Annotated in this window: 49 protein-coding genes, 1 tRNA gene and 8 pseudogenes (1 of these 58 only partly in view); 36 read left to right on the plus strand and 22 right to left on the minus strand. The window is 53.4% G+C overall.

All coding sequences use genetic code 11. The features are described 5' to 3' along the window. Positions 1 to 855: DUF5682 family protein (locus tag JCM12308_RS20295; RefSeq protein WP_244271969.1), on the plus strand; the 855-nt coding region annotated here is incomplete at its 5' end. Continuing rightward, the gene (locus JCM12308_RS20300) at positions 836 to 2,011 is read left to right on the plus strand and encodes a VWA domain-containing protein (RefSeq protein ID WP_054784899.1); all 1,176 of its coding nucleotides are present in this window, start codon (positions 836 to 838) and stop codon (positions 2,009 to 2,011) included. The genes JCM12308_RS20295 and JCM12308_RS20300, both read left to right, overlap by 20 nt. Before the next feature lie 150 nt (positions 2,012 to 2,161). Here JCM12308_RS20300 and JCM12308_RS20305 read toward each other — a convergent pair. Both JCM12308_RS20305 and mnmA read right to left on the minus strand, forming a co-directional pair. Further along, positions 2,162 to 2,238, minus strand: a tRNA-Met gene (locus tag JCM12308_RS20305). 359 nt (positions 2,239 to 2,597) lie between these two features. Beyond that, positions 2,598 to 3,800 (minus strand): tRNA 2-thiouridine(34) synthase MnmA, encoded by a 1,203-nt coding sequence (mnmA, locus tag JCM12308_RS20310; RefSeq protein ID WP_054784900.1) that lies wholly within the window; start codon positions 3,798 to 3,800, stop codon positions 2,598 to 2,600. A 459-nt stretch (positions 3,801 to 4,259) separates the two neighbouring features. Here mnmA and JCM12308_RS20315 point away from each other — a divergent pair, with 459 nt between their 5' ends. From JCM12308_RS20315 to JCM12308_RS20365, 11 genes and pseudogenes are all read left to right on the plus strand, one after another. Continuing rightward, complete coding sequence (locus JCM12308_RS20315; RefSeq protein ID WP_054784901.1) at positions 4,260 to 6,608, plus strand: flagellar hook-length control protein FliK; 2,349 nt, start codon at positions 4,260 to 4,262, stop codon at positions 6,606 to 6,608. Positions 6,609 to 6,630: 22 nt separating this feature from the next. Continuing rightward, the gene (locus JCM12308_RS20320) at positions 6,631 to 7,287 is read left to right on the plus strand and encodes a flagellar hook assembly protein FlgD (RefSeq protein WP_054784902.1); all 657 of its coding nucleotides are present in this window, start codon (positions 6,631 to 6,633) and stop codon (positions 7,285 to 7,287) included. Positions 7,288 to 7,412: 125 nt separating this feature from the next. After that, on the plus strand, positions 7,413 to 7,691 hold the full coding sequence (gene sciP / locus JCM12308_RS20325; protein ID WP_054784903.1) for a CtrA inhibitor SciP: 279 nt from the start codon (positions 7,413 to 7,415) through the stop codon (positions 7,689 to 7,691). 408 nt (positions 7,692 to 8,099) lie between these two features. Then, a complete protein-coding gene (gene fliF / locus JCM12308_RS20330) occupies positions 8,100 to 9,749 on the plus strand; it encodes a flagellar basal-body MS-ring/collar protein FliF (protein ID WP_083416630.1) in 1,650 nt (549 codons plus the stop codon). Between the two features lies 1 nt (position 9,750). Continuing rightward, entirely contained in the window at positions 9,751 to 10,815 is a 1,065-nt protein-coding gene (locus JCM12308_RS20335) for a flagellar motor switch protein FliG (protein ID WP_008547484.1), read from the plus strand. Positions 10,816 to 10,851: 36 nt separating this feature from the next. Next, entirely contained in the window at positions 10,852 to 11,532 is a 681-nt protein-coding gene (locus JCM12308_RS20340; protein ID WP_128647449.1) for a FliH/SctL family protein, read from the plus strand. A gap of 61 nt (positions 11,533 to 11,593) precedes the next feature. Next, a complete protein-coding gene (gene fliN, locus JCM12308_RS20345; protein WP_041768750.1) occupies positions 11,594 to 11,929 on the plus strand; it encodes a flagellar motor switch protein FliN in 336 nt (111 codons plus the stop codon). 31 nt (positions 11,930 to 11,960) lie between these two features. Further along, positions 11,961 to 13,333 (plus strand): annotated as a pseudogene (gene flbD, locus JCM12308_RS20350) (sigma-54-dependent transcriptional regulator FlbD). A gap of 20 nt (positions 13,334 to 13,353) precedes the next feature. Next, positions 13,354 to 15,527, plus strand: a pseudogene (gene flhA, locus JCM12308_RS20355) (flagellar biosynthesis protein FlhA). Between the two features lie 94 nt (positions 15,528 to 15,621). Then, entirely contained in the window at positions 15,622 to 16,230 is a 609-nt protein-coding gene (locus JCM12308_RS20360; protein WP_054784905.1) for a GNAT family N-acetyltransferase, read from the plus strand. A 312-nt stretch (positions 16,231 to 16,542) separates the two neighbouring features. Further along, positions 16,543 to 17,172: a hypothetical protein gene (locus JCM12308_RS20365; RefSeq protein ID WP_054784906.1), complete on the plus strand. Its 630-nt coding sequence runs from the start codon at positions 16,543 to 16,545 to the stop codon at positions 17,170 to 17,172. Between the two features lie 111 nt (positions 17,173 to 17,283). On the opposite strand, the gene JCM12308_RS20370 is transcribed toward JCM12308_RS20365, so the two are convergent. Continuing rightward, positions 17,284 to 18,219, minus strand: coding sequence for a metallophosphoesterase family protein (locus JCM12308_RS20370; RefSeq protein WP_083416631.1), 936 nt, complete (start codon positions 18,217 to 18,219; stop codon positions 17,284 to 17,286). A gap of 526 nt (positions 18,220 to 18,745) precedes the next feature. Between JCM12308_RS20370 and JCM12308_RS20375 the strand changes: the two genes are divergently transcribed. Both JCM12308_RS20375 and JCM12308_RS20380 read left to right on the plus strand, forming a co-directional pair. Then, positions 18,746 to 19,150, plus strand: a complete 405-nt coding sequence (locus JCM12308_RS20375) for an NUDIX domain-containing protein (RefSeq protein ID WP_054784907.1) — start codon at positions 18,746 to 18,748, stop codon at positions 19,148 to 19,150. 323 nt (positions 19,151 to 19,473) lie between these two features. After that, positions 19,474 to 20,049, plus strand: a complete 576-nt coding sequence (locus JCM12308_RS20380) for a GNAT family N-acetyltransferase (RefSeq protein ID WP_054784908.1) — start codon at positions 19,474 to 19,476, stop codon at positions 20,047 to 20,049. Positions 20,050 to 20,104: 55 nt separating this feature from the next. Here the strand turns inward: JCM12308_RS20380 and JCM12308_RS20385 are convergent. The 5 genes and pseudogenes from JCM12308_RS20385 to JCM12308_RS20400 form a co-directional block, all read right to left on the minus strand. Further along, positions 20,105 to 22,187: pseudogene (locus JCM12308_RS20385) on the minus strand (hypothetical protein). Between the two features lie 36 nt (positions 22,188 to 22,223). After that, positions 22,224 to 24,827 (minus strand): DUF4159 domain-containing protein, encoded by a 2,604-nt coding sequence (locus tag JCM12308_RS20390; protein WP_373282396.1) that lies wholly within the window; start codon positions 24,825 to 24,827, stop codon positions 22,224 to 22,226. Positions 24,828 to 24,836: 9 nt separating this feature from the next. Next, positions 24,837 to 25,033, minus strand: a pseudogene (locus JCM12308_RS33100) (BatA domain-containing protein); the annotation flags it as partial. 2 nt (positions 25,034 to 25,035) lie between these two features. Continuing rightward, positions 25,036 to 25,959, minus strand: coding sequence for a DUF58 domain-containing protein (locus JCM12308_RS20395; RefSeq protein ID WP_054784909.1), 924 nt, complete (start codon positions 25,957 to 25,959; stop codon positions 25,036 to 25,038). 22 nt (positions 25,960 to 25,981) lie between these two features. Next, positions 25,982 to 26,993 (minus strand): annotated as a pseudogene (locus JCM12308_RS20400) (AAA family ATPase). 478 nt (positions 26,994 to 27,471) lie between these two features. Here JCM12308_RS20400 and JCM12308_RS20405 point away from each other — a divergent pair. From JCM12308_RS20405 to JCM12308_RS20430, 6 genes are all read left to right on the plus strand, one after another. Then, entirely contained in the window at positions 27,472 to 28,092 is a 621-nt protein-coding gene (locus JCM12308_RS20405; protein WP_014286771.1) for a DUF1285 domain-containing protein, read from the plus strand. A 27-nt stretch (positions 28,093 to 28,119) separates the two neighbouring features. Continuing rightward, entirely contained in the window at positions 28,120 to 28,740 is a 621-nt protein-coding gene (locus tag JCM12308_RS20410; protein ID WP_008548117.1) for a CoA pyrophosphatase, read from the plus strand. Beyond that, on the plus strand, positions 28,740 to 29,012 hold the full coding sequence (locus JCM12308_RS20415; RefSeq protein ID WP_208608786.1) for a DUF6111 family protein: 273 nt from the start codon (positions 28,740 to 28,742) through the stop codon (positions 29,010 to 29,012). Before JCM12308_RS20410 ends, JCM12308_RS20415 begins: the two co-directional genes overlap by 1 nt. Then, the gene (locus JCM12308_RS20420; protein WP_054784910.1) at positions 29,009 to 30,229 is read left to right on the plus strand and encodes a CCA tRNA nucleotidyltransferase; all 1,221 of its coding nucleotides are present in this window, start codon (positions 29,009 to 29,011) and stop codon (positions 30,227 to 30,229) included. The genes JCM12308_RS20415 and JCM12308_RS20420 overlap by 4 nt, the downstream gene beginning before the upstream one ends. Before the next feature lie 2 nt (positions 30,230 to 30,231). Continuing rightward, a complete protein-coding gene (locus JCM12308_RS20425) occupies positions 30,232 to 30,669 on the plus strand; it encodes a DUF1284 domain-containing protein (RefSeq protein ID WP_008547930.1) in 438 nt (145 codons plus the stop codon). A 209-nt stretch (positions 30,670 to 30,878) separates the two neighbouring features. After that, a complete protein-coding gene (locus JCM12308_RS20430) occupies positions 30,879 to 31,898 on the plus strand; it encodes a TIM44-like domain-containing protein (protein WP_244271971.1) in 1,020 nt (339 codons plus the stop codon). A gap of 80 nt (positions 31,899 to 31,978) precedes the next feature. Here the strand turns inward: JCM12308_RS20430 and JCM12308_RS20435 are convergent, their stop codons facing one another. Beyond that, positions 31,979 to 32,410: an organic hydroperoxide resistance protein gene (locus tag JCM12308_RS20435; RefSeq protein WP_054784912.1), complete on the minus strand. Its 432-nt coding sequence runs from the start codon at positions 32,408 to 32,410 to the stop codon at positions 31,979 to 31,981. Positions 32,411 to 32,591: 181 nt separating this feature from the next. Here JCM12308_RS20435 and JCM12308_RS20440 point away from each other — a divergent pair, with 181 nt between their 5' ends. Further along, positions 32,592 to 33,062, plus strand: coding sequence for a MarR family winged helix-turn-helix transcriptional regulator (locus tag JCM12308_RS20440; RefSeq protein ID WP_208608787.1), 471 nt, complete (start codon positions 32,592 to 32,594; stop codon positions 33,060 to 33,062). On the opposite strand, the gene JCM12308_RS20445 is transcribed toward JCM12308_RS20440, so the two are convergent. The 3 genes from JCM12308_RS20445 to JCM12308_RS20455 form a co-directional block, all read right to left on the minus strand. After that, positions 33,059 to 33,541, minus strand: coding sequence for a PAS domain-containing protein (locus tag JCM12308_RS20445; RefSeq protein WP_054784913.1), 483 nt, complete (start codon positions 33,539 to 33,541; stop codon positions 33,059 to 33,061). The genes JCM12308_RS20440 and JCM12308_RS20445 overlap by 4 nt on opposite strands. 81 nt (positions 33,542 to 33,622) lie before the next feature. Continuing rightward, a complete protein-coding gene (locus JCM12308_RS20450; protein WP_054784914.1) occupies positions 33,623 to 34,603 on the minus strand; it encodes an EamA family transporter in 981 nt (326 codons plus the stop codon). 2 nt (positions 34,604 to 34,605) lie between these two features. Then, the gene (locus tag JCM12308_RS20455) at positions 34,606 to 35,730 is read right to left on the minus strand and encodes an AAA family ATPase (RefSeq protein ID WP_008548010.1); all 1,125 of its coding nucleotides are present in this window, start codon (positions 35,728 to 35,730) and stop codon (positions 34,606 to 34,608) included. Between the two features lie 241 nt (positions 35,731 to 35,971). Here JCM12308_RS20455 and fumC point away from each other — a divergent pair, with 241 nt between their 5' ends. Beyond that, entirely contained in the window at positions 35,972 to 37,378 is a 1,407-nt protein-coding gene (fumC, locus tag JCM12308_RS20460) for a class II fumarate hydratase (protein WP_008547491.1), read from the plus strand. Here fumC and JCM12308_RS20465 read toward each other — a convergent pair. Continuing rightward, positions 37,365 to 37,937, minus strand: a complete 573-nt coding sequence (locus tag JCM12308_RS20465) for a TetR/AcrR family transcriptional regulator (RefSeq protein ID WP_054784915.1) — start codon at positions 37,935 to 37,937, stop codon at positions 37,365 to 37,367. The genes fumC and JCM12308_RS20465 overlap by 14 nt on opposite strands. Before the next feature lie 86 nt (positions 37,938 to 38,023). Between JCM12308_RS20465 and JCM12308_RS20470 the strand changes: the two genes are divergently transcribed. Continuing rightward, positions 38,024 to 38,431 (plus strand): hypothetical protein, encoded by a 408-nt coding sequence (locus tag JCM12308_RS20470; RefSeq protein WP_054784916.1) that lies wholly within the window; start codon positions 38,024 to 38,026, stop codon positions 38,429 to 38,431. 216 nt (positions 38,432 to 38,647) lie between these two features. Beyond that, a complete protein-coding gene (locus tag JCM12308_RS20475; RefSeq protein WP_208608788.1) occupies positions 38,648 to 39,238 on the plus strand; it encodes a DUF2087 domain-containing protein in 591 nt (196 codons plus the stop codon). Between the two features lie 72 nt (positions 39,239 to 39,310). Here the strand turns inward: JCM12308_RS20475 and hemF are convergent, their stop codons facing one another. The 4 genes from hemF to JCM12308_RS20495 form a co-directional block, all read right to left on the minus strand. Further along, on the minus strand, positions 39,311 to 40,222 hold the full coding sequence (gene hemF, locus JCM12308_RS20480; protein ID WP_054784917.1) for an oxygen-dependent coproporphyrinogen oxidase: 912 nt from the start codon (positions 40,220 to 40,222) through the stop codon (positions 39,311 to 39,313). Between the two features lie 81 nt (positions 40,223 to 40,303). After that, positions 40,304 to 40,867 carry a DUF1176 domain-containing protein gene (locus JCM12308_RS20485; protein ID WP_054784918.1) on the minus strand — a complete coding sequence of 188 codons (564 nt, stop codon included), beginning with the start codon at positions 40,865 to 40,867 and terminating at the stop codon, positions 40,304 to 40,306. 129 nt (positions 40,868 to 40,996) lie between these two features. Next, entirely contained in the window at positions 40,997 to 41,317 is a 321-nt protein-coding gene (locus tag JCM12308_RS30615) for a DUF1176 domain-containing protein (protein ID WP_244271972.1), read from the minus strand. Positions 41,318 to 41,642: 325 nt separating this feature from the next. Further along, positions 41,643 to 42,098: a tRNA (cytidine(34)-2'-O)-methyltransferase gene (locus tag JCM12308_RS20495; RefSeq protein ID WP_008547433.1), complete on the minus strand. Its 456-nt coding sequence runs from the start codon at positions 42,096 to 42,098 to the stop codon at positions 41,643 to 41,645. A gap of 567 nt (positions 42,099 to 42,665) precedes the next feature. On the opposite strand from JCM12308_RS20495, the gene JCM12308_RS20500 reads away from it, so the two are divergent. The 11 genes and pseudogenes from JCM12308_RS20500 to JCM12308_RS20550 all read left to right on the plus strand — a co-directional run bounded on the left by JCM12308_RS20500 (position 42,666) and on the right by JCM12308_RS20550 (position 52,636). Then, positions 42,666 to 43,055, plus strand: a complete 390-nt coding sequence (locus tag JCM12308_RS20500) for a hypothetical protein (protein ID WP_008547746.1) — start codon at positions 42,666 to 42,668, stop codon at positions 43,053 to 43,055. Between the two features lie 73 nt (positions 43,056 to 43,128). Further along, a complete protein-coding gene (locus JCM12308_RS20505; RefSeq protein ID WP_008547933.1) occupies positions 43,129 to 44,967 on the plus strand; it encodes an ABC transporter ATP-binding protein in 1,839 nt (612 codons plus the stop codon). A 365-nt stretch (positions 44,968 to 45,332) separates the two neighbouring features. Further along, positions 45,333 to 45,908, plus strand: coding sequence for a ubiquinol-cytochrome c reductase iron-sulfur subunit (gene petA, locus JCM12308_RS20510; protein WP_008547658.1), 576 nt, complete (start codon positions 45,333 to 45,335; stop codon positions 45,906 to 45,908). A gap of 23 nt (positions 45,909 to 45,931) precedes the next feature. Next, complete coding sequence (locus JCM12308_RS20515) at positions 45,932 to 47,188, plus strand: cytochrome b (RefSeq protein ID WP_008547360.1); 1,257 nt, start codon at positions 45,932 to 45,934, stop codon at positions 47,186 to 47,188. Positions 47,189 to 47,206: 18 nt separating this feature from the next. After that, entirely contained in the window at positions 47,207 to 48,049 is an 843-nt protein-coding gene (locus tag JCM12308_RS20520) for a cytochrome c1 (RefSeq protein WP_054784919.1), read from the plus strand. 145 nt (positions 48,050 to 48,194) lie between these two features. Then, on the plus strand, positions 48,195 to 49,067 hold the full coding sequence (locus JCM12308_RS20525) for an S-methyl-5'-thioadenosine phosphorylase (protein ID WP_054784920.1): 873 nt from the start codon (positions 48,195 to 48,197) through the stop codon (positions 49,065 to 49,067). Positions 49,068 to 49,147: 80 nt separating this feature from the next. Further along, complete coding sequence (locus JCM12308_RS20530) at positions 49,148 to 49,702, plus strand: adenine phosphoribosyltransferase (RefSeq protein ID WP_037036260.1); 555 nt, start codon at positions 49,148 to 49,150, stop codon at positions 49,700 to 49,702. Continuing rightward, positions 49,699 to 50,408 (plus strand): annotated as a pseudogene (gene bluB / locus JCM12308_RS20535) (5,6-dimethylbenzimidazole synthase). The gene JCM12308_RS20530 and the pseudogene bluB overlap by 4 nt, the downstream one beginning before the upstream one ends. Then, complete coding sequence (locus tag JCM12308_RS20540) at positions 50,393 to 50,887, plus strand: GNAT family N-acetyltransferase (protein ID WP_008548018.1); 495 nt, start codon at positions 50,393 to 50,395, stop codon at positions 50,885 to 50,887. Before bluB ends, JCM12308_RS20540 begins: the two are co-directional and overlap by 16 nt. Before the next feature lie 264 nt (positions 50,888 to 51,151). After that, entirely contained in the window at positions 51,152 to 51,751 is a 600-nt protein-coding gene (locus tag JCM12308_RS20545; RefSeq protein ID WP_244271974.1) for a DeoR/GlpR family DNA-binding transcription regulator, read from the plus strand. A gap of 75 nt (positions 51,752 to 51,826) precedes the next feature. Then, on the plus strand, positions 51,827 to 52,636 hold the full coding sequence (locus tag JCM12308_RS20550; RefSeq protein ID WP_208608790.1) for a DeoR/GlpR family DNA-binding transcription regulator: 810 nt from the start codon (positions 51,827 to 51,829) through the stop codon (positions 52,634 to 52,636). A gap of 78 nt (positions 52,637 to 52,714) precedes the next feature. Here the strand turns inward: JCM12308_RS20550 and ychF are convergent, their stop codons facing one another. The 5 genes and pseudogenes from ychF to JCM12308_RS20575 form a co-directional block, all read right to left on the minus strand. Then, the gene (gene ychF, locus JCM12308_RS20555) at positions 52,715 to 53,815 is read right to left on the minus strand and encodes a redox-regulated ATPase YchF (RefSeq protein WP_014286748.1); all 1,101 of its coding nucleotides are present in this window, start codon (positions 53,813 to 53,815) and stop codon (positions 52,715 to 52,717) included. Further along, positions 53,816 to 54,579 (minus strand): annotated as a pseudogene (gene pth / locus JCM12308_RS20560) (aminoacyl-tRNA hydrolase). Between the two features lie 31 nt (positions 54,580 to 54,610). Then, positions 54,611 to 55,225, minus strand: coding sequence for a 50S ribosomal protein L25/general stress protein Ctc (locus JCM12308_RS20565; protein WP_008548139.1), 615 nt, complete (start codon positions 55,223 to 55,225; stop codon positions 54,611 to 54,613). Positions 55,226 to 55,439: 214 nt separating this feature from the next. After that, positions 55,440 to 56,374 (minus strand): annotated as a pseudogene (locus JCM12308_RS20570) (ribose-phosphate pyrophosphokinase). Between the two features lie 234 nt (positions 56,375 to 56,608). Further along, a protein-coding gene (locus tag JCM12308_RS20575) for a hypothetical protein (protein WP_041768747.1) crosses the window boundary here: on the minus strand, positions 56,609 to 56,868 show its 3' portion. The gene runs 244 nt beyond the window's last position; the window shows 260 of its 504 coding nt (coding positions 245-504); its start codon lies beyond the right edge, outside the window — the gene reads right to left on this strand; its stop codon occupies positions 56,609 to 56,611.

Here is a 56,868-nt window from a genome sequence, read left to right on the forward strand (position 1 = left end):
ATTCTCCGCAGGATGCGAGAGTGTGGAACTCTCAGCTCTCTAGCAGATGCGGTTTTTGAGGCAATGACAGCCCAATTGCCTGAGGCTGCAAATGAAGGGGTAAAGCTGCTTGGAGCGCGGGCAGGGCAAACATCAGACGGTTCGGAACTATTAGGCTCTCTTCCTGCGTTAGCAGGCGTCATTCGATATGGGGAAGCACGGGTAACTGATAGCGAGCAAATAGAAGAGTTGTTCTCACGAATTGCGGTGCAAGCTTGCGTGTCGCTCCCTTATGTGGTGCGGGGGCTGGACCAAGATGCGGCTCTTAAACTTCGGGAAAAGTTTGAAGCTGCAAATGCCGCAATCGCGCTTCTTGAAGGAAAGAAGGAGTTGCGTGCGCAATGGCAGGATGCCTTGAGGTCTGTGATTGATGAAGCTCAATCTCACAGATTGCTTTCGGGGTTATCTGCCAGACTTCTGTATGAGGATGATGTTTTATCTTCTATTGAGGCAGCAGACTTGCTGTCGCGCATGATATCGCCTGGAACTTCTGTCCCTGATGCTGCGGCGTTTTTCACCGGTTTTCTAGAGGGAGCCGGCCAACAGCTGCTTTATGATGATGAGTTGCGTTATTGCGTCGACGAATGGTTACTCCGATTAGATGAAGAGGTTTTTGTCGAATACCTGCCGATTTTCAGAAGAGTATTTTCGCAGCTGGATCAGTCTGAACGCCATAGACTGCTAAATGTTGTCAGTGGGCAAGAAAACCTTTCAGGAATGTCTTACGTTTCAACTGCAAACGCAGAGACTGAATGGCCCAAGCATCTGAATATGCTGTTACAGTTGATGGGAGGGGATGTCCTTGAGCGAACGTAAACGCCGTTGGCAACTCGCATTGGGTGGAAACGATGACGGCTTGAATGAGCGGGATCAGAGGATGTCATCTGCGCTTACTGCACTTTATAATCCGCATGAGATGAGTGGTAGCAGTGGTGGTGGTAAGCGAAAGGGAGGGCTTGGCGGCTCAGCTCCCAAAATTGCCCGCTGGCTAGGAGATATCAGGGAGTTTTTCCCTACACCAGTCGTGCAGGTTATTCAGAGAGATGCTTATGATCGCCTCGGTTTGCAGCAAATGTTGCTTGAACCTGAGTTTCTTGCAGCAATGGAAGCTGACGTAAACTTAGTAGCTGATTTGGTTTCGATGCGTGGCATTATGCCGGACAAAGTCAAAGATACGGCGCGTGACGTTATTGCAAAGGTTGTTGCAGAGCTTATGGAGAGGCTGGAGCGGCGCACGGCTGAGGCTTTGCGTGGCGCAGTCGATAAGTCTAAGCGCACGTTCAGGCCGCGTTTCAATGATATTGACTGGCCTCGCACTATTGGTGCCAATCTACATACATATCAAGCGGACTATCAGACTATAATCCCTGAACGCATAATTGGCTTTATGCGCCGACAGCGCAGGCTTGTTGATCTGGATGAAGTGATCTTGTGCGTTGACCAGTCAGGTTCAATGGCTTCCTCTGTGGTGTATGCTTCGATCTTTGCTGCAGTGATGGCATCTCTTCCAGTGGTTTCGACAAAACTGGTCTGCTTTGATACTGCTATTCTTGATTTGACTGAGGATCTTTCTGATCCCGTTGAGGTGCTGTTTGGTGTCCAGCTTGGTGGGGGAACCGATATTAATCAGGCTGTTGCGTACTGTGAGGATAAGATTGAAAGGCCTGGGAAGTCGCATCTTGTGCTGATTACGGATCTTTATGAAGGGGGCAATGAGCGAGAGCTCATCGCACGTCTCAGCGCACTTGTAAGCTCAGGTGTCAACGTTATTGTGCTACTTGCCCTTTCGGATCAGGGACATCCTTCTTACGATGTAAATTTGGCGGGTATCGTTGCTTCATTAGGCGTGCCGGTTTTCGCTGCCACACCAGATCAGTTTCCTGATCTCATGAGCTGTGCGCTAAGACGTGAAGACATTATGCAATGGGCGGCAACACAGGATATTCAAGTGGTACGTGCGGAGGAGAGTTAAAGAGTTCTCTTCCGTTGCATCTAGTGGCGGAACTTGAAGTCGCTGCTGTGTTTTAGGCAGGGATACACCAATCTCTACAAGGACTTGGTGTTTAAAACAAAAAAAACACCTTGCGGTGTCTTGTCGTCTTGATCTTCATTTGAAGAGAGATGGTAGCGAGGGAGGGACTTGAACCCCCGACACGCGGATTATGATTCCGCTGCTCTAACCAACTGAGCTACCCCGCCATCCGGTGCGCTATGTTGCGGTGGTGACCGCCGCGCTGTGAGGGGGTGTATAAGGCCCCAGACGGGTGTCGTCAAGCGTTCTTAGCTAAGTTTTGTGGAAATATGCCTTCTTGTGAAAAACTCCATGAAACCTAGGGTTAATGCCAATTTCATTGAGGTTTAACTGCCGGTTGTGACTTGGAGTTGCGAAAATAATCGAAAATCTTTCCAACCCAATATTCCTCAAATGGATTTCTTAGGCTGCGATTGCTCTGAAGAGCGTGACTGAAGGCTGGCTGGTGTTGTTATGGGGACAATAAAAAACGCCCCGCAAGGTGTTGATACCAAGCGAGGCGTTTGTTTCATAATTGGCTTGCAGTTTAGCTTGCTGGGAAACCTGCTGCTTCCCAGCTCTTGCCGAGCAGGGCTTTTAGAGCAGCTTCTGCGCCTTCCTGTTTCTCGGCACGCTGAATCCAGCCGCCACCAAGGACGCGAGCTTCCTGTCCTTCTTTATCGAAGAAGACACAAGCCTGACCTGGAGCGACGCCCATTTCACCAGCGACGAGCTCTACCTGAATGTTCTCACCATTCTTACGCAGCACTGCTTCGGTTGGTGGGCGAGTGGAGCGCACTTTAGCGTAAACTGTGATGCCTTCTTCTGGCAGATCGTCCAGAGTACCCGGGCCAATCCAGTTGACTTCGCGCAGTAACAGATTGTGTGTTGCGAGGGCTTCTTTAGGACCAACAATCACTCGACGACCATCAGCATCCAGATGAACCACGTAGAGCGGGTCGCCTGTTGCGACGCCAATGCCGCGGCGCTGACCGATCGTGTAATGAATAATGCCGTTGTGCTTGCCCAGTACACGGCCATCCACGTGCACGATATCACCTGGTTCTGCTGCATGTGGCCGCAGTTTGGCGATGACATCGGTGTAACGGCCTTGTGGCACAAAGCAGATATCCTGACTGTCATGCTTATCGGCGATTGCCAGATCAAACTCTCGGGCCAGTTCACGTACTTCCGGTTTTGTCATGCCGCCAAGAGGGAAGCGAAGGAAGTCTAGCTGTTCCTGTGTGGTGGCAAACAGGAAGTAGCTCTGGTCACGGTCCAGATCGACAGGGCGGAACATGGCAAGCTGGTTGCCTTCTATACCTGTGCGAACATAGTGGCCAGTGACGAGCACATCCGCACCTAGATCCTTGGCTGTTTCCAGTAGGTCTTTGAACTTGACGGTCTGGTTACAGGTGACACAAGGAATTGGAGTTTCGCCGTTGATGTAACTGTCGGCGAAGCGTTCGATCACTTGCTCTTTAAAGCGGGACTCATAATCCAGAACGTAATGTGGGATGCCGAGCTTCTCTGCAACACGGCGGGCATCGTGGATGTCCTGTCCTGCGCAGCAAGCGCCCTTGCGTTGGATTGCTTCGCCATGATCGTAAAGCTGTAGTGTGACGCCAACGACATCATAGCCTTCGCGCTTCATCAGTCCGGCAACGACTGATGAATCTACGCCGCCTGACATGGCAACAACCACCCGTGTGTCTTCCGGGCGGCCGGGCAGGCCAAGACTGTTTAGCATTCCAAGTACCTCATCCTGTAGGCGCGTTTGAAAAGAGAGCCATATCTATAATGCAACGAGCAGAATTCAAGCTTGGGAGACATTGAAATCCGAAGTGCAGATTAGTTTCTTTTGCTTGCTTAGTGCTTGTTGCGCTTTGGCGATGGCTAAGCGCAAACTCTCATTTTTAAACGCTTCGTATGCGTACGCTTTGAGCGTGTTAGTTGGCGGGAATATACCTAAAACTCGACGGAAGGCCAATCTTTTTGATTAGGGCATTTTGCAGGCTGGGCATTTGTTGCCGGGAGGCGGCAAATAAGTCGGTGCTATTCGGTTGTCTGTGCAAGGTTGATTTGGTTTATCTTATTGTAATTAAGGATTAATTTAGATTTGTATAACTGGCCTGCTATTTGCATATCTGCGCGCAAGATATCTTTGTCATCGCTTTTGATGATACGTGCTGCGTAGTTTGAGGAATATATGTCGCAACCTGCCTTGCTGAGTTTGAATAGCCCAGTTCAGCTGCAAACACCTGTTGGACCCGCTCCCGGGCAAGGTGGTAATGCGCTGCTTGGCGAAGGTGTGCTTGGCCAAAACGCGGATCTCTTTTCTAACCTTCTGGCGAAGGCTTCTGAAGGCGATGGAGCTGCTGCAACGGCAGTGGATCTGTTTTCAGGTGCCTTGAACGCTGGTGGAGACCTACCCGTTCTCAATCCAGAACTTGTTCAGCAAGAAGCTGGAGAAGATGGCGTTGCTGGTTTGGCCGCAGATCTTTCGGTTTCTGCGACTGCACAGGTTTCGGCTGCTTCTGAAAACCTGAGCGTGATTGCTGGCATTCAAGGGACGAGCGCTGCGCAAACTATTGCTGTTGGAATTGTAGCACCTGTTGCAGATGGTACGAAGGCGCCGTTTGTGCCGCTGCCGCAGAACGTGACCGGCAAGCCTGCTGGAAATGGCGAGCAGGGTAGTGGTGCCAAGGCAGTAGGAAGTGCTACTGCACCAGCCGTTGGCGCTCGGTCAGCTTCTGAGGTTGTTGCTCCAGTCGCGAAGGGCGAGCAGACCGCTCCGCTTGCGAATGAGAATGTACAGGATATTGAGCTGGCAACAGCAACGCTTAAGGAGCGCGGTGGGCAGATCTTGCCGCTTGGCTCTGACGGGGATGTTGAAACTGCTCGTTCTACAACTGTTAAAGCTGGAGTGACTGGGCAGCAGGATGATGCAAGGTCTCATGGCGCTGCTGCTACTCCTCAAGAGACCGTTGCGAGTGACACCGTAAAGCCTGCTGAAGCGCGGGTCGCTCAAGCCGATGCAGCCATTAATCCTGTTGTGCTGCCGAAGACTGATGCAACGGCAAATGTTGACCCAGAGCTTGTGGCCCGTGCAGCAGATGCGGTGAGTGCTCGTCGTAGCAACGGTGAACAAGTGCAAACTGCAGCCGGTACCAATGCATCCTCGCAGTCTTCAGAGGCTGTCGATGGGAAAGTGCAACAGCAGCAGGAACTGGGCCGGGTTGAAGCACCAAAAGTGCTTGGACCTCATCCAAGTGTAAAGGCTGTTAGTGCTGTAACATCCGAGGCGACCGTTCAACCAGCTGCACAAGTAGCGGCTGATGCTGTGTCTGAACTGGCGAAAGCGACTGAGGTGAAGAGCATCAAGGTGCAGAATGAACCTGCGCAAGCTCAGCCAGTACTCACAAAAGACAACTCTCAGTCTGCAGTTACTACTGATGACGCTCTAGTCGAGAGTGATGTGCAGGATCAAGAACCAGTTCTTGTACGCCGTTTGGACCGGTCTGGACCGGGTTTTGTTGGAAGTCAGCAGCGTGCAGCGCAACCAGTATCTCAGGAGGGGGATGGTCAGATCATCTTCCCTAATGTGACAGCAAAAGTTGAGCCTGCTGTGAAAAGCGGTGAGCAGCTGGCTCAGGTGCAGCGAGCAGCGGGTGAACCAGCACAGCAGGGTGCTGAAAGCGGTGTCCGCGTTGCTGAACAGTCCAGCCGAACTGCTTCTGTCGCTACTGCGGCGGCTCCATTGACTGCTAATAACAAAGTCACTGGTGGTTCTACCCAGAATGCCTTCCCTTCAGAAGGGTCAGCGGAAACTACAACAGGTTTTGAGGTAGAAGAGCAAGCGGGTGTTCAAGGCAAGGCTGTTGAGCAGACTGCATCTACTAATAAGAAGAGTGGAAGCGCACCGGTTGTTGTTCAGGTGAAGGTGCAACAACCTTCTGAGCAAGGAACGGCTCCCACGACATTTGGTTGGGGACTTGCAGCGGGACCGTTGGATGGGTCTGAGGCTGAGCTGGATTGGGAAAGCTCTGAGGCGATCTCCAGCACAGCGTCCCGTTCTGAAAATGCTTTCCGCTCTATGGGCTCGCTGCCAACAGCTACCCTAAGAAATGTGGCTAACTCTGTTTGGCCGGAGATAGCTCGTCAGGTGAGTGGTGGTGTGAACCGGTTTGAGATCAGGCTTGATCCGAAAGAGCTGGGTTCTGTCGATGTATCTATTGAATTTAGCAAGGATGGACGTGTTCGTGCACACTTGATCGCTGAGCGCCCAGAAACGCTTGAGCTTTTGCAAAAAGATCAGCGTGGGTTGGAGAAAGCCCTTCAGGAAGCTGGCATTGATGCCGACAAGAGTTCGCTCCGCTTTTCTTTAGGACATCGGGACGGCGGCTCTCAGGATGCTCATCAGCAGGATGGACGTGATCCGCTCGTTGCTCAGCTGGACAGAGCTTCTGATGATGCTGACCTTCCAGACGACACCTATCTCGCTTCTAATAAAGTAAATAATAGTTCCCGCGCTGGTGGCGTGGATATTTCGGTTTGATGCCGTTTTGAGGAAATAGACGATGACTACTATTAACGCACTGACCCCCAATGCGGGTTCCTCTGGCTCAAACACTCAGAACGACATCAACGCCAACTTTAATCTGTTCATCTCTTTGCTCACCACGCAGATTCAAAATCAGGATCCGCTGGAGCCTCTCGATTCGTCTGAGTACACGAATCAATTGGTTCAATACACAATGGTTGAGCAACAGGCTGCAACAACAGAGAAATTAGATGAGCAGCTCACTCAGCTCAAAACGCAAAGTGCGAGTCAGTTCGTAAATTATATCGGCAAGGAAGTGACTGCCCAAAGCTCAACAGCTCAGCTCAAGGATGACAAGGCATCCTGGAATCTTGATGCTGTTTCTGCTGGTAAGGCGACTGTTACTATTAAGAACAGTGAGGGCGCTGAGGTCTATCAGAAAGAGATTGATCTGAAAGAAGGCGATAATACCTTTGAGTGGGATGGTGTCGCGACAAACGGCACAAAAGCTGAGGATGGCGCTTATTCCATTGATATTATTACGAAGGATGCCAATGGTGAACCCTTCGCTGTACAGACTGAAGTGAAAGGCACTGTGGATGCCGTGGACTTCAGCACAGGTGACATTATTTTGCATATGGGCGATCTGAAAATTCCGGTGGGTGAAGTCACTGGAGTCAAAGGAGTTCTCTAGTAGTTAATATCCACTAAGATTCCCGGTTATGAATCTTACCAAAAGATTGATGGGGGCTTAGCCAAATTTTAAGCGCCTTGTTCTAGTCTCATGCTCAGCTTGGTCATGGTTTGTGTGAGAGTAGAATGACCGAACATATTCGTTCACGAGTAAAATACGTCATCGGTCCCGATGGGAGCCCTTTGACGATAGCGGATCTTCCACCCACTTCTACGAAGCGGTGGGTTATCAGGAGAAAAGCTGAAGTGGTTGCGGCTGTGCGTGGAGGCTTGTTGTCTCTGGATGAAGCCTGTAACCGGTATACTTTGACTGTTGAAGAGTTTCTGTCATGGCAGAACTCGATCGATCGTCATGGATTAGCCGGGTTGCGCGCTACACGCGTTCAGGACTATCGCAGCAACTAGTAAGCTTCAGGCAAATAAAAGGCGTGATGCCCGAACAGGTTTGAGGTTCTGAAAAGGCCGGCTGTTATAGCCGGCCTTTTTGTATGTGGTAGCCACATTTTGTACATTTTTAAGCATTAACCATGATGTCTTAACTGCTTCGGCAAAATCTGCCGAACAGGCCGCCCAAGATTCATTCGAGTCTTCAAAAGGCTAGTCAAAGGCCTTTCCTGCGATATTCCACAATGCTTCTTTGTGGGTAGAGTTCCCGTTTACCGATTATTAGGGCTTTGTTAACCTTTTGTTAACTTTAAGGCGGGCAATTTTTACCTACCAGCAAATCAGGGGCAAATCACACCGTATTCCAAGGTGTTGAGAGTATTGCTGGTGCTTTTTGAATGAGCGATTAAAAAGTACGGGGCGGCAACTGTGAGTGGAATCCTTGACTTCTTGAAAGGACTTGGGCCCGCGCGTTTGGCAGCGATGGGCGCGATGGCTGCTCTGTTGATCGGCCTGTTCAGCTTTATCATTGTACGCGCGACTGCACCGCAGATGGTGCCGCTCTTTACAGACCTTACCCTTGAAGATGCAGCGGCTATTGTTAGCCAGGTTGAATCTCAGGGTGTGTCCTATGAGCTGGGTGTAAATGGTCGCAGCGTTCTTGTTCCTCAGGAAAATGTACATCGTCTTCGTATGACGCTTGCTGAAGCGGGCCTGCCATCTGGTGGTGGTGTTGGCTATGAGATCTTCGATAAGACCGATACGCTTGGCGCGACAAGCTTTGTGCAGAACCTGAACCGGACACGCGCTCTTGAAGGTGAGCTCTCCAGAACAATCAGAAGCATTGGCCGAATTGCATCCGCGCGCGTTCATCTGGTGATCCCTGAAAAACAACTGTTCCAACGAGACCGTGAACCGCCAACAGCTTCTATTGCTATTAAAGTGCAGGGGTCTCTGACCAATGGTCAGATCCGCGCTATTCAGCATCTGGTTGCGACTGCGGTTGAAGGGCTGGAACCTTCTTATGTTTCTATCGTTGATGAGCGCGGCACACTGCTTGCCAGCGGAACCGGCGATAAGGAAGGTCTTGCTGGCGGTTCTTCTCTGGACGAGCGACGTTTGACTATGGAGTCCCGCCTGCGGCAACAGGTTGAAGAGATCCTCAATAACGTCGTTGGAACAGGTCGCGCGCGGGTGCGGGTTGCTGCGGAAATCAACTATAACCGCAAAACTGAAACGCAGGAGCTGTTTGATCCTGATGGTCAGGTGCTGCGTTCTTCTCAAAGTAAAGAAGAAAATGCGTCCTCCACGAATGGGGAAGACACGGTTTCTGTTGGCAACCAGCTGCCAAATGCAGACGCTGCAGGAAGCTCTGCAGGCTCCAAAGACTCCTCCAATGTTTCCGAAGAGATCCTGAACTATGAGATCTCCAAGAGCACAGTAACGGAGATCTATGAGGCCGGTGGTCTGGAGCGCCTGTCTGTAGCGGTTCTGGTTGATGGCACGTATACCACCAGCGAAGATGGCACGCAGACTTATCAACCGCGCAGCAGAGAAGAGCTGGAGCAGATTGCTACTCTCGTGCGTACTGCAGTTGGCTTCAGCAAGCATCGTGGTGACACCGTTGAAGTGGTGAATATGCGGTTCGTTGAAGCACCTCTGTCTGACTTCGCCGATGGTGAAGGCGGGCTGTTTGACTTCACTCGCGCTGACATCATGAAGTTTGCGGAGCTGGGTGTTCTGTTTGTGATCACTGTCCTACTTCTGATCTTTGCAGTGTCTCCGCTGATGAAGCGTATCCTTGCCAAGGATGAAGAGCCTGAAGCAGCTCTTGAAGGCAGCGGTGTACAGATGTTGCCGGATGGTACGTTGGTTGCTGAAAGCCCTGCGCAGGTTGAAGGCATTGTGGGTGAGATGGAAGCGGTTCCAACTGAAATCCCAACGGCTGAGTGGATTGAAGATGCCAAGATGCAGGCAGCTCTCCACCAGAGCTCGATTAAGCAGATAAGTGAAATGATTGAAGATTCTCCAAGCGAAGCGGTCAACATCGTTCGTGGTTGGCTGAACGAGGCCGCATAAGATGAGTGAGGAGATTGGCGCACACGAGATCACAGAAACGGCTTTAGCTGTCACCTCTGAAGTGGCAGAACGAGAGCTTGGTGGAGCAGAACGGGCAGCCGTTCTGCTTTTGGCGCTTGGGCAGGAGTACGGCAAAGCGATCTGGGACGGACTTGACGAGATTGAAGTCCGTCAGGTTTCCAGCGCTATGGCGAGCCTTGGCCCTGTAACGCCAACCATGCTGGAAGAGCTGTTTGTTGACTTTCTGAAGCGTCTTTCAACTCGTGGAGCGCTGAACGGCAACGTGGACGTGACGGAACGATTGCTGAACTCGTTTCTGCCATCTGATCGTGTTGCGATCATCATGGAAGAGATCCGCGGTCCTGCTGGCCGGAACATGTGGGAGAAGCTCTCCAATGTTCCGGAAAACGTACTGGCCAACTATCTGAAGAATGAATATCCGCAGACGATTGCGGTGGTTCTTTCCAAAATCCAGAGTGACCATGCCGCCCGCGTTCTGGCGCTGCTCAATGAGGAGCTGGCGCTGGATGTGGTGAACCGCATGCTGCGCATGGAATCCATTCAGAAGGATATTCTGGAGAAAGTTGAACAGACACTGCGTATTGAGTTCATGTCGAACCTGTCTCAGACCAGCCGTCGTGATAGCCATGAGATGATGGCAGATATCTTCAACAACTTCGACAGACAGACGGAAGGTCGCTTCCTCGCGGCGCTTGAAGAAGACAGCCGCGAGTCTGCTGAGCGTATCCGCAATTTGATGTTCACCTTCGAAGACTTGCTCAAGCTGGACTCTGGAGCCTGTCAGACCTTGCTGCGCAATGTTGAGAAGGATCAGTTGGCGATGGCGTTGAAAGGCGCATCTGAGACCGCTGTGGCGTTCTTTACAGCCAATATGTCGGCTCGTGCTGCGAAGATGCTGCAAGAAGACATGGATAACATGGGACCTGTTCGCCTTCGTGAGGTGGATGAAGCGCAGAACGGTCTTGTGTTGAAAGCAAAAGATCTGGCTGCTGCTGGCGAAATCACCATCAACAAAAAGAAAGGGGAGGACGAGCTTGTCTACTAATCTTTCCTTTTTTCTGCAGTTTCAGGAGGCATGCTGATGGTTACAGTTATGCCTCAGGGCGCAGTTCGTCAGCGTTTTCTGTTTGATACCAAATCCATCGATGAGGTTGAGGCTGCTGCTGTTGTTGAAGATGCGCCTCCACCGGAGCCGACGATTACGGTTGCTGAACATCAGCAGATTTTGAAGGCGGCGGAAGAAGCAGCTTTTGCTCGTGGTGAGATGCAGGCCCGTCAAGCGATTGCTGAGCAGCAGAAGCTGAGCGCACAGGAAGAGCTCATTGTTCTGCGGGAGCGACTGGAAGTGGCGCTTGGTGATCTTGAGAACCAGCTTCGTGCACAAGAGCAGAACCTCGTGAGCATGTGCTTTTTGATTGCGCGCCGGCTTTGCAGTCATCTGATCGCGCGGGAGCCATTAGCTGAAGTCGTGGCGCTGCTGTCTGAATGTCTGGCACCGCTGCGCAAGATCCCTCAGATCCTGATTGAAGTGCCGACAGAAGATACGCACGCATTGGAAGAGATGGTTGAAGGTCTTGTGCTGAACAGCAGCTTTGAAGGCAAAGTGCATGTTGTGAAGTCTGAGAGCATGTCTCGTGGTGATTGCCGGATCGAATGGCCGGATGGTGGAATTATTCGTGATCGTCGCAAGACGGTTGAGCATATTGAACAAGTCATAAAATCTCACTTCGATGCCCGTGAGCGGGCCAGTCGAGCTGAGTGATTTTAGTTTTTGCCTATGATTGGAACGGTTTGAGGCCGGTGCCGGATCAGAAAGGTTGATTATGAGCAGTGATGAACAGGGCATGGTGCTGGACCAACACCAGAGTACCCAGCGCGCTGGAACGGATGAAGAAGGCGGGGCCGGTGTAAAGGCTGCCGAGGATCTGGAAGCTGTTTTTGACGTTCCGGTACAGCTGGCGGCTGTGCTTGGGCACACAAAGATGAAGGTGTCTGACCTTCTGCATCTGGATACCGGAATTGTTATGGAGCTTGACCGGAAGGTCGGCGAGGCCATAGACGTTTACGTGAATAACAGGCTTATTGCTCGCGGCGAAGTTGTGCTGGTGGAAGATAAGCTTGGTGTCACCATGACCGAAATTATCAAGGCGGATAAGTAAGGGGCATGGGGCGTAGTGGAAAGGAACTGACATGCGGCTCTTGATCGTTGGAACGCTTGGCGGCCAGCTGACGACCGCAACCAAGATCGCTATGGAGCGTGGGGCGTCTGTTACTCATGCGCCAGGCACTCCTGAGGCTATGAAAGTTTTACGCTCCGGTCAGGGCGCAGATCTTCTCATGGTGGATGTCAATGAAGACATTGGCCAGCTGGTGGAGCTGACGGAGCGCGAACGTATCCATGTGCCACTCGTAGCGTGCGGGTTGGGAACGGATGCGCGCGCCGCGGTTTCTGCTATTCGGGCTGGTGCGAAGGAATACATCCCGCTGCCACCGGATCCTGAGCTGATTGCTGCTGTTCTGGCTGCTGTTACCGAAGAGCGCGAAGATCTGATCTATCGCGACGCGGCTATGGCAAGTGTGATCAAGCTGGCTGAACAGGTCGCGCCTTCTGATGCGTCTGTGCTGATCACCGGTGAATCCGGTAGTGGTAAGGAAGTGATTTCCCGCTTTCTGCACAGCAAGTCCAACCGCGCTGATAAGCCATTCATCTCTATCAACTGTGCTGCCATTCCTGAGCATCTTCTGGAGTCCGAGCTATTCGGTCATGAGAAGGGCGCGTTTACCGGGGCTGTGGCGCGCCGTGTTGGTAAGTTTGAAGAGGCCAATGGCGGCACGTTGATGCTGGATGAGATTTCCGAGATGGATGTCCGTCTGCAAGCTAAGTTGCTGCGCGCTATTCAGGAGCGGGTGATTGACCGTGTTGGCGGTAGCCGTCCTGTGCCGGTTGATATCCGCATTATCGCGACGTCCAACCGTGATCTGGCTGAGGAAGTGCGCGCTGGCACGTTCCGAGAGGATTTGCTGTATCGCTTGAATGTGGTGAACCTGAAACTTCCTGCACTGCGGGAGCGTCCTGCAGACATTCTGGAGCTGGCGAGCCATTTCGTTGAGATCTACGCGAAGGCCAATGGCACCAACCTTTGCCAATCTCTCAGGAAGGGCGTCAGTTGCTGCTGGCGAACCAATGGAAAGGGAACGTGCGCGAGCTGGAAAACACCATGCACCGCGCTGTTCTGCTCTCCTCTGGTGCTGAGATTGATGCAGATGCGATCCGTATGCCGGATGGATCTCCGATTGCGATGGGCGCGGGCCAACAGACGGCTGCTCGTGCGGCGCATGCGGCGGAAGCAGCTTCGCGCAACATGGTTGGGCGTACAGTCGCTGATGTGGAGCGTGATCTCATTCTGGATACGCTGGATCACTGTCTGGGTAACCGTACCCATGCGGCCAAGATCCTCGGTATTTCGATCCGCACATTGCGTAACAAGCTGAACCTTTACACCAAAGAAGGTGTTGAGGTTCCAGGCCCGGGCGAAGCGCGCGCCGGCACTGCAGACGCGTAAGTAACGGGTAGGGCACGAGAATGTCTGAAGAGACAAACACACAAGCAGCTCAAGGGGGAGGCAACAGCACTCCTGCGGCTGCTGGCGTGCCCGGATTAGGTGCTGCTGGTAACACAACCTTTTTTCGAGACCTTTGGGTTGCCATAAAACAAGGCGACTTGGGTCTTGCAGCAGGTGTGATGGTCATCCTTGTGATGCTCATCGTTCCGATGCCTGCGATGCTTCTGGACATGTTCCTTGCGATCTCGATCATCTTTTCTGTGATGATCCTGATGGTGGGATTGTTCATTCAAAAGCCTCTGGAATTCTCTGCTTTCCCAACTGTTTTGCTGATTGCGACCATGTTGCGATTGGCGCTGAACATGGCGTCGACACGACTGATCCTGTCACACGGTCATGAGGGAGCGGATGCAGCTGGCAACGTGATTGCTGCGTTCGGCAGCTTTGTTATGGGCGGTAATTTCGTCATCGGGATTATCGTCTTTGCGATCCTCGTGATTGTGAACTTCATCGTTATTACAAAAGGTTCTGGACGTATTGCTGAGGTTTCCGCTCGCTTTACGCTGGATGCGATGCCCGGTAAGCAGATGGCGATTGATGCGGATCTGGGTGCAGGTCTGATCGATGAAGAAACAGCGCGCACCCGCCGTAAGGAACTGGAAGCAGAATCCACCTTCTTTGGCTCCATGGATGGTGCTTCCAAGTTTGTTCGTGGTGACGCGATTGCAGGCCTGATGATCACGTTCATCAACGTGATTGGCGGTATCGTTATTGGTGTGATGCAGCAGAACCTGACTTTTGCGCAAGCTGCTGAAAACTACACGCTGTTGACAATTGGTGATGGTCTGGTCTCCCAGATCCCGGCGCTTATCGTTTCCACCGCTGCGGGTATTCTGGTTTCCAAAGCTGGTGTTGAAGGCGCAGCGGATAAAGCGCTTGTCACGCAGTTTACAGGCTATCCAAAAGCGCTTGGCATGTCCGCGTTTGTGATGGTGGTTCTGTCGTTTCTGCCAGGGATGCCGATGATCCCGTTTCTGGCTCTTGCTGGTGCTGCTGGTTACATGGCACGGCAGGCAAGTAAGCGGCAGGCGATTGAGAAGGCGGAGGAAGTGGCTGCTCAGGTTGAAGCTGAAGCGCCGGAAGAACCTCAGGAAGCACCAATCTCTGACAGCCTGAAGATGGACGTGCTACGCATTGAGCTGGGCTATGCGCTGCTGCCAATCATCAATGGCCGTAACAAGCAGGAAACGGATCAGGTTACCGAGCAGATTAAGCTCTTCGCCGCCAGATTGCCTCTGACATGGGCGTGATTATGCCATCCGTGCGTATTCTGGATAACATCCAGCTGGGCGCGAATGACTACATGATCAAGGTGAAGGAAGTGGATGCCGGTGGCGGTTCGCTGTTCCCGAACCAGTTCATGGTTATGGACCCTGCCGGTGGGCAGGTGCGTTTGCCGGGAACGCATACCACTGAGCCAACCTTCGGCCTGCCTGCGACCTGGGTTGAGGCGCAGTATCGTGAAGAAGCGAACTTGCTGGGGTACACAGTGGTTGATCCGGCGACGGTGATTTCCACGCACCTGACGGAAACCATCAAGTCGCATATTTCCGAGTTGCTCACCTATGCTGATGTTCAGGTTCTGCTGAAGAAGCTGGATGAGGAGCAGTCGAAGTTGGTTGAGGACATCGTTCCAACCCAGATTTCCATCTCCGGTATTCAGCGTGTGCTTCAGGCGCTGCTGGAGGAGCGGATTTCTATTCGCGATCTTGGCACAATTCTGGAAGGTATCGCGGAAGCTATTGGCTCTACGCGTAACCCGAATGCGATTGCTGAGCATGTGCGCACGCGTCTGGCTCGTCAGATTTGTGCTGCCAATCAGGCGCCGGGTGGCTATCTGCCACTGATCAGCCTGAGCCCACAGTGGGAGTCAGCCTTCCTTGAGAGCATCATTGGGGACGGTGATGATCGTCAGCTGGCGATGGCACCGTCCAAACTGCAGGAGTTTGTCGGACTGGTGCGTGATGCTTATGATGCAGCGGCCAATCAGGGTGAAGTGCCTGTGTTGTTGTGTTCTGCACAGTCCCGTCCGTTCGTTCGCTCTATCGTTGAGCGCTTCAGAGCGCATACGTTTGTGATGAGCCAGAATGAGGTTCATCCGCGTGCCCGCCTGAAAACAGTGGCAACCATCTAGGATCTCAAGTGTTTCGTGAGATCGACACACTTGCGGGCTTCATATCTTCCCGTTACTCAAAGAGCGTTGTTTATTCCTAATTTGAGAGAGTGACATGGCGCATATTCAACTGGACCTTGATGGATACACAGACTTGCCGGAAGGCAAAATCGCTACTGTTGTGACGCATCTGGAGATGTTGGAGAAACCTGCGCTCAAACCGATTGATCGCCCTGATCTGTCGCTTCAACAGGCAGATAAGATGGACCCCGAGGCATATCGCAAGCTCTTCAGGCGTGTTGGTGAGCCGTGGCTATGGTTTGCTCGTCTCGTGATGAGTGATGAAGAGTTGGAAGCGACACTCAACAAGCCGACCAATGAGTTCTACTTTGCGATGAAAGATGGTGAGCCTGTTGGCATGGTGGAGCTGAACGTTGCCAAGGAAGATGAAGTCACTCTGAGCTACTTTGGTCTTGTGCCAGAGGCTGTTGGCGGCGGTGCTGGGCGTTGGTTGATGAATCATGCAATTACACAAGCTTTCTCCCGCCCAACAGTGAAGCGCTTCTGGTTGCATACTTGCACAGGGGATAGCCCACAGGCGCTGCAGTTTTATATTCGCAGTGGATTTAAGCCGTTCAAGCGCGCAATTGAAGTGGCTGATGATCCCCGCGTGCTTGGCGTTTTAGACCCGGTCAGTGCTCCTCACGTTCCGTTTTTGTCATAGGGCAGAACAGGTTGCTGCATCGCCGTTTTGAAGGCTGGCGATGCACTGGTATCAACTTGCGATGATTTGCTGGCACAACCTGAGTGTTGTGCCGCAGAACCTGCGTGGGCTTGGTACTGGAAAACTGCCCCAAAACGGGACAGTTAGTGAGGTTTCATTAGAGTTTTATCTAGGATGTGTTAGTTTCCTTTTACCATGTACCTTTGATTAATCGTGGAAGATGTGTGAGGGCTGCACTTTACATGATTGGTTGTACGTAGGTTGGGGTGCGGTTGAAACGGGGTGTGTTCAGCCGGTTATTCGGGAGCTGCCATGTCTGAGCTACATGACAACGTTGTACCTCATGAGAAGGTACGGTCACTGAGAGATAGCATTCGCAAAGTTCGTGTTGCGGAGATGGAACGGACTGACGTTGTTGTGAGCCTGCAAGAGAGCGAGAAGGCCCGCCTTGAACTGCTCAGCGAAGAGCTGATTGATGTGTTCAAGGAAGTTCCTGAAGATGATGATCAGTTTTCCTTCCAGATTGTTCCAGGTACTCAGCCTCGCCTCTGGATCGATATGACCAGCCACGTTCTTATGGGCCGTGACCGTCATTCCTATCGTTTTGTGAAGGAAACCCGTCTGGGCCGTATGGTTCTGCTGGAAACCGCTGATATCGACGATATGGCGGACTGCATTACTGAGTACATTGCAGAGCGGATCATCGAGAAAGAGCGGGCACTGGAAGCGGATTGGATGCTTAACCGCATTCGCCAGCAGGATGTGCCCAGTGGCAAAAAGCTGGATCAGCTGAAGCAGGACTCATCAGGCAAAGCAGTTGCAACCAAGCCAAACAAAGCGAGGGATATGTTTATCCTGTTCTGCGGGTTGCTGATGGGTGCGGTTATTGGCGCTGTTGGTCTTGTTGCGCTGGCTCTTTATGCCAACCCGTTTGCCGGGTAGCGCTTTTGTGAGAGGCACCTAAATCAGTTTTCGTATCTTTATCCGAAAGCCGTTTTCATTGTTCGGTGATACGCGACAGATGCCTCTCCTTTTCTAATTCTCTGATTGCTTTCAGGCGGCTTGTCTCAGGCCGGGAATAGACAGGTCGTGTTGTGCAATGTGATGCACACCTTCGTTCGCTGTTGTAAAGCCGCGTTCTTCCATGATGCAAGACCAGCCACTGCCGTCCTTTTCAATCGTGAAGAGGTTGTAGCGGGCAGGTGGCTTGTGGCTGCTGAGGCCATTGGAAGCCGATGGGACACAGATAACTGGCACAGGGCCTTCCGGTCCATTGATCTCCATGCGGGTGGCGCGGTGGGTGTGGCCGTGCAGGATCAGCTCAGCGCCGTGTTCTGCGATGATGTTACGGAAGCGGCTGGAGCCAACGAGGCGCTTGTACCATGAGGTTGCGTTGCGCACCGGCGGATGGTGCAGCATGACAACGCGGAAATCGCCTCGTTCCTTTGCATGGCGTAGCTGATCGGCTAGCTCACGCAGCTGATTGGCGCTGATGTGGCCGGTTGCCATGAACGGACCAGTCGCCTTGGCCGTTGAGAGGCCGATGATGGTGATGTTGTCGCGTCTGCGCACAAATGGGAAGTGTGGATCTGTTCCCAGTGGAGGTGTGAGCCCCAGATCCGGATCACTCTGCATGTAAGGACGCCAGGCCCCATACGCTTGCTTGAGCGCGCCTGGAACATAGGCGTCGTGATTGCCGGGTGTCAGGGAGAGATTTTCCGGAGAGCCTACGGTTGCGAGCCAGTCTTTGGCTCCAGCAACCTCTTTAGGCAGCGCGATATTGACCAGATCTCCGCAAAGGGCAATGTGATCTGGCTGCTGCGCATGAATATCGCGTATCAGCGCATCCAAATAGGAGTTGGTCATTGCGTGGGCGCGGTTGCGCCGCCAATTTATATAACCAAGAATGCGCTTTGAGACGAGCTGGACGGGCTGTACGTCCGGCAACGGGCCCAGATGTGGGTCAGATATGTGTACAAGCTTAAACATAGCCTGCGCATCATCGCTGCATTGCGCCTGAGGTCAAGGAATTTTCCTTAATTCGGAGAATTACCCTCAAGCGCCTTTAACAGATCTGCAACACTGAACTCGAATTTGCCTTAAAGGCAAGAAGATGGACGCAGAACAGCATTGTCGTGGGTGTTTGCAGTGTTTACTGCTGGTGCCCAATGGAAGCGTTTTGTACGACGGAAGCGTGCGAGAACTTTAGTAAGCATGACGTATTTCTCCTGCGATTTGGGAAACGCGGATTAGGTGTCTATTATAAGTAGGTGATGGGGCCGCCCTGATTAATTTTTGGGCGTATGCTTATTCTTTGATCTCTTTCTACGCCTATCCTGAGGGTTGTGTAGTGTTAGTTTTGCAAGGGTGGTATGCACTTTTTGCATGAATGATATTTCAGATTTTTATCTTGTAATATCAAGTATTTATAATGAATGTGAGGCTGTGCGTGGCGAGCTTTAAAACGCGAATAATCAATATACTCGTGCAATCTGCCGCACTTTTGAGTCGCGGTATGACGCTGGGAGCGCGCGTTGCGGCATTTGACGATGAAAACCGAGTCCTTCTCGTACGTCATCAGTACTTGCCGGGCTGGTATTTTCCCGGTGGCGGAGTTGATTCCGGCGAGACCATGGCGGAGGCTGCGCGCCGTGAGCTGGCGGAAGAAACCGGCTATGGTTGCGGGCCAGATGTGACGCTTGTTTCCATGCATCTCAACAAGGGCGGAACTGGCCGCGATCATGTGGGGCTCTTTAAAGTGAAGCTCACGGAGCAGGATCCAAACTGGAAAAGACCTTCCATGGAAATCTCTGATCTACAGCTGTTCGCGCTGGATGCACTGCCAGATGATATCAGCCCGGCGACGCAGCGTCGGCTGCAGGAAATGGCGGGTGAGGCTGAGCCTAATCCGTATTGGTAGTTGTTTTTCAAGGGCCTAGCTGAAGCTGGTCTACGACTAACGAATACGCATCTGCACTTAGTTTTGTGCTTTACGACAGAAAATTTGCGTGTTACGTAAGCAGGTGAAATTATATTTCGTGTGCTCTCGCATGCGATGAACCGAGAAACTGGGGTACAGGCCTTATGGCAATTTGCTGGGAACAGCGACGACGAATGAACGCGCGGGACATGCTCTCGCGTGGTGCTTCGTGCCGTCCTTTCCTCAGTGTGCTCCCAACATCGGTCTAACTGCCCGAGCCACACGGATCGACGGTCTTCCTCCTTCGATTTGTGGTGTGTAAAATGACAGTTTCAAAATGGCTGGTGCGGCAGGAAACCCCAGCAGACTTTCTCGAGATAGAGCAGATGCAAGCCGAGGCCTTTGGCCCTGCGCGGTTTGAGCGTACAGCGTTCAAAATCCGGGATGGGGTGCAGCAGGCTTCCCACTTGTGCTTTGTTGGCGAGCAGAACGGTGAGATTGCCGGGTCTGTGAAACTTACCCCGATTATGATTGGTACTCAGAAGAGTATGCTGCTTGGGCCGTTGACTGTGAAGGCTACCTTCAAAGGGCAGGGGCTTGGACGGTTGCTATTGAAGAGCGTTGCTGAGGAAGCCAAGGCGCAGGGCGTTCAGTCGATTCTGTTGGTGGGAGATCATCCCTACTACGGGCCGCATGGCTATGAGCAGGTGCCACATGGGCAGATCACTCTGCCGGGGCCTGTTGATCCAGATCGGTTGCTTGTTCTGATGTTGCAGGATGAAGCGATGCCAGTTGGTCATGTTTCTGGTGGGCACACGAAGCCAGCGCTGGTGGCAAGCAAGCAGACTGATGGGCAACTGCTGGATATGATGCAAGGCTCCCTTGCTATGGCGACTTAATCCGCGCCATAGCGACATTCATTTCCAAACACCATTTTTTCAAGAACATTTCGTTTTAGCGTCCTTCGCGGTACCAGGTGAAGGACAGCAGCCCCAGTAGCAATGCAAGGCCGAGGAAGCCGATCAGCAATGGGTAGCGGTCTATTCCGTTCAGGATGCTTGCATCTGTGCGTTTGATGCCGATCCAGCCGCTGCCGTGGTATTGCGTGGAGGCTCGCTGTGCAATGACGTTAGGCAGAGATAGAGATGCTCCATCATCGCCGCCAATACGCAGCGCTGTTCCGCCTGTTTGTGTGGTGATGCCGGAGAGTTTGTCAGGTGTGGAGATGACTTCCAGAAACTCTCGTGGATTCGGTGGGCCAACATTGATGAGTGCGGTGTGTGCACCATCGGTGGCGGAGTAGAGGCCGAGCTCTTCGGCTTTGACGGAAGCTATCCAGTGACCGGAGTTGTCTTTGGTCAGCTCCAGTTGCTCCGTTTTGCCTGAGGGCGTTGTGAGTGTTACTGGATCGACCAGATTGGCAAGGGTCTGGCGTTCTGTGATGAGTGTTGAGCCGCGCAGGGACATGCGCAGGGCTTCTTCTTCCAGATCGGGTTCTTTCATGAGCCAGTGTGCCAGTCTGCGCAGGAGCGGAACATGCGGGCCGCCGCCTTCGTAACCTCTGGCCCACAGCCAAACATGATCGGAGAGCAGGGCGGCTACGCGACCTTTGCCAACGCGGCTGAGGACGAGCAGAGGTTTATCGCCCAGCGCGGTCATGATTGGCTGGCCTTCCTGAACATTTGCCCCGACAAGGCGGAACCATTTGCTCCATTGTGGTGGCGTCTGGCCAGCTCCTGGCAAATCACGGGTGACCGGATGGCGCAGGCCGAGTTCAGATACATTGGCGTGGAACGGCTCTTCGAAGATTTCTCCGGTTGGAGCTGCCGGAAGCACGCGGCCCAGCGGGGTTCGGAAGATGCTGTTGACCTCAGCGTAGTCCGGCCCACCTGCGATAAGCACTGCACCGCCGTCATTCACATATCTTGCGATGTTATCGAAATAGAGCAAGGGCAGCACGCCGCGGCGCTCGTAGCGGTCGAAGATGATGAGGTCGAACTCGTCGATCTTGACGGAGAACAGCTCGCGGGTTGGGAATGCGATCAGGGACAACTGATTGATTGGTGTGCCGTCCTGCTTTTCCGGTGGGCGCAGGATCGTGAAGTGGACGAGATCAACGGAGGCATCTGATTTGAGCAGGTTGCGCCATGTGCGCTCACCGGCATGAGGAGAGCCGGAGACCAGCAGGACACGCAGGTTTTCGCGAACGCCATCTATAGTGACGAGGGCGCGGTTGTTGAGTGGGGTAAGCTCCCCTTCAAGGCTTCTACCTCAAACTCGTAGATGTTCTGGCCGCCATGTTCGATTTCAACGGCGATTTCAGCAGGGTAACCGGAGGAGATGAACTGTTTGGAGAGGATGTCGCCGTTGCGGCGGACGGTGATCTCTGCGCGATTGCCGTAGGGCTGTAGAGAGCCTTCTTCCACCAGTTCCAGCTGGACCACCTGGGTTGAACCAACCAGCCCAAAGCGCGGAGCCTTGGCGACTTTCAGTCGTCGGTCAAACTCGCCTTCACGACCTGTGATGAGGCATGGACTGGAGCAGAGAAACCGAGCTTCTCAGCAGTTGCCGGGATATCGTGGATCTGGCCGTCGGTGATGACGATAGCTCCGGCGATCCTTTCTGGCGGGACGTCGGCGAGCTCATTGGAGATGGCGGAGAATGCGCGTGTACCATCACCGGTTTCCATGGAGGTGTCATTAAGGGAGACCTGCCGCAGATCAATGCCGTCAAGAGCTTGTAGCTGAGAGACAATCTCCTCTCTTGCTGCTTCTGTCAGCTCGGTGCGGTTTTCCAGTTGCTGGCTTTTGCTGTTGTCAGAGACCACCACAACGGTGCTTGGCAGATACTCGCGATCTTCGCGCAGGACGGCGGGATTGAGCAGGGCCAGCACAAGCAGGGCGAGGGCAAGGGAGCGGATGAGAGCACCGCGCATGCCCACAAAGAGCAGGTAGGCACAGACCAGAGTTATGATCACTCCAAGCGCGATTATTGCCGGAAGGGGCAAAAGCGGATCGATGGAAAGAGACCATGTCATGTGTGTTGCTGTGCTCCGCGTTGAGTTTCTGGCTTGTTATTGGCCGATACGTTCCAGCAGGGCAGGGATGTGGACCTGATCTGCCTTGTAGTTGCCCGTCATGGTGTACATGAGGATGTTGATGCCGACGCGCGCTGCCATTTCGCGCTGGTTTCCGTCTGCCGGGATGGTTGGGTAAAGGTAATTGCCTTGCGTATCGATGGCCCAGGCGGCGGCGAAGTCATTGCCGCTGATCATGATGGGGGAGACACCATCGCCCGCCCGCACCGGACGGCTGCCATCTGATGTAGTGGCGCTGGCCTGCACCCACATGGGGCTTTGATTATAGCGGCCCGGGAAGTCATCCAGAATGTAGAAGGTCTTTGTCAGCACGTGATCCTGAGGGACAGGTTCCAGACTTGGGATATCCAACCCTCTGAGCAGTTGCTGCAGCTTGAGTTTGTTGGGTGAGTTGGAGCTGGTGCCATACGCATCGCGGGTATCAAACAGGATGGTGCCGCCGTTGCGCATGTAAGCGCCAATCCGGGACATGGCCTCGGGGCTTGGCATCTGCATGGCAGCATCAATGGGCCAATAGATGATTGGGAAGAAGGCCAGCTCATTTTCTTGTAGGTCCAGCCCTATCGGAGCTTCCGGTTCCAGTGCCGTGCGATCTGTGAGCAGGCGGGTGAGGCCGAACAGTCCGGCACGGCTGATCTCGTCTACCTCCGGTACGCCTGTCATCACATAGGCAAGGCGGGTGTCCAGTGAAGCATCCAGCGCGAAGAGTTCGCTCGTGTCCTGCGCCTGAACTTTATCTGCTCCAGTCAGGCTCAGACTGGAGGCGAGGAGCAGGAGGATGGCGGCGTGGGTGAACTGGTTGCGGCGCAGTTTGCCGGACAGCCAGAGCAGGGCTAGGGTATCCAGCAGGGCTAGCAGGATGGCGATGGAGAAGAACCAGCCGCGCAGGTCCAGAGGCTTTTCGGAGGGGTAATCGAGGATCGTGGCCATGGAGAGTGGCTTCAGGTCGAGCGGAACAAGGTTGTCTTCGTCTTCCATCAGGTTGAGTGCACGCGCTGCATCCTCAGTGCCGTACAGGCCCGGAGGCGTCGTGCGTCCTGGATGAGTGGTTGCGAAGTCGCGTTCCAGAATGGGTTGGTGATTGGCTGATGGAGGTGTGAGCTTGCCATACCCATCCAGCATCTTGAGCAGCGGCAGAGCGGCAGCTGAGGCTGTGCCTTCGGCTTCCTCATCTGGATTGTAAACAGCGGTTGAGGAGATGCTTGTGATGGCGCGCAGCATATCTACGAAGCCACCGGAAAGGGGCAGGTTAGACCACTTGGTGTCCGGGGTGACATGGAACAGCACAATAGTTCCGTTGCCGTGTTTCTTGGCGGTGACAAGTGGTGTGCCATCCTCCAGAGAGGCCCATGTTCTGTCTGGCAGGTCAGCTGTTGGTTCGGCGAGAACCTGACGATTGACTGTCACGTCCTTCGGCAGTGCAATTGCACGGAAGGGGCTGTTTTCAGAAAATGACTTGAGTGCTTGAGGTTCTTTCCAAGAGAGGGAGCCACCCAGTTTACGGTCACCTAGACGGAGCGCGACCGGGATCAGCGAGTCCTGCTTTTCTGGAAGCTGAGGACCTGCGAAGCGGATCAGAGTACCACCCTTGGAAACCCAGTTTGCGATGTCAGCTTCCGTGTTCTTGGGCAAGGTACCGACTTCAGCCAGAATGAGGACGGAGATGCCTTTGTCGAAATAGTCTGAGATGGCTGCCACGATATCCGTGCTTTTCGCGGGCGGCAGATCTGCAAATGGAGAGAGCGCGCGCTCCAGATAGTAAAGTGGAGACAGCAGAGGTTGGGAGCGATCTGCGAAGCCTCCTGCAAAGAGGCCGACTTTACGGCGGCGCCATTTTTCATCCACCAGCACTGTGCTGCCTGCGCTGGATTTTCCGAGAATAGCGAGCTTGGTGATGTCGTTGCGCAGCTCAGAGGGGAGTTCCAGCGCAATTTCGGCACTATTCTGTCCTGCCCCCAGCTCAACAGCCTGCTCTGCGATGGCGCGCTGTTTGCGGTCATAGGCGCGGACCGTCAGTGTTTCGGCCAAGGGCGCTGGGTGGCGTAGGACTGTGGTAGTCATCGCACCGGCTGTGTTCTGCAATTGCTTGAGTGCGTAAACCGGCGTTTCTGATCGGTAGATGAGAAAGGAGTTTTCGCTTACATCCGATGCTCTGGCAATGCTGGCCAGTCCTTTGGCGAAGCTGGTGGTGGAGGGTTCTTCTAGTGGAGAGGAGAACCACAGGATTGCACCGGGTGGGTTTTGTTCTGCCTGTTTCTGTAGTGCCGGGATCAACTCAGAGCGGGCTGCCTGCCATCCTTGCGGTGTCAGGGCGCGGAGCTGATCTGCTACTTCCTGCGCGCTTGAAAGGCGCATGGGCTGGGCTGGGCCGTCAGCGGTGGTGACCAGCATGACGGTTCTGTTGTTTTGAGCGGCACCATCCACCATCAGCTCGGCCATGCGGATCTGACGTTCCCAGTCTGCGGAGGCATCCCAGCCATTGTCTACGATGAGCCAGAGTGGCCCTGTTTTAGGTTGCGCGATATCCAGCGGTTTCCAGACAGGGCCAGCCATGGCGATGATGAGAACTGCGGCTAGCATCAAGCGGAGAAGGATCAGCCACCATGGTGTGTGCTGCGGCGTTTCCTCTTTGTTGCGAAGGGAAAGCAGCAATGCGTAAGGGCGGGGAACTTGACGTGTGCGGGTTGGGGCGGCGTGGTGCGCAGAAGCCACCACAAAACGGGCAAGGCTGCGAGAGCGGCCAGAACCCAGGGAGCGGCAAACCCGATTGGGAGAAGAGATCCCATGGTTACAGACCTCCTCTCATCTTGTGTTCCGGCGCATCAGCCAAGCGGGAATGCAGCAACATGAGTGGTTCGACCGCTGGGCGGTCTGTGTGGTGTAGCGTGTAACTCCAGCCGAACTTGCGGGAGAGTGCGCTGATCTGGTCTTTATGGGCCGCCAGACGGTGCAAGTACTCCTGCTGCCACGTTTGTGCTCGGCCTGCTTTGAGTTGCTCGCCGTTCTCCGGGTCTTCAAACTGGGTTGGGCCAGTGAAGGGAAAGGTTTCTTCAATGGGGTCCAGCAGCTGAACAAGGTGGCCTTTGGCGCCGGTACTGGCAACAGTTGCCATCCATTCTTCCAGCTTCTCCGGCGGATCCAGCAGATCAGAGAACAGCACGACCTCTGAGAAACGGCGAATGCCATCCGGGTTGGGCAGGGTTGCCTCCGGGTTCTCATGAACCAGTGTTTCCGCGATGGTTTGCATGGCGTTTCGACTGGCGAGAGGGCGGGTGAGGCCCGCAAGGCCAACGCGTTCGCCTGCTTCATTGAGCGCATAAGTGAGGGCGAGCATAAGAAGCAGGGCCCGGTCTCTTTTAGATGCGGATGCCTGTTTGCTTTGGAAGCGCATGGAGGCGGAGAGATCTGCCCAGACCCAGATGGTTTGGGCGGCTTCCCATTCGCGCTCGCGTACATAAAGATTGTCGTCGCGGGCGGAGCGGCGCCAGTCGACCTGCTGGGCGGCCTCGCCGGAGAGGAAAGGGCGGAACTGCCAGAACGTTTCGCCGGGGCCTGCACGGCGGCGGCCATGCCAACCGGCGGTGACGTTGGCTGCGATGCGTCTGGCTTCCACCAGCAGCTCTGGCAAGGTATCAGCAAGGGATTGCGCTTCGCCTGTTAAGCCGAAGATGTTTTCCTGTCTGTCTTGAGGATCGGTCCTCGAAGATAACATATGCGATCCTGTCGGCTTGTTGTTAGGCGATGCGTTCTTTGATGTTTTTCAACAGTTGCGGGATGGTTTTGCCATCGGCGCGTGCCGCGAAAGTGAGCGCCATGCGGTGCTGCAAGACTGGTTCGGCCAGCGCCATCACATCATCAATGCTTGGGGACAAGCGGCCATCGGCAAGAGCGCGGGCGCGGACTGTCAGCATTAGGGCCTGACTAGCGCGGGGGCCGGGGCCAGGCGATGTATTGGGCGAGGTCCTCAAAGCCATCAGCTTCGCCGGGGCGAGCGGCGCGGACCAGCTTCAGGATGGCGTCCATAACTGTTTCACCAACCGGTATGTGGCGCACGAGCTGCTGCATTTCTCTCAGCTCATCCAGCTGCAAGACCTGTTTGGATTTTGCTTCGGATGCACCTGTGGTTTCCAGCAGGATGCGGCGCTCTGCGTCCATGTCCGGATAATGAACATCAATCTGCATGAGGAAGCGGTCAAGCTGGGCTTCTGGTAGCGGGTAGGTGCCTTCCTGTTCAAGCGGGTTCTGAGTGGCCAGTACGTGGAAGGGAGCGGGCAGATCGTGATGATGGCCTGCGATTGTGACGTGGTATTCCTGCATGGATTGCAGAAGGGCGGACTGGGTTCGCGGGCTGGCGCGGTTGATCTCATCCGCCATCAACAGCTGGGCGAAGACCGGACCGGGAATGAAGCGGAAAGAGCGTTTGCCGTCCGGGGCTTCCTCCATCACCTCAGAGCCGAGAATATCGGAGGGCATTAGGTCTGGTGTGAACTGGATGCGGCTGGAATCGAGGCCCAGCACAGTGCCGAGTGTTTCCACCAGCTTGGTTTTTGCAAGGCCGGGCACACCAACCAGCAGGCCGTGACCGCCGGAAAGGATCGTCACCAGCGTGCGCTCAACAACGCTTTCCTGACCAAATATGGAACGGGCGATTTCCTCTTTTGCCTTTTGGATCTTTTCGCAGGCCGCTTCTGTGCGGGCGACTATATCCTCTGGTTTTGGGGGCATGCCTGTCATATTGGTGTTCATCGCTGCTCTCTTTTCGTCGCGCGTTACAACCCTGCCTAGCTCACCTTTGCATCATACTCGGTTTTAAAAATGGCGATCCCTAGCAAATTTATAGGCCTGTACATTTCATCGGTTCAATGACAGCGCAGGCAGACGTGCTGTGTGCGGCGGGTGGGCCAGTTTCAAAGTTTTCATATGATTGGGGTCAGAGCATCCCTGGGTTTACATTCTTGTTTGAAGCTACCCTAACGGTATTTTTGTGAACAGTTGGTGAGTCTTGAGGCGGAGAATACCTTTTTCCCTGAGATTTGAGAGTCCCGTAAGACTTGAGAGTTCTAGGAGGATTGCATGCCTGAAATGAGGTGATGGAAGGTACGCTGATTTTTGCGAGGAGGGGCTTATCGCAAAGGTATAACTTGGCGCGGGCTTGTGGTGAGGGTAGCGTTAGAGCTTCTGTGACACCATATTACCCCCATAATGGTGCAGATGTACTGGTAGAATGACCGTGGTGACTGAACTTAAAGAAAAGAGCATTCCGGAAATCAAGGAGATGCCGAAAGGTCTTCAGGCTTTGATTTCGCGTGCGGGAAAATCCAAGAGCTTACCGCCGATCCATTTGTGGAACCCGGATTTCTGCGGAGATCTGGATATGCAGATCAAGCGGGATGGCTCCTGGTACTACATGGGCACGCCTATTCAGCGTGAAGCTCTGGTGCATCTGTTCTCAACAGTGTTGAAGCAGGAAGAAGACGGAAAGTACTATCTGGTCACGCCGGTTGAGAAGATTGGTCTGACTGTCGAAGATGCACCATTTGTAGCCGTAGAGATGGATATTCACCAGCAGGACGGACAGCAGGTGATTACCATTCGGACCAACTGCGGTGATGTTGTTGAGGCTGGACCTGAGCATCCGCTGCGCTTTGTGCAGAGGCAGGAAGATGGCGGGCTAAAGCCTTACATTCTTGTTCGCGATCGGCTGGAAGCGTTGTTTGCACGTACGCTGGTGCATGAGCTTGCTCCGCATTTGCAGGAGCGGGAAAGCCCGGAGGGACGGGTTGTTGGCATCGAAAGCCATGGTGAGTTCTTTGTGGTGGACACCGTGCAGAACCTTGGATTTTAGAAAGACACATTAGGACGGCGCATAATCTTGTCTGAGTTTACAGCAGAAAATTTCAGATCCCGGGTTCTGGATCGGCTGGACGGCCAATCCTACGAGCCGGCTGGCGATCACCTTCTCAATCCGGAGATTGAGGACTATGGGGAGGATCTGGACAAGGTGCGCGATGCTGCGGTGCTGATCGGGATTGTTGATCGTGGTGCCGAGGCTTCCATTTTGCTAACCCAGCGCACCGCTCACTTGCGCTCTCATGCCGGACAGATTGCGTTTCCCGGTGGCAAGATAGATGCGGAAGATGATGGTCCTATTGGTGCAGCCTTGCGAGAGGCGCATGAAGAGGTTGGGCTAGATTCTGATCTGGTGGAGATCGTGGGTGATCTTGGGCACTATTACACCGGTTCCGGTTATCGTGTTGTGCCGGTTCTGGCCACTGTCAAACCGCCTTTGATCCTCTCACCCAATCCGGCGGAAGTGGATGAAGTGTTTGAAGTGCCTTTGTCTTTCCTGATGAATCCTGAGAACCATCAGAAAAAAAGCGGAGAATTCAGAGGCAAAACGCGTTACTATTACGCCATGCCATTTGAGCAGCGTTACATATGGGGTGTCACCGCTGGCATCCTGCGCGTGCTTTATAATAGGGTTTATGCCTGATGATACGAATGCTCCTGACACATGGGTTGTTGTTCTTTGTTCCATTCATTGCCTACGCCGTGTGGGTGATGGTTGTGCGCAAGGCAAAGAGTGACAAGCGGTTTCGCGATGGCCCGATGTTGTGGTTGAGCATCACAGGCATTGCTCTTGTTATCGCCAGTCTGGTGCTGCTTGCTGAAACAGGCCATGCACCGCTTGGGTCACAATACCGGCCCGGGCAAATCATTGATGGCGAGTTTGTTCCGGGTGGATACGAGACACCTCAGAAATGACCAAATTACAACAAAGAGGCTGGCTGGATAGCTCTGCTGTTCAGCGTGCTTTTGACGTTCTGGAACAGGACGGCGATGTGGCGCGCGCAGTTGGTGGAACCGTGCGCAACTCCCTGCTGGGTGAAGTGGTGGATGACGTGGATATCGCCTGCACTGCTTTGCCTGATGTGGTTCTGGCCAGAGCAGATGCTGCTGGTGTGAAGGCGATCCCGACAGGTGTTGATCATGGCACTGTGACGCTGGTGATTGAGAGCCAGCCGATTGAAGTGACGTGCCTGCGTGAAGACGTGGAGACCCATGGCCGCCACGCGACGGTTAAGTTCGGGCGTGATTGGGTGAAGGATGCGCAGCGGCGTGACTTTACCATGAACGCGCTTTACGTGGATCGGCATGGTGAACTGTTTGATCCGCTGGGCGGGTTGGATGACTGCCTCAACCGACATCTGCGGTTTATTGGAGATGCGCGAGCGCGTATTCGTGAGGACTATCTGCGTATTCTGCGGTTCTTCCGGTTCTTTGCCACGTATGGGCAAGGAGAAATCAATGCGGATGGCTATGCGGCCTGTGTTGAGCTGAAGGATGGGCTGTCACACCTTTCCAAAGAGCGGATTACTAAGGAAGTGCTGAGAACGCTTGGCGCGCCCCGAGTTCTGGATGCTCTGGAACTGATGGAGCAGGGCGGTATTTTGCAGCTCATTCTGGGTGAGGGTGCGGAGAGTGCGTGCCTAGCACGATTGCTTGAGCTGGAAGGATTGCCGGAAGCTGCGGATGAGCCAGTGCTGCGGCTTGGCGGCGTTGCGGGAGCAGCTGTTTCGCAGCATCTGCGGCTTTCCAATGCGCAGAAGAAGCGGATTGAAGTTGCTGCTGAGATTGCAAAGGCTTTGCGTGTCTCCGGTCATCAAATGCAAGAGCTGAAGGCACTGCTGGTTGCGCATGGAGCTGATGCGGTTGTTGATGGTGTTTTGACGGCGTGGATGAACGGTGATCTGCAGGATGAGGCCGTGCTGAGAGAGCTGTTGGCGTTTGCGCAGGACTGGGAAATCCCGAGCTTTCCGCTGACTGGCAAGATGATGATTGCTGGTGGTATTCCTGCCGGGCCAGAGATGGGTGCTGCCATGAAGCTGGCGCAGCAGATCTGGGCTTCTGCTGATTATCAGTGCTCAGCGGAGGAGCTGATGGCGAAGGTGAAAGCTGCCGTTGAAGATAAGGCGGACTGACCATGAGCGTGAAGCTGCGTGGTCATCATCTGCTCTGTGTGCTCACATTCATCGGGCATGGTTATTCGCCTGCGTTCTCCAAAAACTACAAGGCTGTGGTGAAGCGGTTGAATGCTGGGGAACCGGTTGAACTGGTGGACGGGCCGGATGAGATCTGCGCGACTTTGATCCGCGAGGAGACTGAGCCGCATTGCTTCAATTGCAGTGTGGTGGAACGGGACAAGGCGGCGGTGAAGCTGGCCTCCCAGATTCTAGGATCTGAGCTGCATGTGGGGGATGAGCTGGTGCTGAACTCGCGTTTGGTTGGGAAAATGCGGGAGGCATATGCTGAGGGGAATTTCAGAAAAGCCTGCGAAAACTGCGAGTGGGTTCAGTTCTGCGCTGAAATTGCCTCATCTGGCTATGAAAAAGTTCTGCTGCGCAATCCAAAACATCACTGAAGCGGTTTGCTTTTGTTTTGAAGGGCTTAAACGATCTCTGAGTTTCTCAGCAGTGCGTATTGCCCTTTGAAATTTGGATTCTACTTTTCGCGAATACGCTTTGGTCTTCAAATTTTAACAGAATGCCCCCATATGGGGTGCAACATGAGTTTACGGGCAGGTTTAGGGGTTACATGCTTGCATTGAATAAGTTTCCAAGGTTTCTCACCTTGCTGGTATTTTCGATCGGTCTGATCTTTGTGACTGCGGATTTTGCTGAGGCGAAGCGCGGGTTTAGTTTTGGTAGCCGTGGCTCTCGCAGCTACTCTGCGCCGAAAGCGACCAAGACTGCGCCGAAGACAGCTCCGGTTCAGCGGACCATGACACCAAACAATGGCACCAACACTGGTGCTCAGCAGTCGAATGCTGCAGCAGCTTCCAAGGCAGCTGCAGGCCAGCAGCGTCGTGGCTTCTTCGGTAGTGGTTTCCTGGGCTCCATGCTGGGTGGTCTGGCACTGGGTGGTTTGCTCGGCATGCTGTTCGGCACTGGCTTTGGCGGAATGGCCGGGTTCTTCGGTCTGATCGTTCAGGCGCTTCTGATCGGTGGCGGTATCATGTTGCTGATGCGTTTCCTGCGGAGCCGTCAACAGCCGCAAGCTGCCGGTGCTTATGGGCATCATCAGCAGCAGGCACAGCAGAGCCAGCCGTTTACCTTTAATGATGCAGGTGCGCAGGATGCGCCGCGTCGTTCAGGTTCCTCCGGCATTCCAAACACCGGTTTCGGTGGTGGTCAGGCGCCTCAGTTTGAAGAGCAGCCTGTGTTCTCAACTGAAGCTGATGATGAGATTGGCCTGACAGCGGATGACTTTGATGCGTTTGAAGCGCTGCTGACAACCGTCTGGACTGCATATGGTTCTGAGGACTACGGCAAGATCCGTGAGATCGCGACGCCTGAAATCATGGGCTACTTTGCAGAGGAGCTGGGCAAAGCGGCTTCTAACGGTCTGATCAACGAAGTGCGCGACATCAAGTTGCTGCAGGGTGATCTGACTGAAGCGTGGCGTGAAGGCGACAAGGACTATGCGTCTGTTGCAATGCGTTATGAGTCCATTGATGTGATGCGTGAGCGTGCGACCAATAAGGTTGTTGAAGGCAACGCTGATGTGCCGGAAGAGCGGACTGAGATCTGGACCTTTATTCGCGGTGCTGGCGAAAACTGGCAGCTCTCAGCGATCCAGCAGGCTGGCTAATCACAGCAGACATAATGCAATAGGAAAGGGGCCTCGCGGGCCCCTTTCTTTGTTTTGTGGTTCGATGGGTTGTGTGCTTATTAGACTGTGACAGAAAGCTTTACATCGATGTTGTTGCGTGTTGCGTTTGAGTAAGGGCAGACCTCATGGGCTGCTGCGACCAGCTCTTCCGCTTTGGCTTTGTCCATGCCCGGTACGGTGACTGCCAGTGCAATTTCCAGACCGAAGCCGCCTTCAGAGCGTGGGCCAATGCCGACTGTTGATTCAACATTCACGTCTGCTGGCAAAGTCACGCCGGACTGCTGAGACGCTACAAACTTCATAGCTCCGATGAAACAGGCAGCATAACCAGCAGCAAACAGCTGCTCAGGGTTGTTGCCTTCTCCACCTGCGCCGCCCAGCTCTTTTGGCGTTGCAAGTGTCAGTTCCAGAGCACCGTCCTTTGTTTTTGCAGTACCGTCACGGCCACCTGTGGCAACTGCGCTTATTTCATAAAGAACGTCTACTGGCATTTTGTATTCCTCGTTGTTGTTATGTATCGTGCACGATTAAATCCTGTGCGATATAGTTAAGAAGAAATGTAGGGTGCTGTCAATCAAAACGTGAATTAATCGTGTGCGATTTAGTTTGACGGCTTTTGTCTTGATGGGTAGAACGGGGAATGAGGATGTTACTCAGGACTGGAATACGGTGATGGCCGAGAAGAAATCAGAAGAATTTCAAGGCTTTGGATTAGATCAGCATTTGTGCTTTGCCATCTATAAAGCAAACCATGCGTTCAACCGCTTCTATAAGCCGGTGATGAAGAAGCTTGGTGTCACCTATCCGCAGTACATCACTTTGCTTGCTCTTTTGGAAAAAGATCATCAGCGTGTTTCTGAGCTGGGGGAGCGTTTGTTCCTTGAGTCGAACACGTTGACTCCCTTGCTGAAACGTCTGGAAGAGATGGGATACATTGCCCGCACACGCTCTAAGGAAGATGAGCGGCAGGTGATTGTGAGCCTGACCAAAGAGGGGCGGGGCCTGAGTGATGGCGTGATTGACGTGCAGCACTGCGCGTTTTCCAACCTGGATGTGCCCGTGGAGACAATCAGGCAGCTGGTTGGTCAGCTCAACGGCATTCAGGAGATGCTGACTGAGGCCAAAGACAAGGTTTCCAGCTAGGTCGGAGGTCCGTTGGGCAGCATATCCTTTTCAAAGGGATCGCGGCCATGCTGGTCAAATAGGCAGCACAGCTCCTGCACTTCTTCTTTTAGCAAGACAAACTGGGAAAAGCCGACGAGCTCTTCATCTATGTGAATTGGAGAGACGGTGACCAGAATGGTGGTGGTTCCGTATGGATTGGCCACGTAGCGCACCGGGTCTTTGCGGCCATCTCTAAACAGCTGCAACATGGCATCAAACCGCGGGTTGGTGATGGACCGGCGATGATTTTCCTTCACGTTGTGCCCGATGTGGCGCGGCTGGCGATCCAGATTTTCCGAAGCCCATTTGTTGTAGTAGAGCAGCTTGCCGTCTTTATCGATGATGGTGACGCCGATGCCTGCTTCTTCGAGCAGGCGATCCGCCCAGCCTGACAGCTTCCATGCTTCCAAGATGCGTTGATCGGTGACTTCTGGCAGTTCGTTATTATTGTCAGTCATGCCTGCTTACTCGCTGTTCGCTGGAACTCTAGCGAAGGCGAGTAAGCAATTGCTTTCAGAAATAGTCGGGTTTTCGCGGACTTAAGAGAATGCGGCTGCTGCTTTGAACTTGCGTTGGCGTGCCCAGAGAATGCCCAGGGAACCCGCTGTCATGATAACCCCAGCCAGAATGGTGATCGGATTGGGCACCGCCTGGGGCAGGTAGTCGGCTTTGTCTGCGATCAGCTCAAACAGCAGAGATGTGAATGGCAGAGCGGCGATGGTGGCGACGTAGTTCTGGCTGCCGACCAGATTGATGGCCTGCATGGACAGGAACATGGAGACACCGCGCAGGGTGATGCCAACGGCAATGGCTGCCAGCCACATGGTCGGGCTCCAGACCTGAGTGAGGTCAATGAGGGGCAAGTTGCTTATCCAGTCTGCTGTGCTCTGGGTGGCGGGTCCATCGGTGAAGAGGGAGAGGCCAGCAAGGCTGATGAGCATGATGAGGGCGCTGGCAACCAGCATAACGCCGCTGAGGGAGGCGCGCTCCTGAAGGTCATCGCCCTGATTTTGCGGGTGATACTCTGCGATAACCACTGAGGCGACCACAGCGAACTCCGAGAAGACCATCAGGTAGACGGCTGGGTTGGAGTAGGTGCCTTCAAGCGTGGAGATGAGCAGGACAACGCCCAGAATGATGATGATGTGGCCGGGAATTTCCAGAAAGGACGGCAAGCGGAAGAAAAGGACCGCGAAGACCAGTGCTGAAAACGGCACGGAGACGAGGCCGAAGAAGCCTGCGTTTGCGGCGCTGATGTAAAGCAGTGAGGCTGTGAAGCAGGCTGCGGAGAGGACGCGGGCAATGCCGTACGCCCATGTATAAGGGCTTTTGAGCGCGTCCATGGTGGCGCCCAGTTTGCGGCTGATGGCGATGAGGAACAGGCCGCCAAACATCAGCTGGATGATGGTGAAGATCCACGGGTCGAGGTTGTAAGCGAGCAGCAGGCCCTTGCTTATGACAATCAGAAACGCCCAGCTCACCATGGTGGCAAGGCAGACAATCAAACCTTTGGGGGTCAAACTCAGTACTCCTCTCCGACGAACTCGCCGGTGATTTTCAGGCCATCAATTCCGGTCTGGCCGTTTTCTTTATAAATGCGCCTTGGGTATGCCCCTGCATGATTGGCAATATGATCAGCAAGTTGTTCAGAATGGGTTACGAGCCAGATCTGGCTGCGCTCTGAGGCTTTGGCAATTACTTTAGCAAGTGGTTCCAGCAGATCCGGGTGGAGGCTGGCTTCCGGTTCGTTGAGGGCAATGAAGGATGGCAGGCGGTAGGACAGCATGGCGCCGAGCAGGGCGAGATACTGCAGTGTGCCGTCTGACAGTTCCTGAGATGGGAAGGGGCGGCGGATTTCTGGGGTTTGCAGTGCGAAGCGGCAATCCTGCCCGTTGGCTTCGATGATCAGTTTGCTGTCTGGGAAGGCGTCGTCGACTGCTTGTTGCAGGAAGAAGGTGTCCTTCTGGATTTCCTTTAGCGTCGCAAACACTGCTGCCAGATCGCTGCCGTCTGAGGAGAGTGTCGGCGTGGTGACATTGGGGCTAGGGCGGCGGAGCAGGCTGTCCCGGTCACTGCGGAATGTGTGGTAGAACCGCCAGTCGGTAATGGCGCGGCGTACCAGATCCAGCTCAGGAAACTGGCTGCCATCGCGGATGCTGGCGAGAGCGGTTTCAGAAGGCAGCAGCTCGTTGTCGTAGGTGACTTTGCCGCCCTTGCTGGACCTTAAGAACGCACTGGGGCCTTTGCGCTGCATCAGCACAACCGGCTTTTTGCCAGTCAGGAGCGTGAGTTCTTCGTCTCTGACCATGGTTTCAAAAGGCAGGGCTGGGTCAGAAATCGGGTTAGGCAGGCCCAGCTCGATCCGGTAGGACAGATCCCCCAGATCAGCGCGCAGGATGATGCGTTTCTTTTCGTGGGTCTTCAGGTCGCCCGCCCACATGACGCTGTCCACTCCACCTTCCTCTGAGACGGCGCGGGTAATGCGGCCCAGCGCTGCCTGCTGGAGCAGCTCCAGAGACTTGTAGAGGTTCGTTTTGCCAACGCCGTTGTTGCCGACAAACACGTTGACGGCGCCAACTCGCATGAAGAGCTTATGTACGGACCGGTAGTTCTCTATGCCGATCGCGGAAAGAGGGGGCATGGCCATGAGGTGAAACTTTTTTGATATATCTTCGGTAAGTATGGTTGAGAATAAGCAGGTTGGATTGAGATTGTAAATTGAACCCGAAAGTTCATGCACCGGAAATTCACGTTTTGTTCGCCTGTGGTTGAGGTAGCTCTTTACTTCAAGGGTGGGTTGTTCAAACTGCTTGGTGTCTTCGTTTGTTGCGTTCTTCTTTCAGGAAACCGCAAGGGTTTTCGGAACTGCGCTTTGGAGGAGAGTTTCGATGTCTGCTCAAGATTCTGACAGCATGCGGCAGGAATCCGATAGTTTTGGTGTGTTGGATGTTCCGGTTGGCAAGTACTGGGGCGCGCAGACCGCACGTTCCCTGATCAACTTTCCTATTGGCCGAGAGCATTTGCCGCCTGCGCTGATCCACGCGCTGGGTGCGGTGAAACTGGCGGCTGCCAAAGTGAACATGGAAGAGGGGCGCTTGCCTGAGGATCTGGGCAAGGCCATTTGTCAGGCTGCGACTGAGGTGATCTCCGGCAAGCTGGATGCGCATTTTCCGCTGGTGATCTGGCAGACGGGCTCTGGCACGCAATCGAACATGAACACCAATGAGGTGATTGCGAACCGGGCTATTGAGCTGCTCGGCGGGCAGATTGGCAGCAAGTCTCCTGTGCATCCCAATGACCATGTGAACATGGGGCAGTCCTCCAACGATACGTTCCCGACAGCGATGCATATTGCAGCTGCCTGTGAGATCAACAAGGTGCTGCTGCCTGCGCTGGTCCATCTGCATGACACGCTGGAAGCCAAGGTGGCGGCGTTTTCTGACATCGTGAAGATTGGCCGTACGCATACACAGGATGCGACGCCTCTGACACTGGGGCAGGAGTTCTCCGGTTATGTGGCGCAGCTGGAGTATTCCAAAGAGCGCATTGAGCAGAGCCTTGTGGGGCTTTATCGCCTTGCACAGGGCGGCACAGCTGTTGGGACGGGGCTTAACTCAACACCCGAGTTTGCCAGTGCGTTTGCCACCCATGTGAGTGAGGTGACGGGCCTGCCGTTTGTGACGGCGACGAACAAGTTTGAGGCGCTGGCGACCCATGATGCGGCGGTGTTTGCCCATGGTGCGCTGAATACGCTGGCGTGCTCTTTGATGAAGATTGCCAATGACATTCGCTTCCTGGCGTCCGGGCCTCGGTCCGGCCTGGGTGAGATCAGCCTGCCTGCCAATGAGCCGGGCTCTTCCATTATGCCGGGCAAGGTGAACCCGACCCAGTGTGAGGCCGTGACCATGGTCTGCGCGCAGGTGATGGGCAATCAAACAGCTGTGAGTGTGGCTGGTGCAACGGGGCACTTTGAGCTGAACGTGTTCAAGCCCGTGATTGCCAACAGTCTGCTGCAGTCCATCGAGTTGCTGGCGGATTGCATGGTGAGCTTTGCGGACCGCTGTGTGGTTGGCATTGAGCCGAACCTTGATCGTATTGAGGAGCTGATGGAGCGGTCGTTGATGCTGGTGACAGCACTGGCGCCGACGATCGGCTATGACAAGGCAACCGAGATTGCCAAGTCTGCGCACAAGAACGGTACGACCCTGAAAGAAGAAGCGCTTCGGTTGGGCTATGTGACTGCCGAAGAGTTTGACCGGGTGGTGCGGCCTGAGAAGATGGTCAGGCCGGGATAGGGCGCTCTGAGCCCATCATGATATCCAGCGTTTGTGCCAGGCAGGCCTTTGTGTCTGCCTGATCCAGCTGTTCTGCGCCAATTAGTGTGGCGTAGAGGATCTGGGCGTTGATTTTGGCGTGCTTGCGGGTTTGTGGAACCTGAGAGAACAGGCTCTCGACATACTCCAGACGGCGGCGGTCGATCTTGGTGGTGTAGGCGCGGGCGAGCTCATCAAACTGGGCCCAGTTTCGCAGGGCGTTTGAGACACCGTTGGCGCCGTATTCTTCCGAGACCTCACTTGCTGCAATCTCAATCAGATCATAGAGGCGCTGTTTCGGGTCCGGGCTGCCAGCATCCACCTGCGCGATGATCTGCTGGGTGGCGAGTTCTTCCCAATGATCCAGCATGGCGGTTTTGAGAGCGGCGACGTCTTTGAAGTGCCAATAGAATGAGCCTTTGCTGACCTTCAGCTTTCGTGCCAGCACTTCTGCCTTGAGGCCTTGCGGACCATCAGAGGCTAGAGAGCGGAAGCCGCCTTTGATCCAATCAAGCGCTGTGAGTTTGGTTTTCTCCGTCATATTTTCACCATACGCTACCGTATTGACAAGATCCAGCAATAATGTACCGTACGCTACCGTATGGAATCAGAAATGAGAGAACTCCAATGAATAAGTGGCTGTTGGCTTCCGGAATACTGTCTTTACTGCTGGTGTTAGTGCATGTGTTTCTGGGTGGGCCAGAGATCCATGATCCTGTACTGGGCAGTGATCTTCATCCTGTGGTGATTGCGGTGCTGTCGGTGGTCTGGCACGGGATCACGGTGGTGATGCTGGTCAATGGTGTGTTGCTGCTGGCTGCGGCCTTCAAGAGCGAGTTGGCAGCGGGTGTTGCCTGGGTGGTGATCGGGCAATATGGCGGGTTCACCTTGCTGTTTATCGCTTACGGCCTTTCTCAGCTGGGCAACCTGATGGACATGCCGCAATGGATCTCCTTTATCATTATCGCTGGCTGTGTGGCGATGGGTTTGCGCAAGGCGGGCCGCGCACCTGCTTTGCAAAGGGCTGCTGCCTGAGTGGTTGAGACCAGCGACGCCTAAAGCTTCTGCATGTTGACATTTTGCGGAAATCGCCTTTATTGTCGGCGCAGGTCGGCAGTTCCCAAGGCGTCGCTGCCCCGAAAGGGGAGCTAAACCTGCCATTCACTTCGAGAGTAATCGACATTCATGTCCGATGCCGCTTCGCAAGTCAGCGACCACGAAAAGTAAAATGCGGCTCGAGAGGATTTTTCAATGTCGAGAGTCCCGGTCCCTCTTCGTTCGCCTGATATCTCCACGTTTGCGCGCAGTGTTGCCCGCCAGATGAAGTCACGCGGTGATGCTCCTTCTCATGTGGAGCTGATGAACATGCTCGCCAAAGCGGCGGGCTTTCAAAACTTCCAACACTTAAGAGCATCGCATTCCGCTGGACGCCGCCTTGATACGGAGCCGGTTGTTGAGACGGTGGATCATCGGTTGGTTGAGCGTGGGCTGAACCAGTTTGACAAGGCGGGGCGGCTGGTCAGCTGGCCATCTCGTCGGCAGGTTCAGGTGCTTTGTCTTTGGCAGTTGTGGTCTCTTATTCCGGCTGGTGCATCGCTTCGGGAGAAGGAGATCAACACTGTGCTCAATGACGCCCATTGTTTTGCAGACCCCGCGTTGCTGAGGCGCGAGCTGTTTAGCCTTGGGCTGCTGCATCGTAATCGGGATGGTTCCGATTACAGGCGGCAAGAGCAGCAACCACCGCTGGAAGCGCGTGATCTGATTAAGCGTTTGAAGGGGAGACGTTTGGAAAGTGAAAGCGGCAGCTCTGCCCTGTCGTTCATCGTGCGACCGAGCATTTAGCTTGGCTTTCACTGCCATTTAGACAGGAGGCTTCCCGACTTTTGGGTCGGGGAGCCTCTTTCGTTTTCTGGCTTATGGCCACTTTACCACGGGTGGCATGGAGGACAGGATGGAGGAGACGTTTCCGCCTGTCTTGAGGCCGAAGATGGTGCCGCGGTCGTAGAGGAGGTTGAACTCCACGTAGCGGCCACGACGGACCAGCTGTTCTTCGCGCTGTTCCACTGTCCATGGGGTCAGGAAGTTTTTGCGCACCAGCTTTGGGTAGATGTCGAGGAAGGCGTTGCCGACAGATTTGGTGAAGGCAAGGTCTGCGTTCCAGTCGCCGGTGTTGTGGCGGTCGTAGAAGATGCCGCCGATGCCGCGCGCTTCTTTGCGGTGAGGCAGATAGAAGTACTCGTCGCACCACTTTTTGAAGTGATCGTAGTCTGCGCCCGGATGATCAACACACGCTGCCTTCATGGCCTCGTGGAACTCAACGGTGTCCGGGTCTTCCTGTGTGCGGCGTGCGCTGAGCACAGGGGTGAGGTCTGCTCCACCACCGAACCACTGCTTGGTGGTGACCACCATACGGGTGTTCATATGCACTGCCGGTACATTTGGGTTGTGCATGTGGGCGATCAGGGAGATGCCGGAGGCCCAGAACCGTGGGTCTTCGCTGGCACCTGGGATCTGGTCGCGGAACTCTGGAGAGAACTCGCCGTGCACAGTGGAAACGTGGACGCCAACCTTCTCGAACACACGGCCGTGCATCAAAGACATGACGCCGCCGCCGCCATGGCCGCCGCTGTGGTCTGTGCGCTCCCATGGGGTGCGTTCAAAACGTCCGGCTGGCTGGTCTGTGAGTGGGCCGTCCTGCTCACCAACTTCTTCTTCCAGCTGCTCAAACGCGGCGCAGATGTTATCGCGCAGCTGAGTGAACCACGCAGAGGCTTCTTTCTTCTTGTCTTCCAGATCTGCCGGAAGCGTGTTCTGTGTGTCGCTCATCGTCCCTCCTAGAGCGCTAAATCTTCTTTGTTGCTCTGTTTAATGGAGTGCAGCTGCGAAGTACAGGAGAGGTGGGGGCTGTTATTGCGGCTGAGTGAAGACGACGGGATACTTTTCCGGCTGCACATAGTTGCCGTCGCATTCCGGTTTGGCGCGAAACTCAAGAAGGTGCGGGTAGCCATCTGGTGTGAAGCGGTGGACCTCATAGGTTCCGCAATCGCCCAAACCACGTCCTTTCATGAAGCTGGTCAGATCGCCTGTCTTGATGTCCCAGACACCATTGAAGACCACATGCGGATCATCGCTGTCTTCGTTCTGAGGGCGCTTGAAGCTCAGCAGCTCGGCGTCCTGTGGTTTGTGGGAGTCCACACGCACATAAACATGGGCTTCATTGTACGGACTTATGGAGCAGGCGAACTCCAGCACTTCGATGTTTTTGCTGAACTGGAGGCGGTAGTTGCCCAAGGTGTCGTAAGCCTGCTTCCAATCGCAGGGATAGGCCTGATCCAGCAGCCCCAGATAGCGGTTTAGGATTTTGGGGTCGTTTTCTCTCACAGGTTCAATGGGTTCTGCCAGAGTGGGGTTTGCCAGCAAACTGATGGAGAGGAGGGTAGCAGCCAGTGCTGGGGACAGGGTTTTAGACATGGCGGCTTTCCTCTTTGATGGCGTGGTTTTGCCTGAGGATGCCGGTTTCGGATTACGCTTGCCTAAAAACTTTTGGTTTACTGCGGGCTACCAGTTCCAGACGTGCTTTAACGATCTGTTTGGTTGGCGTTACATGGCTGGGTAGATCAACGGGTAATCGGTGGGTTCGCGGAACTTGCCGTCGCAATTTCGCTTGGCACGATACTCTATGAGTTCCAGATAGCCATCTGATGTGAAGCGGTGGACTTCGAAAGAGCCGCAATCGGAGAGGCCACGATCTACGGTGAAGCTGGTAAGAGCGCCGCGGTTGAGGTCCCAGAAGCTGTTAAAGAGGATGTACTTGCTGGTGACCGGTTGCCCCTTGGGCCGCCGCAGTGCAATGAGCCGTGCAGGCTGCTTGCTGCCCTTGATCCGGCGGATGTAGAGGTTCGCCAGATTATGCAGGCCCACGGTGCAGGAGAACTCCAGCACCTGAATGCCATTGCCTAGATCGTAGAGGTTATACCGCTCCGTGTGTGTGCATCATGCCAATCGCAGGGGTATATCTGGTTAAGCAGGTGCAGGTGCCGGTCCAATTCTGCCTTGTCGTGCAGGTTGGGATAAAGTACCGGCTCTATCGGAGCGCCTGCCAAAGCGGGCAGGGGGATAACGAGAAAAAGTGCAACAGAGAATAGATGAGCAATTTTTCTCGAGACACTCTGAAACATTGCAAATTAAACCTAAACAGCGCAAAGCAACGCAATAAATAACGCACCTAGTCTAGGTTGTATTTTATTTAAAAACAATCTGTTTGACGAAGGGCTTCGCCCAGCACCATTCCGGTGGAAACCGCCATGTTGAGGGAGCGCATGCCGTTCTTCATGGGAATCAGCAGTCTGGAATCGGCAAGCTGATGGATTTCTTCAGGTACACCAGAGCTTTCGCGGCCCATCAGGATCAGGTCGTCTTTTTTGAAGGCGAACTGGGTGTACGGGCGGGTTCCCTTGGTTGTCATGAGGATAAGTCGGCGCTTTTCCGCCAATTGCCATTCACGAAAGCTCTCCCAATCCATATGGCGTTGGAGTTTTGCGCGCTCGATGTAATCCATGCCTGCCCGTTTAAGTGCATGATCTGACAGCGGGAAGCCTGCCGGTTCGATCAGGTGCACCGTTACATCCATGCAGGCGGCCAAGCGCAACAGGGTGCCGGTGTTCTGCGGAATGTCTGGCTGATAAAGGGCAATATCTGGCATGGCGCAGTGTGCTCGCTGTAAGATTTTCGTGAGGGGCTTATGGAAGCATCTCTTGGGCATCTAGAGGAACCCGGTGAAAATCTCCAGAAAAATCATAGAGTTTGTTGATAGGTGACGCGTTTCGCTGGGTGAAACCTAATCAAATTCAAGAGGTTCCATAGGAATTCGTGATATATGTTGCGAAAAAGATACAGTACACCCTAAAGTGTTTTTCCGGAATTTTTGGGGCTAGGCATGTCTCCGCCTTTGTGAGTATAAGCATCTCGCACCGGCCGAGAGCCCTCTTCTTACTTGACGAGACTCTCCGAGTTGCTGATCGCCCGATCAGCTATTTTTAACGTTGGAACCAGGGAGACATACATGAATACTGAATTTGTGCTCGTGAACGCTAATGTTCTCCCGGCAGTAGGCGCATGCGCTATGCATCCCACTAACTGCATTGCATTTGCCGTTTCCGCTTAAGCGGCGGCTTTCCAACACTTTACTAGCTCGTATTTTCTTAATGTAGCCCTCTTTACGGACGAATTGCGTCTGCGGCTGCATGCATATGTTGTCGGAGTATCTCCAATGATTACGTCATTTATCTGGGCGCAGGTCGCGTCCCGTGACGGTTCTGCATCTCAAATTCCGGTCGACGGTGGCCGGTATGTGCGTTCGGCTCGGTCTGAAAAAGTAACTTTTTCTCAAAGCCTTATGCACGCATTCTGGTTCTTGATGATTAGTGCTGGAATTGCATTTTTCACAATTGTTCCAACGCTTTACGCTGAGTTGGCTGCGGTTGAAATTGTGAAAGCAAACGGAACCTATGAAGCTGGCTCTCTGTTTAAGGGGCGCTTTGTTGACACTTTGGTTGGCGCTTTTGCTGTAGGTATCGGGATTGCCAGCGTTATCTGGAGCTTTTCCGGTTCTCCACGCGATAACCGTGATCCATACGAACGAGATGAGCGGCTGCAGTAAGCAGCCGTCATCCTCTTACCATGTTGACGTGGTAGCGCAGCTCGCAAACCAAATATCTTAATTGGGATTTGTCATGTTCTCGTATTTTGAGAAGCTTATTGATCCATTTAAAATGGAAGAGATAGAGACTCCTCCAAGTAAGTTTTGGGGCTTTATCTGGTATTATACTAAGCCAGTTTCTTTATTGCTTATGATTATTGCTTTCTTTGCAGCGGGTATTGCTGTTTTGGAAGTGGTTATATTTACATTCATGGGTGATCTTGTTAACTGGCTGGGAACTGAAGATCCAGAGACGTTCTTTGCTGATAACTGGGGCCATCTCATCTGGATGGGTGCGGTTCTACTTATTATTTCGCCCCTTACTTCAGCAGTGTGGGAGATGTTCTTTCATCAGGGTCTTGTCGGCAACTATCCGATGTTGATCCGTTGGAAAGGGCATCGTCAGTTACTTCGTCAGAGCTTAAGCTTCTTCCATAATGACTTTGCGGGTCGTATCGCTAACAAGTTGATGCAGACTTCTTTGGCTGTCAGGGAAGTTATTACGCGTATAGTCGATATCTTTGTCTATGTGATTGTTTACTTCCTGGCTGCTCTTGCTGTGCTTGCAAGTGCGGACTGGCGTCTTGCGCTGCCAATGCTGGGTTGGTTGGCTTCCTACTTCCTGGTCATGTACATCTTCGTGCCGAAGCTGAAGCGGATCTCCAAGAAGCAGGCAGACGCGCGCTCTGTGATGACTGGCCATGTTGTTGATGCATATACGAATATCTCGACCGTAAAGTTGTTCTCGCATGCTTCTCGCGAAGAAGATTATGCCAAGGGCTCCATGAGCACGTTCATGAACACGGTGCATCGCCAGATGCGGAACGTGACCTTGCTGAACATCTGTCTGACCGTGATCAACAACCTGCTGCTGCTGACGCTTGGGGGTGTTTCCATCTGGCTCTGGAAGGGCGCATTGGTGACGACCGGCGATATCGCGATTGCTATTGGTCTGGCATTGCGCCTGCAAGGTATGTCTCAGTGGATCCTCTGGGAAGTTGCTGGTCTGTTTGAGAATATCGGTACGGTTCAGGATGGCCTGGGCATGCTGTCTAGACATACGGAAGTCACGGACAAGGACGATGCGAAGGAGCTTGTGGTTTCTGATGCGGAAATCCGCTTTGAAGATGTGAAGTTCCATTATGGCAAGGGCAGTGGTGTTCTTGAGAACCTGTCGCTGAACATCAAGCCGGGCGAGAAGATCGGTATTGTTGGTCGTTCGGGTGCTGGTAAATCTACGTTGATGAACTTGCTGCTGCGCTTCCATGATCTGGAAGGTGGCCGGATTACCGTTGATGGTCAGGATATCTGCGCGGTGACTCAGGAAAGTCTGCGTCAGCATATTGGGGTGGTGTCTCAGGATACATCTTTGCTGCATCGGACTATTCTGGAAAACATCACTTACGGCAAAGACGGTGCGACGTTCGAAGAGGCGCAGGAAGCGGCTCGCCGGGCGCATGCGCTGGAGTTTATCGAGGGGCTGAAAGACCCAGAAGGGCGGACTGGCTTTGATACTCTGGTGGGTGAGCGCGGTGTGAAGCTTTCTGGTGGTCAGCGTCAGCGTGTGGCGATTGCGCGTGTGCTGCTGAAGGATGCTCCGATCCTTGTTTTGGACGAAGCGACCTCTGCTTTGGACTCAGAAGTGGAAGCTGCAATCCAGGAAAGCCTGTTTGAATTGATGGAAGGTAAGACGGTTATTGCAATTGCCCACCGACTTTCCACAATTGCGGCAATGGATCGCCTGATTGTCATGGATCAAGGCAAGATTGTCGAAATGGGTACCCATGAGGAACTTTTGAAATCCGAAGGTATCTACGAGAACCTCTGGAACCACCAATCTGGCGGTTTCCTTGCACAAGTTGCCGCTGAATAGGGATTCTTGACAGGGAATCAAGCGGTTTAAACCAAAAGTGGTTCGGGGCGAAATTGCGTCTTCTGGTCCCCGAACCACTCGACTTTTGACTCATATTCACGTGCCAAAAACTCAATTGTCCCTGTTTTTTGTCTCTTATGCCCAAATTGTCTGCGACAATAAGTCCCCAATTTTTTAACGAGTCTAGACAAGTGCGACCATTGGTGGCAGATAGCATCCGTCAATATAAGTGCGTATTTTGCGCATTTTCACCTACAGCTCTTTGTAGTGAGTAGATAGTGGTTGGTTTTACTAGCCGTGGGTACTGTCCTCTCAAGAGAGTTTTTAGGTGATCTCTTTCAATTTTGTTTCGAGAGGACGCGACCTTGGAACACACGGAAACGGCTGAACCGACACGCCGCGATTTTCTCTACATCGCGACCGGTGCCGTGGGCGCGGTCGGTGCGGGAGCTCTGGCTTGGCCCTTTATCCATCAGATGAACCCGGATGCATCTGCACTCGCTTTGGCTTCTATTGAAGTTGATGTTTCTGCGGTTGAAGTCGGGCAATCCATCACCGTAACTTGGCGTGGCAAGCCGGTCTTTATCCGTCAACGTACGGAGCAGGAGATCGCTGAAGCTGCAGCCGTTCCGCTTTCTGATCTGCCAGACCAGTTCGCACGTAACTCTAACCTAGAAGACGGTGCGGATGCGTCAGATGCAAACCGCGCAGCCGATGGCAAAGAAGCCTGGCTCGTCATGGTTGGTGTATGTACGCACCTTGGCTGTGTGCCACTTGGCCAGAAAAACGGCGACAACAAAGGTGAGTTCGGTGGTTGGTTCTGCCCATGCCATGGCTCTCACTACGACACCGCTGGTCGTATCCGTAAAGGCCCGGCTCCAGAGAATATGCTCGTGCCGCCTTACAAATTCACCACGGACGACACTGTCGTAATCGGCTGACGTGACCCCTTCAGGAGGCAGCTATGGCTGGTCATTCTACTTATGAACCGCAAAACGCTGGCGCCAAATGGCTTGAGCGTCGTTTGCCGGTTCTCTCCCTTGTTCATGGGAGCTTTGTCGCTTTTCCTACCCCGAAGAACCTGAACTACTGGTGGACCTTCGGCGGTATCGCATTCTTCATGCTGGTTGTGCAGCTGATCACCGGTATCGTTCTGGTGATGCACTACACTCCGCATGAAACTCTTGCGTTCCTCTCTGTTGAACACATCATGCGCGATGTGAACTACGGATGGCTTATCCGCTATCTGCACATGAACGGCGCATCCATGTTCTTCATTGCAGTTTACATCCACATCTTCCGTGGTCTGTACTACGGTTCCTACAAGGAACCACGTGAGATCGCCTGGATCCTTGGTGTTCTGCTGTTCCTGCTGATGATGGCGACTGCGTTCATGGGCTACGTGCTTCCATGGGGTCAGATGTCACTGTGGGGCGCGACGGTTATTACTAACCTGTTCTCCGCGATCCCGATTGTTGGCGACAGCATCACTACATGGCTCTGGGGTGGCTTCTCCGTTGGTAACCCAACTCTGAACCGCTTCTTCTCACTGCACTATCTGCTGCCATTTGTGATTGTTGGTATTGTGATCCTGCACATCTGGGCGTTCCACGTTGCTGGTAACAACAACCCAGTTGGTGTTGATCCAAAATCCGAGAAGGACACGATCCCATTCCATCCGTACTACACGATGAAGGATCTGTTCGCGATTGTTGTCTTCATGATCTTCTTCTCCTGGTTCGCATTCTACCTGCCGAACTATATGGGTCACCCAGACAACTACATCGAAGCAAACCCAATGGTAACGCCTGCACACATCGTGCCTGAATGGTACTTCCTGCCGTTCTACGCGATCCTGCGTGCGATCACTTTCGATATCGGCCCAATTCCTTCGAAGCTGGGTGGTGTTATCGCAATGTTTGGCGCAATCGCAGTGCTCTTCGTACTGCCATGGCTCGACACTTCCAAGGTTCGCTCTGCGCGTTTCCGTCCAGTTTACAAGTTCTTCTTCTGGCTGTTCGGTTTCACCTGTGTGATGCTTGGTTGGCTCGGTGCAATGCCTGCAGAACAGCCATACGTGGCTCTGGCTCAGGTCTTCACTGCACTGTACTTCGCTCACTTCCTGATCGTTCTGCCAGTTCTTGGACTGATCGAAACGCCTCGGAAAGTTCCTGACTCAATCAACGATGCAGTGCTGGGTAAAACCGGCGAAGCGGCTTAAGGGCAGGGGAATTTAAAGATGAAAAATCTAATGTTCAAAAGCGCTCGCGCACTTGCTGTTGTTGCAGGTCTTGTAGTGGCAGGCCCAGCTCTGGCAGCTGGTGATGCTCCGCACGTTGAGAAGCAGCCTTGGTCTTTTGCTGGTCCTTTTGGTCAGTTTGACAAAGCGCAGCTGCAGCGTGGTTTTCAGGTGTACCAGGAAGTTTGTTCTTCCTGTCACGGTCTGAGCCTCGTTGCATTCCGTAACCTCGCTGAGGAAGGCGGACCTGGCTTCTCCGTTGATGAAGTTAAGGCTCTTGCAGCTGAGTACTCCATCGTAGATGGTCCGGATGATGAAGGTGAAATGTTCGAGCGCGAAGGCAAGCCGTTCGACAAGTTCCCTTCTCCGTTCCCGAACGAGCAGGCAGCACGTGCTTCTAACAACGGTGCTTACCCACCAGACCTGTCTCTGATGGCTAAAGCCCGCGCAGTGACCCGTGGTTTCCCATGGTTCGTTCTGGATATTGCTACGCAGTATCAGGAAAACGGCCCGGACTACCTCTACGGCCTGCTGACTGGTTACCACGAAGCTCCTGAGGGCGTTGAAGTTCCAGAAGGTCAGTACTACAACACCGGCTTCATCGCTGGTAAGACGCTTGCAATGGCGCCACCACTCTCTGACGAGCTGGTTGAGTACTCCGATGGTTCTCCAATGACTACTGATCAGTACGCTCGTGACGTTTCTGCATTCTTGATGTGGGCAGCTGAGCCTCATCTGGAAGCACGTAAGCGTATCGGCTTCGGCGTCATGGCATTCCTGATCCTGTTTGCATCTTTGCTGTACTTCACAAAGCGCAAGATCTGGAGCAATGTAGACCACTAAGGTCACATCGATACTTTCAAAAAGGGCTATCCTATTCGGGTAGCCCTTTTTTTTGGGGTTGGCGTCTGGATTTGATGTAGTGCCAACTTCACGAGACTGAATCAGGTAAAGTGCACTGAAACTGGCGATAAGCGGAGAGAGCGATATGCAGGCGGTTCTGGGTATTATCGGAGGTTCTGGCCTCTACAATATTCCTGGTTTTGAAAATGCCCGATGGGAGCGGATTGAAAGCCCATGGGGCGAGCCAAGCGATGATGTCTGTATTGGCGAGATTGATGGCCTGAAGGTTGTCTTCCTGCCGCGTCACGGTCGTGGCCACGTGCATTCTCCGAGCGAGATCAACTATCGCGCCAACATCGACGTGCTCAAGCGTGCTGGTGTGACGGATCTGATTTCCGTCAGTGCTTGCGGTTCTTTGAAAGAAGAGTATGCGCCGGGGACGTTCGTGCTGGTTGACCAGTTTATTGACCGGACGTTTGCCCGTGAGAAGAGTTTCTTTGGCACTGGCTGTGTGGCGCACGTCTCTGTAGCGGACCCAGTTTCACCGTTACTGGTGGATGTGGTGGAAGGTGCCTGTCAAGAAGAGGGCCTTACGTATAGCCGCGGTGGGACTTATCTGGCTATGGAAGGGCCGCAGTTTTCTTCTAAAGCTGAGAGCCATCTGTATCGTTCTTGGGGCTGTGACGTGATTGGCATGACGAACATGCCAGAAGCAAAGCTAGCCCGAGAAGCAGAAATCAGCTACTCAACGGTGGCAATGGTGACCGATTACGACAGCTGGCATGCTGATCATGGCAATGTCGATATCAATGCGATCATCAAGGTTCTGCATGAGAACGTGGAAAGCGCTCAGAAGCTTGTGCTGGCGGTGGCCCGCAAACTGCCGAGAGAACATCAGCAATGCCCGATTGGCTCCAACACTGCGCTCGATTTTGCGATTATGACTGCTGAGGACAAACGAGATCCTGAGCTGCTTGCAAAGCTTGATGCTGTCGCTGGACGTGTGCTGAAAAAATAACTGATTACCTGAGTGATCCTGAAGGCCCTGAGCGGAGGGCCTTTGACTGAAACAATGCAATTCAAAACGTGGAAATGACCATGACTGACACACTGAACACAATCTCAGAGGAGCTGATCGCGTCTATTCGCACGATCCCGGACTATCCGAAGGAAGGTATCCTGTTCCGCGATATCACGACGCTTCTGAGCGATCCTCGTGCGTTCCGCCGTGCGGTTGATGCACTGGTGCAGCCGTGGGCTGGCTCGAAGATTGAGCAGGTTGCTGGTATTGAAGCGCGTGGCTTCATTCTGGGTGGTGCTGTGGCTCACCAGTTGTCTGCTGGTTTCCTGCCTGTGCGCAAAAAAGGTAAGCTGCCGTTCAAGACCATCGAGCAAGAGTATGAGCTTGAGTATGGCACAGACACCATTGAGATCCACTGTGATGCTGTGAAGCCGGGTGAGAAGGTAATTCTGGTAGACGACCTGATTGCGACTGGTGGTACTGCGGAAGCGGCTGTGAAGCTGCTGAGAAGTGCTGGTGCTGACATTGTGGCGGCTTGCTTCATTGTCGATTTGCCAGAACTGCAAGGACGTGCAAAACTGGAAGCTCTGGACGTTCCTGTCAGGACATTGGTGGAGTTTCCCGGTCATTGAATGACGCCTTTGTAGAGCAAGGCCCGCAGTTTTCTGAGGCCTTCAACCAAGATTTTGAATTGCTTTTGAAATGGCGCAGGGATGTGCGCCATTTCAAGCAAGACATGATTGATCGCGAAACCGTTGAAGAGCTTTTGCGATTAACTGATCTTTCCCCAAGCGTCGGCAACAGTCAGCCGTGGCGCTTTATCGAGGTAAGCCAGCCCTCAAACCGAGAGGCGGTTTATCTCAATTTCCAACAGGCAAATGCAGAGGCCTGACGGGCTACAAGGGAGAGCGTGCGGAGAGCTATGCCAAGCTCAAGCTGCAGGGTTTGACCGACGCTCCGCTGCAATTTGCCGTTTTTTGTGATCTTGAACCAACACAGGGAGCTGGGCTGGGACGGCAGACCATGCCGGAGACGCTGGCCTATTCTTGTGTTAGCGCAATTAACTGCCTTTGGCTTACTGCTAGAGCGAAAGGCATTGGCGTTGGTTGGGTGTCTATTCTCAATCCAGATGGTGTCGGAAAGCTGTTTGGCGTTCCTGACAGCTGGAAGTTCGTAGCCTATCTGTGCATTGGCTACCCGGTTGAGAATAACCTGACGCCCGAACTTCAACGCACCGGCTGGCAGGCACGTACTGCCACTGAATTGCGAATGTTAAAAGATATTGATCTAGTTAGGCCAGAAGCCAAACAGGAGTCTTCTTCGTGTCAATCCAAGTAAGAGCAATTGAGCCAGAAGATCGAGAGCAGGTTGTTGAGCTGCTCGTGAACCGGTGGACCAGTCCTGAGCAGTTGCTTGATGGCGAGATGGTGGATGCATCCAAGCTGCCAGGATACCTTGCTCTGGATGAAGGTCGTTTGGTTGGCATGATTACGCTGATCAAACGTGAACAGGAATGGGAGATCCTTACTCTCGATTCGTTGCAGCGCTGGGGTGGTATCGGAACGCTTTTGCTGGACGCCTCTGTTGATGCCGCTCGCAAAGAGGGTATTGGCCGCATTATGGTGCGCACTTCCAACGACAATCTGGATGCATTTCGGTTTTATCAGAGACGCAGCTTCCGTTTAGAGAAAGTCGTTCAGGGCGTCATCGATGAAGAACGTAAGTTAAAACCCGAAATACCAGTCACAGGTCTGCACGGGATACCGTTGCGTGATGAGGTGATTTTTGGTCGGGATATAACCGGGAATCGATCTTAGCTTTACTTTCAAACGGTCTTTGACTAACTTTGTGAAAGTTTAAATAAAATTGTAACTGAGGGTTGTGTTGTGATCGTCCGCATAATCGAATTGGTGCGACGCTATAGAACGATACGGCTCTCCTTACTGGCCACTGTCCTGGATTGCTCTGTCGATGAGATCCTGTATGCGGTAGATGGGCTGGAAAACAATGCTATCATGCGCGTGCGGGGCAACTCGCTGGTTTCCAATGAGGCCATCGCGGAGAGCGACATCAGCGTGCGCATGCATTCCCGCTTTGCAGAGAAGAACGCCGTTGGCAAGTTGGCGGCCAGCCTGATCAAGGATGGTGATCGTCTTCTGATTGAAGCGGGGAGCACACTTTCCCTTTTTGCCAATCATCTGAAAGAGAAGAAAGACCTGTCCGTTGCGACCACCAGTCCGCTGATTGCTGAGAGCCTTGTGCGACACAGCCGGGCGTGCAGCGTGGAACTGATTGGGGGCAAGCTGGCTGCTCATACGACCGCGCTTCATGGTGAGGAGACCATGGCGCGCATTCGTGATCTGGAGGTTGATTGGACCATTCTGAGCCCCACCAGCATGTGCATTCACAAAGGGGCCTGCTATTTCCATAAAGTCGATGCTGAAACGAGCTTATTGATGCAGCGTAGTGCGAAGAAAACTATGATGCTCAGTGATAGTTCTAAGTTAGGCGTCCCCAGCCGCTACACTGCGCAAACAATGCAAGGTGTAGATGTCTTTATTACTGATAATAATGGAGAATTAGGTTTTGCTGAAATAGAGCATCATCTTAAAAAAGCTCGCGTTTTTCATGCGATTTCAGAAGATGCTGACAGCGAAGATTTCATTCTCTTGAATAGTTGATAAATTTTAATCTTTTTCGATAAAAATGAACGATGTTTACTACCGGAATAGTATCTTGGATCTAGGCCTACTTAGATGATTAATGACTTAATGGTGGACGTTCTGGCCAATCTGGTGAAACGCCACAGACGTATTTCTTTGACTGCTGCTGCAGATATTTTGGGAATGGACTTTGAAGAGCTCACAAGTCTGGCAAAGGTTTTGTCAGAGCGTGAGGAGTTTGAGCTCTTTGACAATTCAATATGTTTTCTTATGCCGCGAGATCAGGATGCTTATCGGGTAAGGCTACGCAGCCATTACATCGAGAAGTATGCCATTGGACGTCTTGCTGCCTCTTTCATTCAGGAAGGCGACCATGTGGTCGTTGAATCCGGAAGTACCATGACCATCCTTGCGCAGCACCTTGCGCAAGTAGAGCAGATTAAAGTTTCGACCAATTCCTATGCGGTTGCCTCCATGATTATTGGAGCGGAGACAGCTGCGGATATTCATGTGATTGGTGGGCACCTTTACACAGACGGGCAGGGGGCGTTGGGTCCGATCGCTCTGGATACGGTTGCTGGACTGAACGCAGACTGGGGGATCATTTGTCCTGTTGGTTTGTCTGCGGAAGGCGACCTCATGTACTACGTGGAGGAAGAAGCCAAATTTGCGCGGGCTGTGATGGCCTCCTGCAAGCGGACGATGGTTCTGTGTAACTCCAGTAAGATTGGCGTGCCGAGCCGCTTTGTAGCCAACTCCTGCGCTCAGGCGGATATGCTGATTGTCGACAGCGGTGTTGAGCCAAGCATTCTGGATAGCCTCGTTGCTCAGGGCGTGAAGGACGTGCACGTGGCTGATGTGGAAGCGGAAGCTTCCAGTGAAATTGTATTGCTTGATATCTGATTTTATTTCTTTGTTTCTAAACTAAAAAAGGCGCTCGATTGAGCGCCTTTTGTGTTTCTTGCGATGTTGGATCGCCGATCAGGTGTTGAACTTGAACAGCAGTACGTCGCCGTCCTGAACAATGTATTCCTTGCCTTCGTCGCGCGCCTTACCAGCTTCTTTTGCTGGGGTTTCACCACCAAGCTCAACGTAATCGTTGTAAGCGATGGTCTGCGCGCGGATGAAGCCGCGTTCAAAGTCGGTGTGGATCACACCAGCTGCCTGAGGTGCTTTCGTACCAGCAACAATGGTCCATGCGCGGGTTTCTTTTGGACCTGCTGTGAAGTAGGTGATCAGCTCCAGAAGGCCGTAACCAGCGCGGATCAGACGGTCGAGGCCAGGCTCTTCCAGACCCATGTCTGCCATGTACTCACGCTGTTCTTCATCTTCCAGCTGAGCGATCTCAGCTTCGATGGCTGCGGAGATCACAACAGAGGCTGCACCTTGCTCTTCAGCCATGGCCTGAACCTTCGCAGAGAGGCTATTGCCTTTGTCTGCAGATTCTTCTTCCACGTTACACACGTAGAGGACTGGCTTGGAAGTCAGCAAATTAAGCATTTTCAGCTGCTTGATTTCTTCTGGATCAGTCAGGCCGAGTGCGCGTACTGGTTTGCCGTCCTGAAGGATCGCGAGAGCCTGTTCCATGATTGGCAGGGCTGCTTTTGCGTCTTTGTCGCCTGACTTCGCTTTTTTCTCGAGCGGCGCGATGCGCTTTTCGAGGCTTTCCATGTCGGAAACCATCAGTTCGGTTTCGACAGTTTCAGCGTCAGCGATCGGGTCGATCTTGCCATCCACGTGCGTGATGTCATCGTTTTCGAAGCAGCGCAGAACGTGTGCGATCGCGTCTACTTCGCGGATGTTTGCGAGGAACTGGTTGCCCAGACCTTCACCCTTGGATGCACCGCGCACCAGACCTGCAATGTCCACAAAGGTCAGGCGGGTCGGGATGATTTCCTTGGACTGCGCAATTGCAGCGATCTTGGACTGACGTGGATCCGGAACAGCAACGTCACCGGTGTTCGGCTCAATGGTGCAGAACGGATAGTTCGCTGCCTGAGCTGCTGCTGTCTTGGTCAGAGCGTTGAAGAGGGTAGACTTACCAACGTTAGGCAAGCCGACGATGCCGCACTGAAAACCCATTTACTCTTGTCCTTTCGATCCAAATAGCTGCTCAAGCGCTGAGGCGAGCGGCCCTTTTTTGTTAGCTTCTTTGTCCTGATAGCCGGTTGCTTTAGGCGCTGGCTTTTTTTCTGGCTCAGGCTTGGCGGTGTCCTGCTTTTTCTTTGCAGCCGCGTCGCGTGAGCTTTCCTTTTTATAAGGTTTGCCAGAGCCTTCCGGGCGGGTTGCCAGTGTCACCTTGTTGGCGAACTGGTTGTCCTGGTGCTGAGCAAGGAGCGGGGCGTTGTCTGCGACAGCCTCTAAAAGAGGTTCCAGCCACTCCTGATCCGCTTTTGCAAAGTCACCCAATACCCACTGATGCACACGGTCCTTATGGCCCGGGTGGCCGATGCCGAGGCGGACACGGCGATAGGCATCTGTGATGTGTGCTGTGATGGAGCGCAGACCATTGTGGCCGCCATGACCACCGCCGTTTTTCAGGCGGAACTTGGCAGGAGGCAGGTCCAGCTCGTCATAGAGCACGACAACATCTTGTGGGGTGAGCTTGTAGAAACGGAGTGCTTCGCCTACGGAACGACCACTTTCGTTCATGTAGGTTGTTGCTTCATAAGCAAGACTTTTTCGCCTGCCAATGTGCCTTCAGAAACATGTGCCTGAAAGCGAGCCCGCCATGGGCTGAATGAGCTATGGCGGCGATGAATTTCATCTGCCGCCATGAACCCGATATTGTGACGATTATTCTCGTATTTAGGGCCTGGATTACCGAGGCCGACAAACAGCTTCATAGGTATGGTTCCAAGCCTTGAATTCAGAGAATTACTCTTCGCCTTCACCTTCTTCAGAAGCTTCGTCAGCTTCTTTCAGACCTGCAGGAGCTGCAATGGTGGAGATGGTGAAGTCACGGTCTGTGATGGTTGGCGCGCAACCAGCTGGCAGCTTAACAGCAGAGATGTGCTGGGAAGAGCCGAGGTCTGCTTCAGCCAGATCAACTTCGATAGCTTCTGGGATAGCAGTTGCTGGAACAGTCATTTCAACAGTGTGACGAACAACGTTCAGAACACCACCGCGCTTCAGACCTGGGGAAGTTTCTTCGTTCAGGAACTTCACTGGGATTTCAACTGTCAGAGTAGCGTCTGCAGAAACGCGCAGGAAGTCAACGTGCATCAGAGTGTCTTTAACCGGATGCAGCTGGAAGTCTTTTGCGATTACAGAAGTTTTTTCGCCGTTCAGGTCGATTGTACCGACGTGAGACAGGAAACCGCCCTTATGAAGGGTCATGGTTGCTTCTTTAAGAGGCAGGTTGATGGATACTGCTTCTTTTTTGTCGCCGTAGATTACTGCTGGTACAAGACCTTCACGACGAGCTGCACGAGCGGCCCCCTTGCCGGCCCGTTCACGCACCTGTGCTTTCAGCTCATAGCTGTTTGCCATGGTGGAATCTCCTAGTTTGATAATAAAAGTAAGGCCGCGGGAGCGACAGAATTCTGCGCTCAACTACGGCCAACTTTGTACGCCTCCTCCAAGGGTGTCGACGTACGCGGCTCGTATAGCTGAACTTCCTTTAAAGAGCAAGAGCAACCGTAGAGCCTACAATAAGAAAAACCGGGGCGTACCCCGGTTTCTCAAAGCCTGTGATTAAAGCGAATTATGAATCGAACAAGCTGGAAACAGAACGTTCCTGCGATGTGCGGTTGATCGCCTCGCCCATCAGAGGGGCGATAGAAATGGTGCGGATGTTCGGAGCAGCCTGAACAGCAGCGGTTGGCTCGATGGAATCGGTGATCACCAGTTCCTTAAGCTTGGATGCGGAAACGCGTGCAACTGCGCCACCGGACAGCACGCCGTGCGTGATGTAAGCGGTTACAGATTTTGCACCAGCGTTGAGCAGAGCATCCGCTGCGTTGCAGAGAGTTCCACCAGAGTCCACGATGTCGTCCACGAGGATACAGTCGTAGCCATTTACATCACCGATGATGTTCATGACTTCGGATTCTCCAGGCTTGTCGCGACGCTTATCAACGATGGACAGAGGAGCTTCGATGCGCTTTGCAAGTGCACGTGCGCGAACCACGCCGCCAACATCCGGAGAAACAACCATAACGTTGGTTGTGTCGTAGCGCTCTTTGATGTCACGGGTCATCACAGGCGCGCCATAGAGGTTGTCGGTCGGAATATCGAAGAAGCCCTGAATCTGGCCTGCATGCAGGTCGAGTGTGAGCACTCGGTCAGCACCGGCGTTGGTGATCAGATTGGCAACAAGTTTCGCAGAGACTGGCGTACGAGGCGCCGGCTTACGGTCCTGACGGGCGTAGCAAAGTATGGAACCACTGCGGTAATACGACGTGCTGAGGAACGACGAAGCGCATCAATAATGATGAGCAGTTCCATCAGGTGGTCATTAGCCGGATAGCTTGTTGGCTGAATGACGAAGACGTCTTCACCGCGTACGTTCTCCTGGATTTCAACGTAGATTTCTTGGTCTGCAAAGCGGCGAACCTGGCACTTCGCCAATGGTACATCAAGATACTTTGAAATTTGCTCAGCCAGCGCGCGATTGGAGTTACCCGCGACGATTTTCATAACCCGCAAGTCCTTCTTGGGCTTTGATCTCACAACCCGCTTTCGCCGGTAGTGAGGTGGAAATTTGCGTCCCTTGGTGGAACCCGATTTCTTCTGGTAAGGCACCCTGAAGGGTCGCCTTGGGGCGCCTTTTAGCAACCTCGTCTTAAGCCGACAATAGCCAGAACGCACAGCAGCTCAGCTTTTTTGCAAAAGCTGAGCTGCATAATTGTGTATCTATTTGATTTTATTAGGTCACTTGCTGTGTAACCATGCTTCTAAAGAAGCAATAGTTCTTGAGGCAATTCTCTGCAGCGCATCGCTGGAAACATCGTTCCATGGGTCGCCAGAGTTGCCGCCTGTCTGCTCCTGGCCGTCAATTCTGTGAACGCGATTGCCGTTTGCATCAATAATATCAAATACATAGAAGACGGTGGTGGTGTACTGGTCACCCGCTGCGGTCAAGAATCCTTTGACTCGGTAGGTAGCTGGTGCGCCAACGCGTCTGACGAGGT

This window comes from Pseudovibrio denitrificans JCM 12308 (assembly GCF_001310815.1).
Classification (GTDB): Bacteria; Pseudomonadota; Alphaproteobacteria; order Rhizobiales; family Stappiaceae; genus Pseudovibrio; species Pseudovibrio denitrificans.

What these genes read in the sequence shown, in the direction of transcription:
- JCM12308_RS20565 (WP_008548139.1), bottom strand. Translation starts at nt 55,225, where the DNA reads ATGGCAAACAGCTATGAGCTGAAAGCACAGGTGCGTGAACGGGCCGGC.
- JCM12308_RS20340 (WP_128647449.1), top strand. Translation starts at nt 10,852, where the DNA reads ATGGTTACAGTTATGCCTCAGGGCGCAGTTCGTCAGCGTTTTCTGTTT.
- fumC (WP_008547491.1), top strand. Translation starts at nt 35,972, where the DNA reads ATGTCTGCTCAAGATTCTGACAGCATGCGGCAGGAATCCGATAGTTTT.
- JCM12308_RS20420 (WP_054784910.1), top strand. Translation starts at nt 29,009, where the DNA reads ATGACCAAATTACAACAAAGAGGCTGGCTGGATAGCTCTGCTGTTCAG.
- JCM12308_RS20425 (WP_008547930.1), top strand. Translation starts at nt 30,232, where the DNA reads ATGAGCGTGAAGCTGCGTGGTCATCATCTGCTCTGTGTGCTCACATTC.
- JCM12308_RS20520 (WP_054784919.1), top strand. Translation starts at nt 47,207, where the DNA reads ATGAAAAATCTAATGTTCAAAAGCGCTCGCGCACTTGCTGTTGTTGCA.
- JCM12308_RS20465 (WP_054784915.1), bottom strand. Translation starts at nt 37,937, where the DNA reads ATGACGGAGAAAACCAAACTCACAGCGCTTGATTGGATCAAAGGCGGC.
- JCM12308_RS20505 (WP_008547933.1), top strand. Translation starts at nt 43,129, where the DNA reads ATGTTCTCGTATTTTGAGAAGCTTATTGATCCATTTAAAATGGAAGAG.
- JCM12308_RS20440 (WP_208608787.1), top strand. Translation starts at nt 32,592, where the DNA reads ATGGCCGAGAAGAAATCAGAAGAATTTCAAGGCTTTGGATTAGATCAG.
- JCM12308_RS20470 (WP_054784916.1), top strand. Translation starts at nt 38,024, where the DNA reads ATGAATAAGTGGCTGTTGGCTTCCGGAATACTGTCTTTACTGCTGGTG.
- JCM12308_RS20365 (WP_054784906.1), top strand. Translation starts at nt 16,543, where the DNA reads ATGTCTGAGCTACATGACAACGTTGTACCTCATGAGAAGGTACGGTCA.
- JCM12308_RS20300 (WP_054784899.1), top strand. Translation starts at nt 836, where the DNA reads ATGTCCTTGAGCGAACGTAAACGCCGTTGGCAACTCGCATTGGGTGGA.
- JCM12308_RS20375 (WP_054784907.1), top strand. Translation starts at nt 18,746, where the DNA reads ATGACGCTGGGAGCGCGCGTTGCGGCATTTGACGATGAAAACCGAGTC.
- JCM12308_RS20360 (WP_054784905.1), top strand. Translation starts at nt 15,622, where the DNA reads ATGGCGCATATTCAACTGGACCTTGATGGATACACAGACTTGCCGGAA.
- JCM12308_RS20445 (WP_054784913.1), bottom strand. Translation starts at nt 33,541, where the DNA reads ATGACTGACAATAATAACGAACTGCCAGAAGTCACCGATCAACGCATC.
- JCM12308_RS20515 (WP_008547360.1), top strand. Translation starts at nt 45,932, where the DNA reads ATGGCTGGTCATTCTACTTATGAACCGCAAAACGCTGGCGCCAAATGG.
- JCM12308_RS20550 (WP_208608790.1), top strand. Translation starts at nt 51,827, where the DNA reads ATGATTAATGACTTAATGGTGGACGTTCTGGCCAATCTGGTGAAACGC.
- JCM12308_RS20475 (WP_208608788.1), top strand. Translation starts at nt 38,648, where the DNA reads ATGTCGAGAGTCCCGGTCCCTCTTCGTTCGCCTGATATCTCCACGTTT.
- JCM12308_RS20405 (WP_014286771.1), top strand. Translation starts at nt 27,472, where the DNA reads ATGACCGTGGTGACTGAACTTAAAGAAAAGAGCATTCCGGAAATCAAG.
- hemF (WP_054784917.1), bottom strand. Translation starts at nt 40,222, where the DNA reads ATGAGCGACACACAGAACACGCTTCCGGCAGATCTGGAAGACAAGAAG.
- JCM12308_RS20335 (WP_008547484.1), top strand. Translation starts at nt 9,751, where the DNA reads ATGAGTGAGGAGATTGGCGCACACGAGATCACAGAAACGGCTTTAGCT.
- JCM12308_RS20415 (WP_208608786.1), top strand. Translation starts at nt 28,740, where the DNA reads ATGATACGAATGCTCCTGACACATGGGTTGTTGTTCTTTGTTCCATTC.
- ychF (WP_014286748.1), bottom strand. Translation starts at nt 53,815, where the DNA reads ATGGGTTTTCAGTGCGGCATCGTCGGCTTGCCTAACGTTGGTAAGTCT.
- JCM12308_RS20370 (WP_083416631.1), bottom strand. Translation starts at nt 18,219, where the DNA reads ATGTTTAAGCTTGTACACATATCTGACCCACATCTGGGCCCGTTGCCG.
- JCM12308_RS20495 (WP_008547433.1), bottom strand. Translation starts at nt 42,098, where the DNA reads ATGCCAGATATTGCCCTTTATCAGCCAGACATTCCGCAGAACACCGGC.
- JCM12308_RS20395 (WP_054784909.1), bottom strand. Translation starts at nt 25,959, where the DNA reads ATGTTATCTTCGAGGACCGATCCTCAAGACAGACAGGAAAACATCTTC.
- JCM12308_RS20530 (WP_037036260.1), top strand. Translation starts at nt 49,148, where the DNA reads ATGACTGACACACTGAACACAATCTCAGAGGAGCTGATCGCGTCTATT.
- JCM12308_RS20455 (WP_008548010.1), bottom strand. Translation starts at nt 35,730, where the DNA reads ATGGCCATGCCCCCTCTTTCCGCGATCGGCATAGAGAACTACCGGTCC.
- sciP (WP_054784903.1), top strand. Translation starts at nt 7,413, where the DNA reads ATGACCGAACATATTCGTTCACGAGTAAAATACGTCATCGGTCCCGAT.
- JCM12308_RS20435 (WP_054784912.1), bottom strand. Translation starts at nt 32,410, where the DNA reads ATGCCAGTAGACGTTCTTTATGAAATAAGCGCAGTTGCCACAGGTGGC.
- JCM12308_RS20525 (WP_054784920.1), top strand. Translation starts at nt 48,195, where the DNA reads ATGCAGGCGGTTCTGGGTATTATCGGAGGTTCTGGCCTCTACAATATT.
- JCM12308_RS20320 (WP_054784902.1), top strand. Translation starts at nt 6,631, where the DNA reads ATGACTACTATTAACGCACTGACCCCCAATGCGGGTTCCTCTGGCTCA.
- JCM12308_RS20485 (WP_054784918.1), bottom strand. Translation starts at nt 40,867, where the DNA reads ATGTCTAAAACCCTGTCCCCAGCACTGGCTGCTACCCTCCTCTCCATC.
- JCM12308_RS20390 (WP_373282396.1), bottom strand. Translation starts at nt 24,827, where the DNA reads ATGCTAGCCGCAGTTCTCATCATCGCCATGGCTGGCCCTGTCTGGAAA.
- JCM12308_RS20545 (WP_244271974.1), top strand. Translation starts at nt 51,152, where the DNA reads ATGCATTCCCGCTTTGCAGAGAAGAACGCCGTTGGCAAGTTGGCGGCC.
- JCM12308_RS20315 (WP_054784901.1), top strand. Translation starts at nt 4,260, where the DNA reads ATGTCGCAACCTGCCTTGCTGAGTTTGAATAGCCCAGTTCAGCTGCAA.
- JCM12308_RS20380 (WP_054784908.1), top strand. Translation starts at nt 19,474, where the DNA reads ATGACAGTTTCAAAATGGCTGGTGCGGCAGGAAACCCCAGCAGACTTT.
- mnmA (WP_054784900.1), bottom strand. Translation starts at nt 3,800, where the DNA reads ATGCTAAACAGTCTTGGCCTGCCCGGCCGCCCGGAAGACACACGGGTG.
- JCM12308_RS20500 (WP_008547746.1), top strand. Translation starts at nt 42,666, where the DNA reads ATGATTACGTCATTTATCTGGGCGCAGGTCGCGTCCCGTGACGGTTCT.
- fliN (WP_041768750.1), top strand. Translation starts at nt 11,594, where the DNA reads ATGAGCAGTGATGAACAGGGCATGGTGCTGGACCAACACCAGAGTACC.